Raw genomic sequence first — 57671 nt, forward strand, 5'->3', positions numbered from 1 at the left:
GTGCCGGCGTCAGCGCGGCTGGCCGGCGCCGGCCGGCGTCAGCCGATCGCGTCCCGCCAGGCGCGCTCGAGTCCGGCGCGGTCGAGGAGTTCGCGCGGCCGGACCTCGAGGTCGTCGGCCACGAAGTAGAACACCGCGTCGACCTCGTCGATCGGGCGCCCGGTGAACTCCGCGTAGGCGACCCGGTACAGCGCGAGCTGCAACTGCCGCTTCGCCAGGTCGTCGTCGCCCGACGGGGCCTTGCCGGTCTTCCAGTCGACGACCTCGGCCCGGCCGTCGATCTCGTACACCGCATCGAGCTTGCAGACGACGCTGTGGCCGAGGAACGGGATGTGGATCTCCCGTTCGACCTCGATCGGTGTCAGCTCCGCCCACCGCGACCGGGCGAAGGTCGCCTGGAAGTCGGCGAGCCGCCGGGCGTCGTCGTCGGTGACCGCGACGTTCGCCGAGGCGTCGACCACGTCGTCCGGGTCGAGGTCGAGTTCGTCCGGCCAGGCGTCGAGCGTCTCGAGCGAACCGCCGCTGCGGGCACGCTGCTCGACCCACTGGTGGAAGAGCGTGCCGAGGCGGGTCGCGCGGTAGGGCCGCTCGGGCATCGGGCGCCGCAGCCGCTCGGCCACGGCGTCCGGTTCGGCCAGGTAGTCCTTGAACCCGGACGCCGGGACGCGGTGCGGGACGACCACCCGGTGCCGGGCCGACCGGTTCGCGGCGCGCTCGGCGAGCAGCAGGTCGATGTCGGCGCTGAACCGACCGGCCGCCCCGGGGTTGGCGTTCCGCACGCGGTCGGCGGCGGCGACCACCCGGGCGGCGCGCTGCCCGAACGGCACGTGCGGCCAGGACTGCGTGGCCCCGGCATCACCGAGGGGGTTCTCCTCGTGCTCGGTCGTCTCGGGGACGGCGGCGGCGTCCACGACCCCGGCGTCGACGAGGTCCCGCAGGTACCGACTCGGCTCGGTGGGTCGGACCCCACCCGCCCAGAACGAGCCGGAGACGAGCAGGTCGTGCTTCGCCCGGGTGAGCGCGACGTAGGTGAGGCGACGCTCCTCGTCCTCGTTGCGGGCCTTCACCTGTTCCTTGTAGGCGTCGATCGCGAGCGTGACGTCCTTCTGCGTGTCGTGCCCGCGCCAGTCCAGTCGCGGCAGCTCGTCGGCGTCGCCCCGGAACTCGTACGGCAGCCGGCCGAAGCCGATCCACCCGGACGAGCCCTCCAGCGGGCGGGCCGGGAGCGCGCCCTCGACGAGTCGGGGAACCGCCACGGCGTCCCACTCGAGGCCCTTCGACCCGTGGATCGTCAGGATCTGCACGGTGCCGGCCTCGGGCTCCTCGGAGCGGGGACCCATGTCGTCGCGACGGGCAGCGGCGTCGATCCAGCCGAGGAACGCACCGAGGTCGGCACGGTCGTCCGTCGTCACGAAGCCCGCGAGCTCGTCGATGAAGGCGTCGAGGAACGCCCCGCTCCCATGCTCGTGCGCGGCGACCTCGATGTCGAGCCGCATCTCCTGCACGACGAGTGTGACGAAGTCGACGAGGTCGCCACTGGCCCTGGACCGGAGCGCCTGGAGCTGGCGGCCGAGGTCGCGCATCCGGAGGCGTCCGGTCTCGCTGATGTCGGCGAGCGCGCCGTGCTCGTCCGGGGCGGTGGCGACGAAGTCGAGGGCGTCGACGATCGAGCCGTGCTCCCCCGCGGCGACCGATGCCCGGAAGGCTGCGGTGACGTCGTCGTCGAGTCGCTGCTGGGTGTGGTCGCGGCCGAACAACCAGCGGGCCAGGGCGTGCAGGGCGGCGATGTCCGCGGCGCCGATCCGCCACCGGGCGCCGGCGAGCAGCCGGATGAGGTCGTTGCCGGCGGCGGGGTCGTGCAGCACGCGGAGGCACGCGACGAGGTCGACGATCTCCGGCCGCTGCAGGAGTCCGCCGGTGCCGAGCACGTGGAACGGCACGCGACGGTCGCCGAGGGCGGCGGTGAACGCGGCGAGGTCCTTCCGCGAGCGGAGCAGGAGCGCCATCGACCCCGTCGGGTCGGCGGCGCGGCGCGCGGCGAACCACTCCGCCACGGCGGCGGCCTCGTCCGGGAGGGTCTCCGGGAACACGGCGTGGACCGTCCCGGCGTCCGCCCCGGGTCGGGGGACGAGGCGCTCGACGTCGACCTCGGACGCCTCGGACAGGGGCGCGACGACGGCGTTGGCGCCGGCGAGGACGTCGACCGGGTTCCGCCAGCTGGTGGAGAGCGCGAAGGTGACGGGGCGTGCGGCGTCGGCGCCGTCGTCGGACGTCCCGCCGAAGTCCCGCGGGAACCGGGCGAGGTTGGCGGCGCTCGCCCCGCGGAACCCGTAGATGGACTGGTGGGGGTCGCCGACCGCCATCACCGGGTGCCCGCGGAAGAGCCGGGCGAGGAACCGCGTCTGCACGACCGAGGTGTCCTGGTACTCGTCGAGGAGCACCACGCCGTACCGCTGCCGGAGGTCGGTGACGACGCGCGGTGCCGACTCGGCCGCGGCGAGGGCGAGGGCGATCTGGTCGGAGAACTCCACGAACCCGCGGTCCACCTTCTGCCGACGGAACTCCTCCACCAGGTCGACGAGGGGTTCGAGGGCACCGATCGCGGCGACGGCGTCGGTGATCACCTTGTACGCGCCACCGCGGGCGTTCCCCGGCAGCTGGAGCAGCTCGGCGAACTCGATCGCGAACCGACGCAACCGCTCCGGCTCGACGAGGTGCTCGGACACCGCGCCGGCGAGCGAGACGACCGCGGCGGTCACGGTGTCGACGTCGCGGTCGAGCCCGGCCAGCCGGTCGTCCCGCGCCGCGACGACGACCCGGCGCGCGAGCTGCCAGGCGGACGGTTCGGTGAGCACCTGGGACTCGCCGTCGCGGCCGACGAGCAGGGCGTTCTCGCGGAAGACCGAGTTGGCGAACGCGTTGTAGGTGGACACCGTCGGCGCCTCGAACGCGTCACCGGCCTCGAGCAGCCCGACGTCCTCGAGCGCGCGGATGCGGTCGTTGATGCGGACCGACAGCTCGCCGGCGGCCTTGCGGGTGAAGGTCAGGCCGAGGATGCCGTCGGGGCGGACCATCCCGTTCGCGAGCAGCCAGACGACCCGCGACGCCATCGTCTCGGTCTTCCCGCTGCCGGCTCCCGCGACGACGAGCGCCGGGGTGAGCGGGGACTCGATGACGGCGCGCTGCTGCGCTGTGGGGCGCGGGCGTCCGAGGGCGTCGGCGATCGCGTCGGCGTCGTGCCGGGGCGGCTCGACGCGGTCCGGATCGGCGGTGCGGGCACCGTCGGGGCCGAGCAGCTGTTCCTCGTTCACCAGGTCACCTCGCCCACGACGTGGATCCGGCACTCGACGCCGGTCCGGGCCTTCTCGCAGTGGTCGTCGACGTTCGCGAGGAAGGTCCGTCCGGCCATGCCCGTCGCCACGGTGTGCAGCCGCTGGCGGTAGGCCTCACGCGCCTCGTCGTCGAACGCCTGCTGCGTCCGCTCGGAGTAGGCACGGCCGCTGCGGGCGTTCTGCACGAACACGAGCCGGGCATCGGCCATCGCCGAGCCGGCGGGAACCCCCTCGACCGCGCCGTCCTCGACCGCGAGCTGGTACGCGCCGAGCTGGGGGTGTTCGGGCATGTCGTTCTTCTCGCTCGGCATCGAGCGCCCGGTCTTGAGGTCGACGACGCTGACACGGCCGTCCGGGTCGACCTCGATCCGGTCGATGCTGCCGCGCATCCGTGCCGGCCCGGTGACGAGCGCGAACGAGGTCTCGGCGCCGAGCAGTCGGCGTCCGGCACTCGCGAAGGTGCGGAGGTAGTCGCTCAGTCCCTCGATCATGCGACGGGTGCGGGCGCGTTCGCGATCGGCGATCCAGGGCGACTCGAACGTCAGCTCGTCCCACCGGCCCTCGACGTGCTGCCACAGGGACTCCACGTCGACGGCGGTGGCGTGCTCCATGGTCTCGTGCACGATCGTCCCGATACCCATCGCGGGGCTCGGGGCGCTGCCGCCGAAGGTCTGCACGAACCAGTGCACGGGACACTCCTCGAAGGTGCCGATGCGGGAGGGCGAGACCGACACGGTCGGGGGCACGGGCTCGCCGCCCTCGTGCTCGGGTGCCGGCTCGGCGTCGAGGTCGACGAGGGGGTCGTCGGTCGAGGGCTCGGCGAGCCCGTACCAGTCGTCCGGAGCGGCGCCGGGGACCTCGGCCTCGGCCAGGCGTGCGAGCGCGGACGCGGCCTCGTGGTCGCCCGAGGCCACCACGCGCCGACGGAGCGACCCGGCGAGGCCGCGCAGGGACAGCGGGTGCACGGTCGGCTGCCGGTCGGGCGGCACGGGCACGAGGCGGACGAACGGCGAGGGCGACTCGTCGTCGTTCGCCACCGTCCCGATGATCACCTGGGTGGTGGCGCGGGACACCGCACGGGCGAACAGGCGGAGTTCGTCGGCGATCACGGCGGCGCGGTCGTCGATCGTCTCGTGGTCGATCCCCGCGGCGGCACGGACCAGGCCGTCGGGATCGAGCAGGCTGCCCCGTACCCGGGTGTTCGGCCAGACGCCGTCCTGCAGCCCGAGCACCACGACGACGTCGCACTCGAGCCCGATCGTGGCCGAGGGGGTGAGCACGCGGACCCGTCCGGCGGTGCGGTCGGGGCCGATCGAGTCCTCGGGCAGGTCGGCGCCGAGCAGGTCGTCGACGAACACCCGCGCGGGGGCGTCCGGCGTGCGCTCGACGAACCGCTTCGCCGCGGTGAACAGCCCGACCACGGCGTCGAGGTGCCGGTCGGCCTCGGCCGCACCGACCCCGCCGGCAGCCGACTGGCCGCCCCAGGCGCCGGCGAGCCCGCTCCGTTCCCAGAGCCCCCAGAGGATCTCCTCGATGCTCGCACCGGACTCGGCGTCCTGGTGCGCCTGCACCAGGCTCCGTGCGAGCCGCGTCGCGCGTCGGGCGAACCCGGCGTCGACGGTCGCCAGGCGCTCGGGCGCCCCGAGTGCGTCCACGAGGAGTTCGTCGGCCGTGCGGGTACCGCCACCGGCCAGTTCTTCCCGCCGCAGCGCGAGGCGGAGTCGCCGCATCGCCAGGGTGTCGAGCCCGCCGAGCGGCCCGGTCGCGAAGGACGTGGCGAGCACCGGGTCGAGCGGGAGGACCCCGAGCGCGACGGCCGCGGCGTCGAGCAGGGACCGCGCCGCGGTGTCGTCGCGGGGTCGGACGGGCGCGGCCCCGGCGGTCGCGGGGACCTCGGCCACGGAGAGCGCGCGGACGAGCTCGGGGATCGCGGCACCGCTGCGGGTGACGACGGCCATCCGGTGCCACGGGACGCCGTCGAGCAACCGGTGTTCGCGGAGCCGCCGGGCGATCGCGACGACGAGCGCGGCACGGCTCGCGCCCTCGAGGTGCAGGACGGCGTCGGGGCGGGCGTCCGCCGTGGTCGCCACGGCGGTGCGCTGCCGTCCGGCCGCGGCGGCACCGATGCGCGCCGTGATGCCGGAGACGAGCGCGCGGACGGGTGCCGCGTGCCGGTGCACCGTGCCGAGGACCAGCTCGTCGACGCGGTCCACACCGAGCCGGGAGGCCAGGCGGCCGAGCACGTCGGGCTCGGCCCCGCGGAACGCCGACGCGGCGATGTCGGGGTCACCGAAGGCGACGATCTGCACGCCGGAGCGGGCGAGCGCCCCGAGCAGCGCGATCTCCCCCTCGACGAGCTCCTGCGTGTCGTCGACCACGACGAGGCGCAGCGCGGCGACGCTCGCCGGGACCTGCCCCCGCAGGACGGCGGCCGTGGCGTAGGCGACGAGTTCGGCGGCGTCGAGGCTGGTGGCCCGGAACGAGGTCACGGCGGCGCGGTACTCGTCGACGAAGTCCCCGACGGCCCGCCACTCCGGACGCCCGGTGTCGTCCCCGAGTTCGCGCATGTCCTCGGGTTCCACGCCCGCGGCGACCGCCCGCATCATGACGTCGCGCAGGGCGGTGCGGAAGCCGGCGCGTTCGCGGACGACGGCGGTGATCGGTGCCGGCCAGTCCGGACCCGTGCCGTCGGTCTCGTGCCCGTCGAGCAGGTCGGCGATGATGCGGTCCTGCTCGCCGCCGGTCAGGAGGGTCGGGGCCTCGAGGCCCTGGACGGCGGCGGCGTGCGCGACGAGCTGGAAGGCCAGCGAGTTCACCGTCCGTGCGAGTGCCCCCGGCATCACCCGGTCGACCGAGGCGGCGAGCCGGTCGCGGAGCGCGGTCGCGGCCGTGCGGGCGCTCGTCAGGGCGAGGACGGTGGCGTGACCGTCGGGCGAGATCGCGTCGTCAGGCGTGAGCCGTGCTGCCACCAGCCGCGACAGCGTGGTCGTCTTGCCGGTGCCCGGTGCGCCGATGACCGCGGCGTGCCGGCCGTCCGGCAGCGCGAGCACGGCGGCCTGCCACGGGTCGGACGCCAACGCCCGCGCGACGCCCGTGGCCTCGGGTGCGGGCGTGAGCGTCGTCTGGGGCACCCTCGTACGGTAACCGCAGCGACCGACAGTGCGCCTGCGGCGAACGCCCGATGGCCGTCGGGGCCGCTCGGATACGCTGTGCTCGTGGACATCAAGATCGGCATCACCAACAGCCCGCGCGAGATCGCGTTCGAGACCGCCCAGACCGCCGACGAGATCGAGAAGGCCGTCGCGGCCGCGCTCGACGACAAGGCGACGCACCTCTCGCTGCAGGACGACAAGGGCCGTCGGTTCATCGTCCCCGTCGCGTCCCTCGCCTACGTCGAGGTCGGCGCGGAGGAGTCCCGTCGCATCGGTTTCGTCGCCTGACGTGGAGCTGCTCTTCGCGGTCCTCGGCGGGCTGATCCTCGGGGCCGTCGCGCACGTGGTCCTGCCGTGGCGGTCGAGCCGTGGCTCCCTGCTCGGCCCCGCGGTCGGCGGCATCGTCGCCGCGGTGCTGTGGGAGGCCCTGACCTGGGCCGGCTGGCAGTACGACGCGACCTGGATCTGGGTCGTCGCCCTGGTCGGTGCCGGTGTGGTCGCCCTCGTCGCGGAGTGGGTCCTCGGCAAGCGCCGTACGGCTGCCGACGCGGCGTACTACGAGCGCGTCAAGGCCTCCGGCGCCTGACCCGGGGGCCGTCAGGCCGTCAGGCCGAGCGCGTCCATGCGCCGCGTGTGCGCAGCGATGAGTTCGGTCCAGACCGGCTCGAGCCGTTCCTGGTCCTCACGCGCGTGCGACGCGAGCGCCGACCGGGCCACGAGCAACGTGTCCCCGACGAGCCGCCGCCCCCACATCGCCAGTCGCGACCCGACCTGCGGGTCCTCGGCGATGCGTTCGGTGAGCTCCTCGACGACGGCGGCTTCCTCACGCGCGTCGAACACGGTCTTCAGGCGCTGCCGGACCTCGGCCGGGAGCGACCGGAGCAGCGAGCCGAACAGGTCGTTGAGGATCCCTGCGGTGACGTAGCCCGTGAGCATCGACTCGTACCAGTCCGCGCCGCTGGTGCGCTCGAGGAACAGGTCGATCGCCTCGCGGTGGGGAGCCATCAGCGCAGCCGGGTCACCGCCGGTCCGTTCGATCTCGGCGACGATGGCGCGGTGCCGCTCGAGCGCAGTCGTCGCGAGCACGCCCGTGACGAGCCGTCCGGACAGGGTCGGCGCACCGGCCCCGGCGCGGCCCATCGTCTCGTAGAGCGAGAGTTCGAGGTACGCCGCCTGGCCCAGGTAGACGTCCAGCTCGGGGCTGACGTCGTCGAGCTGCAGACGTTCCACGGGCGAGGCGTTCCGCGGGTTCCGCGACGCGAGCCACGCGGACGCGAGCTCCGCCGCGCGCTTCCGGTTCCACCACGACACCACGGCTCCAGCATAGGGGCCTGGAGAACCGAGCCCGACCCGCCGGTAGACTGGTCGGGACTTCCACCAGAACTAAGGTGATTCTTTGACTTTCGCAGACCTCTCCATCGAGCAGGACATCGTCGACGCGCTCGCGACGAAGGGCATCCTCGAGCCCTTCCCGATCCAGCAGCAGACGATCCCGCTCGCCCTCACCGGCCAGGACATCATCGGCCAGGCCAAGACGGGTACGGGCAAGACCTTCGGCTTCGGCCTCCCCCTCATCCAGCGCCTCGGAGCCGACCCGGCGCCCGGCGTCAAGGCCCTCGTCGTCGTGCCGACCCGCGAACTCGCGGTCCAGGTGACCGAGGACCTCGAGCTCGCCACCTCGAACCGCCCGACGACCATCGCGGCGATCTACGGCGGCAAGGCGTACGAGGGGCAGATCGAGCAGCTCAAGGCGGGCGCCCAGATCGTCGTCGGCACCCCCGGGCGCCTGATCGACCTGCAGCGCCAGCGCCTGCTCGACCTGTCGCACGTGCAGGAGGTCGTCCTCGACGAGGCCGACCGCATGCTCGACCTCGGGTTCCTGTCGGACATCGAGCGCATCTTCCAGGCCATCCCCGAGGTGCGGCACACGATGCTGTTCTCGGCGACGATGCCCGCGCCGATCGTGGCGCTCGCCCGCCGCTTCATGAGCCGCCCGGTGCACATCCGCGCGACCGACCCCGACGAGGGTCTGATGCAGGCGAACATCAAGCACCTCATCTACCGCGCGCACTCGCTCGACAAGGACGAGGTCATCGCCCGCATCCTGCAGGCCGAGGGGCGCGGCAAGACCGTGATCTTCACCCGCACGAAGCGTGCCGCCGCGAAGCTCGTCGAGGAGCTCAAGGACCGCGGGTTCAACGCCGCAGCGGTGCACGGCGACCTCAACCAGGAGCAGCGCGAGCGTGCCATGGCCGCCTTCAAGGCCGGCAAGCGTGACGTGCTGATCGCCACCGACGTCGCGGCCCGCGGCATCGACGTGGACGACGTCACGCACGTGATCAACCACACCATCCCGGACGACCCGGACACCTACCTGCACCGTGCCGGGCGCACCGGCCGTGCGGGCAAGACCGGCATCGCGGTCACGTTCGTCGACTGGGACGACCTGCACAAGTGGACGCTGATCGACAAGGCGCTCGAGTTCGGCATCCCCGAGCCCGTCGAGACCTACTCGTCGTCGCCGCACCTGTTCGAGGAACTCGACATCCCGGCCGGCACCAAGGGCCGTCTGCCCGGCGCTTCGGCGCACGCGGCATCGGCCGGTGGCCCCGCCGAGAAGCAGTCGGGCGACCGTCCGCGCAGCGGCTCGCGTCCGCCCCGCACCCGGACGCGGTCCGGCTCGGGTTCGGCATCCGGTTCCGGCAACGGCCCGGGAGGCGCGGCACGGTCCGCCTCGCAGCCTGCGGACGCCGGGTCCCCGACCCAGTCCGGTGGTGCCGAGGGCGCACCGGCCGACGGTTCGACGGACGGCGCCGCGAAGCGTCGTCGTCGGCGTCGCCGCCGCGGGAGCGGCAGCGGCTCGTCCGAGGCGACCGCCTCGGCGCCGCAGGGGTCGTCGGACGGCGAGTAGCGCCTCCAGGCCGTCACCGAAGGGTCCGTCGCCGACGCGACGGGCCCTTCGTCGTGTGCGGGCCGCGCCGGGCGGGGGCCGCGCCGGCCCGGAGTCACCTGCCGCACAAGCGACAGACTCCCGCGAACGTTCCGCGGCATCCCGTCGCTTTGGCGGCCCGGTCGGAGCAACCAGCGCGAAGACTGTCGCTTTGACGTCGTTGACTTGACGTCGTTGACGCCCGGGCGGCCGCTCAGGCCAGGCGGGAGCCCGCGCCGACGACGGGCGCGCTGCCGGTCGCCTCGGAGCGGATGGCGTCGAACGCCGCCAACGCCGTGCGGTGCTCGCCCAGCCGGTTCGGCTTGCCCGTGCCGTGGTAGTCACTCGACCCGGTGACGAACAGGCCGTACCGCGTCGCCCAGTCGAGCAGGGTGCGCTTGCCGTGCGCGAGGTTCTCGCGGTGGTCGACCTCGAGCCCACCGAGCCCGGCCTCGACCAGCTCGCGGAGCATCGGCTCGTCGATCACGATCCCCCGCGACGACGCGGCGGGATGGGCGATGACGGGCACGCCGCCGGCCTGTCGGATGAGCTCGACGCCCCGGAGCGGGGACGGCGCCTCGTGCGGCTCGTAGTACCCGGAGGCCGGGTGCAGGATCCCCCGGAACGCCGCGCTGCGGTCGGCCTCGAGCCCGCGGGCGACGAGGGCGTCGGCGATGTGCGGGCGGCCGATCGTGGCTCCGTCGCGGGACTGCGCGAGCACGTCGTCCCAGGTGATCGGGTGGTCGCGGCCGATGCGGTCGACCATCCGGCGGGCCCGCGCGAGGCGTCCGTCGCGGATCCGTTCGGTCTCGGCGACGAGCGCCGGGTCGGCGGGGTCGACCAGGTAGCCGAGGACGTGCACGCTGCGGTAGCCGACGCGGGTGCTCAGTTCGAGACCCGGGAGGAGCGTGACCGGCAGGTCGCGGACGGTCGCCGTGGCCTCGTCCCACCCCGCGGTCGTGTCGTGGTCCGTCAGCGCGACGGCGTCCAGTCCGGCGGCTGCTGCCGCCCGGACGAGGTCCGCGGGTCGCTCGGTGCCGTCGGAGACGCTCGAGTGCGCGTGCAGGTCGATGAACGGATCGGGCACGTCGACAATGCTATCCACAGGTGAGCGGGCGCACAGGCCGCGGAGCGACGGGCGGTGCGATGATGGGTGCATGTCCGACACCACGCCCCGCGCGACGAGCAACCGTTCCACCACCCCCGGATCCTCGACGTTCAAGGACTACATCGGCTCGCAGTGGGCCGATCGTGACCGTCCGCTGCCCGAGCCCCGCGAGCAGGCCGCCTTCGCTGCCGAACGCCGCGCGAAGCTCTCCGAGCTGCACCCGGGCCGGACGATCGTCGTACCGGCCGGCCAGGCCAAGGTGCGATCGAACGACTGCGACTACCCGTTCCGCCCGCACTCCGCGTTCGCGCACCTGACCGGCTGGGGCACCGACACCGTCGTCGGCTCCGTGCTCGTCATGACGCCGAACGGCTCCGGGCACGACGCCACGCTGTACTTCCGCGCGACCGCCGGCCGCGACTCCGAGGAGTTCTACGCCAACCCCGAGATCGGGGAGTTCTGGGTCGGCCCGCGCCCCTCGCTGGACGAGGTCGCGGCGGACCTCGGTCTCGCGACGGCCGACCTCGGCGCGTTCGACGCCGTGCGCGCCGGACTCGACGCCTCGGCCCTCGTCGTGCGCGACGCCGACACCGACCTCACCCGTGGGCTCGACGACCGGATCGGCAGCGCCGTCGGTGGCGCGCCCGAGGCCGACGGCGTGCCCGCGACGGACGACGCCCTCGCCCGTGACCTCTCCGAGCTGCGCCTCGTGAAGGACGCGTACGAGGTCAAAGAGCTCCGGAAGGCCGTGAACGCGACCAAGGCAGGGTTCGACGACGTCATCGCCGACTTCGACGCGGTCCTGGCGCACCCCCGCGGCGAGCGCATCGTCGAGGGCACGTTCAACCGCCGTGCCCGTGCCGACGGCAACACCGTGGGCTACGACACGATCGCCGCCTCCGGCCACCACGCCTGCATCCTGCACTGGACCCGCAACGACGGTGCCGTCGAGCCGGGCGACCTGATCCTCATCGACGCCGGGGTCGAGGTCGACTCGTTCTACACGGCCGACATCACCCGCACGCTCCCGGTGAGCGGCACCTTCACCGACGTGCAGCGCCTCGTGTACGAAGCCGTGCTCGAAGCGGCGGACGCGGCCTTCGCCATCGTGAAGCCCGGCATCACCTTCCGTCAGGTGCACGCCACCGCGATGGAGGTCATCGCCCGCAAGACCGCCGAATGGGGCTTCCTGCCCGGCAGTGCCGAGGAATCGCTCCAGCAGGACAACCAGTTCCACCGTCGCTACATGGTGCACGGCACGAGCCACCACCTCGGCCTCGACGTGCACGACTGCGCGAAGGCCCGGCGTGAGATGTACATCGACGGCACCGTGCAGGCCGGCATGGTCTTCACGATCGAGCCCGGCCTGTACTTCCAGCAGGACGACCTCACCGTGCCCGAGGAGTTCCGCGGCATCGGCGTCCGCATCGAGGACGACATCCTCGTCACCGAGGACGGCGCCGAGAACCTGTCCGTCGGCATCCCCCGGACCCCCTCGGAAGTGGAGGGGTGGATCGCCCGCTCCGGCCGCTAGCCTGAGCGGGTGACGACACCGGAGGTCTCCCCCAGCCCCAGCGAGAGCGCGTTCTCGATCGACGTCGAGCACTTCGACTCCCCCGACGCCCAGCGGCTCCGCGCCGCCCAGCGCCTGGAGATCGACCGTGCGTACGGCGGCGACACCGAACCCGGCGACAAGCCGACGGCGGACTCCATCGCGGTGTTCTTCCTCGCGCGGGACGACGACGGTACGCCGCTCGGCTGCGGCGGGCTGCGGGTCGTGCAGGACGGCATCACCGAGATCAAGCGGATGTACGTCCGGCCGGAGTCCCGGGGTGCCGGTGTCGCGGCGGCGCTGCTGCGTCGGTTGGAGGACGCTGCGCTCGACCTCGGTTCGCCGGCGCTCGTGCTGGAGACCGGGAACGAGCAGAAGCGTGCGATCGGGTTCTACGAGCGCGAGGGGTTCACGCGCATCGCGAACTTCGGGCCGTACGTCGGGGTCCCGACCTCGATCTGCTACTCGAAGGTCCTCTAGCCCGGGCCCCGAGCGGGCGAAGTACGTCCCGCTCGCAGCACCTCGGCGGCCGTTCCCGCCCGCTCGACGACCTGCGCGCGGCGTGTCCCGCCCGCTCGACGATCCGCGAGCGGGACGGACGCCGCCGAGGTCGCGGGAACGGCCGCTCCCCGCGACGGGGAGCGGCCGTTCGTGCGACCTCGGCGGACGTGAGCGGCGCGTCGTGCGACCTCGGCCCCGACCCCGGCGCCGACCCCGTCGTGCGACCTCGGCCCCGCCCCGACCGTTCCCTCTGGCTCGGCGGCCGCCAGCGACTCAGCGCGACTCGTCGTCCTTCGGGGGCGCGGACTCCGCGGACTCGGCGGAGCTCGGCGCCGGCGGCGTCGCCCCGGTCACCCGCTCCCCGTAGCGCGGCGGCTCCTCCGCACGCGGCTGCTGTGCGGACGCGGGCGCTGCAGGCGCGGGAGCGGTCGCCGGGGTCTCCCCGTAGCGCGGCCCCTCGTTCGTGCCGTAGCGCGGCGTCCCCGTCTGCGCGCCGGAGGGCGGCGTGCCGGGCTGCTGCGCGCCTCCTGGCTGGTGGTGCGGTGTGGCGTGCCCACCGTACGGCGATCCCTGCTGACCGGCGCCCCACCCGCCGCCGGACCCGGCCGACTGCCCGCCGGAGCCGGGAGCACCGGAGCCGGCCCCGGGCCCCGGACGCCACGGCTGCTGCGGCGGCTGCCCCTGGAACCCGGCCCCCGGGCCGCTCTGCGGTCCCGGTGCACCCGGCGTCCCGGGGTTCCAGTGCGTGGTGGGGGCGAGCCCGGCCTCACCGAGGATGCGACGTGCCTGACCCACGAGCTGCGGCTCGACGACGATCTGGTAGTTCGTCGCGAGGACCTGGTGCACGCTCGTGAAGTCCCGCTGCCGCTTCGTGATCGCGAACGAGACGATGCCGTAGAGCATGCCGAACGCCGCACCGATGATGGCGGCGGCGAGGATGAGGCCACCGGCACTCGGCGAGAAGAGCGTCAGCACGATGCCGAAGAAGATGCCGAGCCAGAGGCCGGACAGCGCGCCGGCGATCGCCGCACGGCCGTACGTCATCTTGCCGGTGACGCGCTCGACGGTCTTGAGGTCGTTGCCGACGATCGAGAGCTGGTTGACCGGGAAGTCGGCCTCGGCGAGCTTCGCCACCACGCGCTGGGCGTCGGGGTAGCTGTCGTAGGTGCCGAGGACGTCGCCCTTGGGCAGCGTCGGGAAGGCCTGGGCGGTCCGGCCGCCGAACGGGCTCTGATTGCTCACACAGCCATCATTCACCGCACACCTTGCAATCGCACGTGCACTCTCAGGGAAGCCGCCGACCGCCACGGCGGATCCGGCCAGACGCACCGACTACGCTGGGTCGGGTGAGCGCCACGAAGGTCTTCGTCGCCCGCCTCGCCGGGTGCTCCGTCTTCGACCCCGCGGGAGACCGCGTCGGCCGCGTCCGAGACGTCCTGGTGGTGTACCGCCGGGCCGATCCGCCGCACGTCGTCGGTCTGATCGTCGAGGTCCCGGGCAAGCGCCGGATCTTCGTGAGCATCGGCCGCATCACCTCGATCGGTGCCGGGCAGGTCATCACGACCGGCCTCGTGAACATGCGCCGCTTCGAGCAGCGCGGTGGCGAGGTCCGGGTGATCGCGGAGATGCTCGGCCGCAAGGTCCTCATCAAGAAGGAACGCATCCGCGCCACCATCGAGGACGTCGCGATCGAGGACCGCGGGCAGGGCGACTGGGAGGTGTCGCAGCTCTTCCTCCGCAAGCCGAAGACCACACCGTCCCCGTTCGGCAAGGGCCCGACGACGTTCGCGACCTGGAACGAGGTCACCGAGGACGAGCTCCCCGGCGAGGCCCAGTCCGCCGAACACGTGATCGCCGCCTACTCCGACCTGCTGCCGGCCGACCTGGCGTCGACGCTGCTCGACCTGCCGGAGGAACGGCGGTTCGAGGTCGCCGAGGAACTCCCCGACGACCGGCTCGCCGACGTGCTCGAGGAGATGCCCGACCAGCAGCGGATCGAGATCCTCACCCGGCTCGTCGACTCCCGTGCGGCCGACGTGCTCGACCACATGCAGCCGGACGACGCGGCCGACGTCCTCGCGCAGTTCTCCGACGAGCGCAGCGAGGCCCTCCTCCAGCTCATGGAGCCGGAAGAGGCGCAGGACGTCCGCATGCTCCTCGAGTACGAACCAGACACCGCCGGTGGTCTCATGACGACCGAGCCGGTGATCGTGTCCGCCGACGCCACCGTCGCCGAGGGGCTCGCACTCGTCCGCCGCCACGAACTCGCGCCGGTGCTCGGCGCCGCCGTCTGCGTGACGCTGCCGCCGTACGAGCCGCCGACCGGCCGGTTCCTCGGCCTCGTGCACTTCCAGCGGATGCTCCGCTACCCGCCGAACGAACGACTCGGCACGCTCATCGACCAGCAGACCGACCCGGTCCGCGTCGACGCGAGCGCGGCCGAGGTCACGCGCATCATGGCGACCTACAACCTGCTGTCCGTCCCCGTGGTCGACGATGCCCACCGTCTCGTCGGGGTGGTGACGATCGACGATGTCCTCGACCACGTCCTGCCGGACGACTGGCGAAGTCAGGGCGAGGGGGAACCCTCACCGCTTCCGCGCCAACGCCCACGCAGGACGCCCGTGACGACGGGAAGGAGGACCACCCGTGGCCCGAACGGATGACAACCGCCGCGATCGCGAGCGGACCGATGCTCGACTCGACTCCCCCAAGGGCATGCGCACCCGCGTCCTGCCGACCCGGCGCCGAGGTCGCGGTGACGCCTTCGGTCGCGCGACCGAGGGCATCGCGCGTGCGATGGGAACGCCCTGGTTCCTCGTCGGCCTGACCCTGTTCTGCGTCGTCTGGATGGGCTACAACACGCTCGCCCCGAAGCCCTGGCAGTTCGACTCCGCGGCGATCGGCTTCACGGCCCTGACGCTCGTGCTGTCCCTGCAGGCGTCGTACGCGGCACCGCTCATCCTGCTCGCCCAGAACCGGCAGGACGACCGCGACCGCGTGCAGTTCGAGCAGGACCGGCAGCGCGCCGAGCGGAACCTCGCCGACACCGAGTACCTCGCCCGCGAGGTCGTGGCGCTCCGCCTGGCGATGCGGGACATGGCGTCGAAGGACTTCATCCGCGCCGAGATCCGCTCGCTGCTCGAGGAACTCGACCGGCGCGACGCCGAGGACGCCGGCTTCGCCGACGAGTCCGGCACGACGGCCCGTGGCTGACGGCGGCCGGTCGGACGAGCAGCTGGGCAGCGCGGTCCTCGCCGCGCTCGGCCGCGTGATCGACCCCGAGATCCGCCGGCCCGTCACGGAGCTCGACATGATCCGTGGTGTCGACGTGCAGCCAGGAGGCGCGGTGCGCGTCGACCTGCAGCTCACGATCGTCGGGTGCCCGGCCGCCGACACCATCGAGCGCGACGTGCGTGCGGCCGCCGGTTCCGTCGACGGCGTCTCGAGCGTGGCGGTGGACGTGTCCGTGATGGCCCCGGCGACGCGTGCCGCGCTCACCGAACGCCTCCGCGCGGGGAGACCCCGGGGCGTGCAGTTCACCCCGGACTCGCTCACCCGGGTGATCGCGGTGACGAGCGGCAAGGGCGGCGTCGGCAAGTCGACGGTCACCGTGAACCTCGCCGCCGCCCTCGCGGCCCGCGGGCAGCGCGTGGGCATCGTGGACGTCGACGTGCACGGCTTCAGCGTCCCCGGGCTGATGGGGCTCACCGACGCCGCGGGCGCGGCCCCTCGCCCGACCCGGGTCGACAGCATGATCCTGCCGCCGGTCGCGCACGACGTGAAGGTCGTCTCGATCGGCATGTTCGTGGACGACGTCTCGACCGCGGTGTCCTGGCGCGGGCCGATGCTGCACCGCACCGTCTCGCAGTTCCTCACCGACGTGTACTTCGGCGACCTCGACGTGCTCCTGCTCGACCTGCCGCCCGGCACCGGTGACGTGGCGATCTCGGTCGGCCAGCTGCTCCCCCACGCCGAGGTCCTGGTCGTCACCACGCCCCAGGCGGCCGCTGCCGACGTGGCCGAACGGAGCGGGATCGTCGCCCGGCAGACCGGGCAGCGGGTGATCGGCGTCGTCGAGAACATGGCGGGCCTCGTGCAGCCCGACGGGTCCGTGCTGCACCTCTTCGGCGAGGGCGGTGGCGCCGAGACCGCCCGCCGGCTCTCCCGCGACCAGGAGACCGCCGTCCCGGTGCTCGGCAGCGTGCCGCTGTCCGTGCCGCTCCGCGAGGGCGGCGACGCCGGCGTCCCGGTGGTGCTCGGCGATCCCGAGGACCCGGCAGCGGTGGCGCTGGCGGCGATCGCGGACCGCATCGGCACGATGGGACGGGGGCTGTCCGGCCGGAAGCTCGGGCTGACGCTGTCGTAGGGTCGGGTGCATGAGCACTGATCACGTCAGCGTCGACTGGGAGCAGGCCCGCGACACCAACCGCGCGAACTGGGACGACCGGGTGCCCATCCACGAGGGCGCCTACGAGATCGATGCCCTGACCGACCCGGACCACCGCTCGACCGTCGTCCGCGACGACCTGCCCGCGCTGCGGCCGTGGCTGCCGGACGGCTCCCTCGCCGGACTCGACCTCTGCCACCTGCAGTGCCACATCGGCACGGACACGGTCTCGCTCGCGCGTGAGGGCGCCCGCGTCACCGGCGTCGACTTCTCGCCCGCGGCGCTCGCCTCGGCCGCCGGGCTGTCGGCGCGCCTCGGCCTCGACGTGACCTGGGTCGAGACGGACGTCCTCGACGCCCGGGCCGCGGTGGTGGGCGACTTCGACGTCGTCTACACGAGCATCGGGACGATCTGCTGGCTCGACGACCTCGATCGGTGGGCCGCCCAGGTGTCGGCGCTCCTGCGACCGGGCGGTGTGTTCTTCATCCGCGACGGCCACCCCGCGCTGTACGCGCTCGACGAGGACGCCGACGGGCTCGTCACCCGCTACCGGTACTTCGCGGACGGCTCCGCCCAGCAGTGGGACGACGCCGGCACCTACGCGGGCGACGGCACGGTGTCGAACACCCGCACCTACGAGTGGCCGCACCCGCTGTCGGAGATCGTGAACGCCCTGCTCGGCGCCGGGCTCCGGCTGCGCCGACTCGACGAGGGTCGGACGCTGCCGTGGCGGTTCAGCCCGCGCATGGTCGACACCGGGGACGGCTCGTGGGAGTGGCCCGGCGAGGACCGCGACCGCCTCCCCACGACCTTCACGATCGTCGCGTCGAAGGACTGATCCGCCAGCCGATCGACGCTGCCTGTACGTCCTTTCATGGACAGGTCGTTCCACCGCGGAGCAATATGCAGGGGTATTCCACAATGCTCCTGCGGAATCGGGTCCGCAGGGGCTCCACCCGTGTCCGGCAACGCCGCCGGACCGAGGACAGGAGAACCGTGTGAACAGCAGGACCAGACTCAGGATCGGACTCGTCGCGGCCCTCGCGGCTGCACTGGCGGGCGGGTCCGTCGCAGCAGCACCGGCCATGGCGGCCACACCGGCGTGCGCCACCGCGTGGAGCGCGGGCACCGCCTACAGCGGCGGCGCGACGGTGAGCGAGAGCGGCACGAACTACACCGCGAACTGGTGGACGCAGGGCGACGACCCCGCGACCCACTCCGGCGCGACCGGCAGCGGCCAGCCCTGGACGTCCACGGGAGCCTGCGCCGGCACCGGCGGCGGCGGTACGACCAACCCGGGCGGCGGGACCACCACGCCGGGCACCGGCGGCAGCGGCGGGACGGCGAAGGGCCTGGTCTTCAGCCCCTACAAGGACGTCACCGTGAACCTCGACTGGAACACGAACGTGATGAACACGGCCGTCACCGGCACGCGCATCCCGGTCGTCGGGTCGAGCAACAGCCTGGTGTCCACCCGGGAGCCGGGCCTCAAGGCGATCACCCTCGCGTTCGCCACCGGCACCTGCGGCAGCGAGAACTGGGGCGGCGTCGCCGCGGACGCCTTCGCGAGCGCCAACATCCCGAAGCTCGACGCCGCGGGCGTGAACTACATCGTGAGCACCGGCGGTGCGGCGGGCTCGTTCAAGTGTTCGGGCACCGCGCTGCAGAGCTTCATCGCCCGGTACGCCACCCCGCACATGATCGGCGTCGACTTCGACATCGAGAGCGGGCAGTCCGCCGCCGACGTGCAGAACCTCGTCAACGCCGCAGCGCTCGCGCAGTCGAAGTACCCGGGGATGCGGTTCTCGTTCACGCTCGCGACCCTGGCCGCCAGCGACGGGAGCTTCGGCGGCCTGAACGGCACCGGTGACGCCACGGTCAAGGCCATCAAGGCATCGAGCCTGACGAACTACACCGTCAACCTCATGACGATGGACTTCGGCCGCGCGACGACCGCGAACTGCGTCCTCTCCGGATCGACCTGCGAGATGGGCAAGTCCTCGATCCAGGCCGTCACGAACCTCGAGCACACGTACGGCATCGCACCGTCGAAGATCGAGGTCACCCCGATGATCGGCGTGAACGACGCCTCCGACGAGGTCTTCACCCTCGCCGACGTCGACACGCTGTCCGCCTACGCGAAGGCGAACGGTCTCGCCGGGGTCCACTACTGGTCGCTCGACCGCGACACCCCGTGCTCCTCGACGACGGCGATGTCCACCTGCAGCTCGGTCCCGAGCGCACCGGCCCTCGCGTGGACGGACCGCTTCCTGGCCGACCTGCAGTAGTCGCCACCACCCAAGGGACTGGAGGCGCGGTGCCAGCTGGCACCGCGCCTCCAGTCCGTCATCGGCTCACGTGACGTCGTGTCAGGTCGCTTCGGCGTCGAACGGTGCGGCCTCGCCGACGGCGAGCGGCACCACGGGTGCCGTCGCGCGCACCTTCGACGCGGTCACCTGCGCGGTCTGCACCGCAGCGGCGCTGCTGCCGGAGTCGAGCAGCGCATCGCGGATGATCCGGCGCGGGTCGTACTGCCGCGGGTCGAGCTTCTGCCAGTCGACCTCGTCGAACTCGGGGCCCATCTCGTCGCGCATCCGGTCCTTCGCGGTGTCGGCGAAGCGACGGACGGCCTTGACGAACTCGGCGAGCTTCTGGGCGTACTGCGGGAGTCGCTGCGGACCGAGCAGGAGGACGCCGATGATCCCGATCACCAGGAACTTCTCGAAGCCGTCGAACACGGTACGAGCGTAACCCGTCCACACCCCGGAGCACCCGTAGAGTTGTCACCCGAACGGAGTGTGCGTGTCAGAGAAAGAGTCGAACTGGAAGTTCGCCGAGGACATCGTCTCGGAGTCCGAGGTGATCGCCCGAGCCAGGGAGCACTCCCTCGAACTCGGGGTCGAGGCGATCTCCCCCGCCATCGGCGCACAGATCGGGGTCGTCGCGGCCGCCTCGCGCGCCACGAGCATGATCGAGATCGGCACCGGCCTGGGGGTGTCCGGGCTGTACCTGCTCGGCGGCGCACCGTCCGCCACGCTCACCACGATCGACATCGAGGTCGACCACCAGCAGTACGCCCGTGACGCGTACATCGCCGCGGGCACCGCCCCCGCCCGGATCCGGCTCATCCCGGGTCGGGCGAACCAGGTGCTGCCGCGCATGAACGAGGCCTCGTACGACGTCGTCCTCGTCGACGCCGACCCGGAGCACGTCATCGAGTACGTCGAGCACGGACTGCGGCTCGCTCGGCTCGGCGGGACCGTCCTCGTGCCGCACGCGCTCTGGCGGGGCCGGGTGGCCGACCCGGTGAAGCGGGACCGGGCGACGACCGACTTCCGGCTGCTGCTCACCGAGGTGTCGACGTCGGGTGCGGTCATCAGCGCACTCTCCCCCGCCGGAGACGGACTGCTGCAGATGACGAAGGTTTCCGCTTAGACGGTGCCGTCTCGGTCGGAGTCGTCGTGCCCCAGGTGGCGCAGGTAGCGCTCCGGGGACTCGAGGAACGACCGCTGGTGCCGGACGAGGTCGAGGTCGGCCCACTCCGTGCGCCGCAGGCCCCACTCGCCGACCTCGTGGATCGTCGCGCCGGGGAAGGCTGCGAGCACCGGTGAGTGCGTCGACATGAGCACCTGCCCGACGCCGCTCTCGACGATCGACTGCAGCAGGCCGATGAGCGCCAGGCAGCCGGAGAACGACAGCGCGGACTCGGGTTCGTCGAGGATCCACAACCCGGGCCACCGCGCACGGTCGATCACGAAGTCGAGGAAGGACTCGCCGTGGCTGCGCTCGTGGAAGACGGGCTCCGGCCGAGACAGGTTCGGGTGTTCCTCGAGGTAGGTGAAGAACCCGTGCATGGTCTCCGCCCGGAGGAAGAACCCGCCGCGGGGTGCCCCGAAGTCGCGGCGGACGGCGATGTGTTCGCACAGGTCGGACTCGGAGGCGCGGGTCGAGTGCTGCGATCCGGTGCCGCCGCCCTCCGGCCCCATGCCGAACTGCAGCGCGATGGCCTCGACGATGGTGGACTTGCCGACGCCGTTCTCCCCGACGAACACCGTGACGGGGTCGAGGTCGAGCCCCTCGTCGAGGAGCTGCCGGACGGGGGCGAGTGTGGCGGGCCAGACGTCGCGCGGCATCGGGTCGGGGTCGCAGTACTCCTCGACGCGACGGATCGGCAGGTGGGTCCTCGGCACGGAGCCCATCCTGCCGTGCCACGCCGACATCGGCGCCGGGCGGGACGGACGGACGGAGGGCCCGGAGCGTACGCGCTCCGGGCCCTCCGTTCTGGTGCGTCGACGTACTAGGCCGAGACGACCTCGGCGAGTGCGTCGTGGAGTTCCTTGGCCTCGGCATCGTTGACCGAGACGACCAGGCGGCCTCCACCTTCGAGCGGAACCCGCACGATGATGAGTCGACCCTCCTTAACAGCCTCCATCGGCCCGTCACCGGTCCTCGGCTTCATGGCTGCCATCAGATGTCCCCTTTCGTGCAGTACATGCACCCCCATTATCTCGTATCGATGGGGGAACTGCGAAACCGCCCAGGTTGGGGGTCGTGGATCGCGACGTTCTCGCGGTTCCGAGTGGTCACCTTGGCGTGTGCCGTACATCCGCTCCAAGCGCCGTCAACCGCTCGACCCCGCCGTCGAGGCCGTCCCCGTCGGCGTGCGCGTCGCGGGGGCGTTCTCGTGGCGGATGCTCGTCGTCGTCGTCGCCCTCGCCGTCGTCGTGGCACTCGTGGTCCTGCTGCAGGACATCGTGGTGCCGTTCCTGATCGGCCTCATCGTGTGCGCCCTGCTCGCGCCGTTCTCGCTGTTCCTGCAGCGCCACCGCTGGCCGAAGTGGCTCGCGGTGCTGTCGTGCTTCCTCGCCGTCGTGATCGTCATCGGCGTCCTCGCGCTGGTCGTCACGGCACAGATCCGGTACGACCTGCCGTCGCTCGAGCACCGTCTCGACCACAACGTGCAGTCGCTGCAGAGCCTGTTGGCCACCGAGCCGTTCGGCATCACGGCGTCGCAGGTCACGAAGTGGCTGTCCGACGGCACGAAGTTCCTGCAGACCCACGCGTCGTCGATCGCCTCGGGTGCGGCCGAGGCCGGGAGCGGGCTGGTGCACCTGCTCGAGGGCCTCTTCATCGCGGTGTTCACGACGATCTTCGTGCTCGTCGACGGCCCGCGCATCTGGTCGTGGGTGGTGCGGCTCTTCCCCCGCCGAGCGCGCGCTCGCATCGACGTCGCCGGGCACGCCGGCTGGAAGACGCTGACGAGCTTCATCCGCGTCCAGCTCGTCGTCGCGGTGACGGACGCGCTCGGCATCGTGATCGGCGCCCTCGCGCTGCAGGTGCCGCTCGCGATCCCGATCGGCGTCATCGTGTTCTTCGGTGCCTTCGTGCCGGTGGTCGGCGCGATCGTCGCGGGCGTCGTCGCGGTGCTCGTCGCGCTCGTGTTCAACGGCTGGGTGCCCGCGCTGGTCATGCTCGGCATCGTGATCGCCGTGCAGCAGCTCGAGAGCCACGTCCTGCACCCGTTCCTCACCGGCTCGGCCGTGCGCGTGCACCCGCTCGGTGTCGTGCTCGGCGTCACCGCGGGCACGACGATCGCCGGCGTCGTCGGGGCGTTCTTCGCGGTGCCGTTCATCGCGACCGCGAACGCGATGATCCACGCGGCGGCGTCAGCCGACCCCGAGGCGGTGGCGCGAGGCGGCGAGGACCGCGAGGCCGACGTCGATCACGGCGGGGTCCAGTCGTAGCCGTCGATCCACCAGCAGTAGTACATCCACACCCACTGCAGCGCGATGCAGACCACCACGACCGCCACCCGGTACACCCGTGAGCGCGGCAGCGCGACGATCCCGAGCAGCGGGGCGATCGGCAGCAGGATGCGCCAGGTGCTCGACTGCGGGAAGAACACGGCCAGCAGGTACACCAGGTAGGCGACGCCCCAGAGCCGCAGCTCGAGCCCGATCCGCCGCGCGGCCGGCAGGGCCACGAACGCGGCGAACCCGACCACCACGACGGCGAGCAGGATCGCGCCGGCCGGCTGCCCGAACCACCACCCGAAGCCCTGCACCCACGGCGCGAACGGGACGAGTTCCCGCCACCCGATGTACGACGACCGCCACGCCAGTTCGGTGTCCGTGTACGCCCGGGGCACCCCGGTCACCGCCCAGGCGATCGCCGGCCACGCCAGCCCGACGATCCCGGACACGACCGCGACCACCGCGGGTGGGACGAACCGCTGCACGGTGAGCGGCGACGACGCGCGGACCCACGACGGGCGGACGAACCACGCGGCGAGGAACAGCACGATCAGCAGCGCGAAGGCCAGCCCGGTGGGCCGGGTCATCCCGAGCAGCAGGACGACCGGGAGCATCGACCACCAGCGGCGGTCCACCATCAGCAGCAACGCGACGAGGAGCAGGAACAGGCCCATCGACTCGGCGTACGCGACCTGGAACATCGCCGAGACGGGTGCGACGCAGAACAGCACGGTCGCGAAGGTCGCCCGCGCCGGGTCGAGGAACCGACCCATCAGCCGCCGGAACGCGAGCGCCGCTCCCCAGCCGAACAGGAGCGAGACGGACACGGCGACGAACTCGAAGGACGCGCCCGTCAGCGCCATCAGGCCCCGCACCAGGAAGGGGTAGGCGGGCATGAACGCCCACGCGTTCTCGGTCACGTGTCCCGTGGCGTCGATCGGCAGCGTCGAGGGGTACCCGGACGCGGCGATCACCCGGTACCAGGCACCGTCCCAGATCGACGAGAACGACAGCAGGCCGGGGTGCTGCACCGTGAAGGAGTTCGCCGCCTGCACGCTCGCGAACGCGGCGAGCATCGTGCCCGTGACGATCCGCGCGAGCACGTACACGACCGTGATCCGCAGCCACCACGGCACGACCCGGTAGCGGGCGTGCCACCGGGCGCGGGCAGGGCTCAGCCGGGTGGACCCGGCCGTGGTCAGGCCGTCAGCCACCGACGCAGACCGTGCTCGACCGCGGTGATCTGGTCGACGGGGACCTGCTCGTCGTCGTGGTGGGCGAAGACCGGCTCGCCGGGCCCGTAGTTGACCGCGGGGACGCCGAGCGCCGAGAAGCGTGCGACGTCGGTCCACCCGTACTTCGGGCGGGGCGCGGGACCGCCGACCGCGGCGACGAAGTCCTGCGCCAGCGGGGCGTCGAGTCCGGGTCGGGCACCGGCAGCGAGGTCGACGATCTGCACGTCGTAGCCGTCGAAGAGCTCGCGGATGTGGGCGACGGCCTCGTCCGCGCTGCGCGACGGGGCGAAGCGGTAGTTGACGTGCACCATGACCTCGTCGGGGATGACGTTGCCGGCGATGCCGCCCGTGATGCCGACGGCGTTGAGGCCTTCGCGGTAGTCGAGTCCGTCGACCGTGACCGTGCGCGGCTCGTAGGCGGCGAGCGTGGCCAGGATCGGCGCGGCCTTGTGGATCGCGTTGTCGCCGATCCAGCTCCGGGCGCTGTGCGAGCGCTCGCCGTACGCGCGGACCTCGGCCCGGAGGTTGCCGTTGCAGCCGCCCTCGATCTGCGCACCGGAGGGCTCGCCGAGGATCGCGAAGTCGCCCGCGAGGAGCTCGGGACGCGTCCGCGCCAGGCGTCCGAGGCCGTTCAGCGCATCGCTCACCTCTTCGTGGTCGTAGAAGACCCAGGTGACGTCGACGTTCGGCTCGGCGAGGTCGTACGCAAGCTTGAGCTGGACCGCGCAACCGGCCTTCATGTCCACCGTGCCGCGGCCCCAGAGGATCTCGGTGCCGTCCTCGGCGGTCCGGAACTCGGTCGGCAGGTTGCCGTTGAGCGGCACGGTGTCGATGTGCCCCGCGATGACCACGCGGCGGTCACGACCGAGGTTCGTCCGTGCCACGATCGCGTCGCCGTCGCGGATCACCTCGAGGTGGGGCAGCGGCGTCAGGGCGGCCTCGATCGCGTCGGCGAGCGGCCCTTCGTCACCGGACACCGACTCGATGTCGCAGATGGCACGGGTGATGTCGATGGACGAGGCGGTGAGGTCGAGCGGCTCCGGCATGCGGGAAGCCTACCGGCCGACCCTTGCAGCCCGGCGGAGCCGTCCGGACGGACGGGTGGCCCCCTCCCCTCGCTGGGTACCCTGGTCCGGTGACCGACACGACCGCTGCCACCGCCCGCCCGACCCACGCCTGGGGCCACGGCCTCGCGACGATCGCCGCCGACGGCACGACGCTCGACACCTGGTACCCGGAGACGTTCGTCGGCACGCTGCCCGCCGACGCCGTGTTCCCCGCCGACCTGCGCGCACACGTCGGCGACGACCCGCGCCGCGGTGTCACGATCGAGGCGGTCACGACCGAGGTCACGATCGACGCCGCACCCGCGAGCACGCCGGACGCGTACCTCCGCCTGCACCTCCTCAGTCACCTGCACGTGGCGCCGAACGAGGTCAACCTCGACGGTGTCTTCGCCCACCTGCCGATCGTCGCGTGGACGAACGCGGGCCCGGTGCACCCCGACGACCTGACCCGCCTCCGCCCCGGCCTGCAGCGCGCCGGGATCGCCGTGCACGCGATCGACAAGTTCCCCCGGCTGGTCGACTACGTCGTGCCCGACCGCGTGCGCATCGCCGACGCGAACCGGGTCCGGCTCGGCGCCCACCTCGCTCCCGGCACGACGGTGATGCACGAGGGCTTCGTGAACTTCAACGCCGGCACCCTCGGCGACGCGATGATCGAGGGCCGTGTCTCGCAGGGCGTCGTCGTCGGGAACGGCACGGACATCGGCGGCGGTGCCTCCATCATGGGCACGCTGTCCGGCGGCGGCACCCACCGCGTCTCCCTCGGCGAGCGCGCGCTGCTCGGTGCGAACGCCGGTCTCGGCATCTCGCTCGGCGACGACTCGGTGGTCGAGGCCGGGCTGTACGTAACGGCCGGCACGAAGGTCGTCCTCGTCGGCGCGGCCCCGAACCCGGACGGCACCCCGAAGACGGTCAAGGCCGCCGAGCTCTCCGGCACGCCCAACATCCTGTTCCGCCGCAACTCGGTCTCCGGCGCGGTGGAGGCACTGCAGCGCCAGGGGCAGGGCATCCAGCTCAACACCGCGCTGCACGCGTAGGCGGTCCGTCCGTGGGGGGAACGGTCGACGGACCGCACGGCCCGGTGCCGGTCCGCCGGTACGCCGCACGCCGGCGCACGACGTCGGCCACGACGCTCGTGTGGTTGCACGGGGGTGGGTTCTTCCGCGGCAGCCTCGACCTGCCGGAAGCGCACGTCGTCGCCGGCACCCTCGCCGACCGCGGGCTCGACGTCGTCACGGTCGGGTACCGCCTCGCTCCCCTGCCCGGGTTGCCCGTCGTCGGACGCCGAGGAACCCGGGGGCGACGCCGCCACCCGGTGCCGAACGACGAGGTCCGCGCCGTGCTCGAGGTCGTCCGCGGCGAGACCGACGGTCCCGTCTTCCTCGGCGGGGCGAGTGCCGGCGCGTGCCTCGCAGCAGCCGTGACCCGGACGCTGCCGGACGCCGCACGGCCGGACGGACTCGTCCTCGCGTACGGGTTCTTCCACGCCCGCACCCCGCGCGACGCGGCAGTCCTCCGATCGGTCCGCGGGCACCGGCGGCTCACGCACCACCCGGCACTGCTCGACCGGGCGAACCGGAACCACGTCGGCCGCGCGGGTGACACCGCCACCGCGTTCCCCGGCGGCGAGGACCTCTCCGGCTTCCCCCGCACGCTCATGGTGGACGCCGAGCACGACACGATGCGGGCCTCGGGCGACCGGTTCGTCGACGAGCTGCGCGGCGCCGGGGTCGCGGTCGAACGGCACGTGCTCCCGGCAGCGCGCCACGCCTTCCTCAACCGGCCGGGGTCATCGGACTCGGACCGGGCGCTCGATCTCGTCACCGCCTGGGCGGCGCGCTCGTCCGGCGCCTGAGCGGCGCGGGCGGGCACGCGGCGGAGCCGACCGTGCGACGGACGGGAGGCACGGTGCCGGCCCGCACCGTGCCTCCCGTCCGTCGATCTGTCGGTCCACCGCCGCGCCCGCGCGTGGCTGCGCGCCGCGTCAGCGTGCGGGCAGGTCGCGCTCCGGGTGCCCGACGTAGAGCTGCTGCGGACGCCCGATCTTGTTCAGCGGGTCGTTGTTGAGCTCGCGCCACTGCGCGATCCACCCGGGCAGACGCCCGATGGCGAACAGGACCGTGAACATCCGCGGCGGGAAGCCCATCGCCTTGTAGATGATGCCCGTGTAGAAGTCGACGTTCGGGTAGAGCTTCCGACTGACGAAGTACTCGTCCTCGAGCGCGATGCCCTCGAGCTCCATGGCGATGTCGAGCAGGTCGTCCTGCACGCCCAGCGCCTCGAGCACCTCGTGCGCCGACTCCTTCACGAGCTTCGCCCGCGGGTCGTAGTTCTTGTAGACGCGGTGCCCGAAGCCCATGAGCTTCACGCCGCGCTCCTTGTTCTTCACGCGCTCGACGAAGCGCGTCACGGGCTCGCCCGAGTCCTTGATCTGCTGGAGCATCTCGAGCACGGCCTCGTTCGCGCCGCCGTGCAGCGGACCGTACAGTGCGTTGATGCCGGCGGAGATCGAGGCGAACATGTTCGCCTTCGTCGACCCGACCATCCGGACCGTGGCGGTGGAGGCGTTCTGCTCGTGGTCCTCGTGCAGGATCAGGAGCCGCTCGAGCGCCTTCGACAGCACCGGGTTCGGCTGGTAGGTCTCGGCCATCGTGCCGAAGTTCAGGCGCAGGAAGTTGTCGACGAAGGACAGCGAGTTGTCCGGGTAGAGGAACGCCTGCCCGATGGACTTCTTGTGCGCGTACGCGGCGATCACCGGCAGCTTCGCGAGGAGCCGGACGGTCTGGAGCTCGACCTTCTCGGGGTCGTCGACGTCCATGTCGTCCTCGTAGTAGGTCGACAGGGCGCTGACGGCGCTGGAGAGGACGGACATCGGATGCGCCGAGTGCGGCAGGGCGTCGAACAGACGACGGAGGTCCTCGTGCAGCAGCGTGTGGCGGCGGATCCGGGCGTCGAAGGACTCGAGCTCGGCGGGCGTCGGCAGTTCGCCGTAGATGAGGAGCCAGGCGACCTCGAGGAAGGTCAGGTTCGACGCGACCTGGTCGATCGGGTAGCCGCGGTACCGCAGGATGCCCTGGTCGCCGTCGATGTAGGTGATGGCGCTCTTCGTCGACCCGGTGTTCACGAACCCGTAGTCGAGCGTGTTCATCCCGGTCTGCTTCTTGAACGTCGAGATGTCGATGGTGGACGCACCGTCGACGCTCGGCAGGATCGGGAACTCCGCCGTGCCGCCCGGGTACGTCAGCGTCGCGGTCGCCGCGGTCTGCTCGGCGGCGGGACTCACGGGGACGGGCGTGGTGGGCGGTGTGGCCGTCTTCTGAGCGTCATTGGCAGTGTCAGTCACGGTGACAGCCTAATCGCGCCCACTGTCGGTCGTGCACACATCGAGCCTCAGGACTTGGTGGGAACCACGGATTGCGCCGAGCGCGAAAGGCTCAGGCGGACGCCAGACGACGCCCGCTCGCCAGTCGCTGCGCGGCTGCGGCGATGCGCTCGTCGGTCGCCGTGAGCGCCACACGCACGTACTCGGCACCCACTGCGCCGTAGAAGGTCCCCGGTGCGACGAGGATCCCGCGCTCGGCCAGCCAGGCGACGGTGTCGAGCGCGGGCTCGCCGCGGGTGGCCCAGAGGTAGAGGCCCGCCTCGCTGTGGTCGACCCGGAAGCCGGCGCCTTCGAGTGCCCGTCGGAGCATGTTCCGTCGAGCGCGGTAGAGCGCCTTCTGCGCCTGCACGTGGGACTCGTCGGCGAGGGCGACGATCATCGCTTCCTGCACCGGGAGCGGCGGCATCATGCCCGTGTGCTTGCGGACCGCGAGCACCTCGGCGAGGACCCGCGCGTCACCGGCGACGAAGGCCGCCCGGTAGCCCGCGAGGTTCGACTGCTTCGAGAGCGAGTAGACGCTGAGCACCCCGTCCACCGAGTCGCCCACGACCCGGGGGTCGAGGATCGTCGGGGTCGGTGCGGTGTCGTACGGCGGTTCCCACCCGAGTTCGGCGTAGCACTCGTCGCCGACGATGACGGCGTCGAGCTCCCGCGCCCGCTCGACCGCGGCGCGCAGCTCGTCGATCGACAGGACGCGGCCGTCGGGGTTGCCCGGGGAGTTCAGCCAGACGAGCTTCGTGGTGGACGGCCAGGCGGCCGGGTCGTCCGACGCGAGGGCATCGGCGCCGACCAGGGCCGCACCGAGCTCGTACGTCGGGTACGCCGCGGCCGGGAACACCACCGTGTCGCCGCGGCCGATGCCGAGCCAGAGCGCGAGCCCGGCGATGAACTCCTTCGACCCGATGGTCGGGAGCACCTGGTCCGGCGTGAGGGTCACGCCCTGGCGCCGGCCGTACCAGTCCGCGATCGCCTCGCGCAGGGCCGGGGTGCCGGCGACCTGCGGGTAGGCGTGCGCGTCGGTCGCCTCGGCCAGCGCCGTGCGGACGACGGCGGGCGTCGGGTCGACGGGCGAGCCGACGCTGAGGTCGACGATGCCGCCCTCGACCGCCGCGGCCTGCTGCTTGAACGGGACGAGCTGGTCCCAGGGGAAGTCGGGGAGGTCGAGCGCCACGGGTCGGATCCGGTTCAGCCGCGGGGCGGTTCGGCCATGACGACCGGGTGGTCCTTGTGGATCACACCGACCTTCGCGGCACCGCCGGGGGAACCGACCTCTTCGAAGAACTCGACGTTGGCCTTGTAGTAGTCGGCCCACTCGTCGGGGAGGTCGTCCTCGTAGTAGATCGCCTCGACCGGGCACACCGGCTCGCACGCACCGCAGTCGACGCACTCGTCGGGGTGGATGTACAGCGACCGGTCACCCTCGTAGATGCAGTCGACCGGGCATTCGTCGATGCAGGCGCGGTCCTTGACGTCGACACAGGGCTGGGCGATCACGTACGTCACGGTTGGGGTGCTCCCTTCGGACTGAGCAGATCGAGTCTACCCGCGCGACCCGGCCGCACCTGACCGCCCGGCGGACGGACCGTCAGGCCCGGTCGGCCGTCCCCGACCGCCCGGCGGCCGACGCCCGGATGCCGGACAGGTCGGGCCACGCGAGCACGAGCGCCGTGACGGCCGCCGGCCCGAACGTCCACACGTAGCCCGCGGCGTTGGCGAGCACGAGCGGGGAGCTCTGCCCGCCCACCGACGACAGCACCTGCGTCGCGGCGATGATCCCGATGCCGACCGCCGCGACCATCGCCCGCGACCGGTACAGCAGCCGGATGCCGACCGTGAGCCCGATCACGATCAACGAGGTGAGCACGATGCCGACCGGGAACGCCCCGAGGGTCTGCTGGTGCGTGACCGTGCCGAGTCCCCCGGCGACGAGTCCGAGCACGAGGGCGACCACGACGGCGGTGACCTTCCCCTGCCGCGAGAACTCGGCGAACGTCTGCGGCGCCTGCGGGACCCGGTCGGCGTCGTGACGGAACGCCTCGACCGCCGGCGCCTGGTGCCGGGCACCGTGCGGCATCACCCACGACAGCGCGGTCGGGTCACGGGGATCGACCGGGTCGACCGTCACCTGGGACCGGTACTGCTCGACGGCCGCCCGGACCTTCGCCCGCACCGGCACGACGTCGACGGTCAGGTCCGCCTGCCCGGAGTCGGGGTCCACGATCATCGAGAACGGGAGTTCCTCGGCACGGGCGGCGTACCGCGCGGCGTGGTGGACCCGCACGTGGTCGGGGTGGCCGTAGCCGCCGTCGTCGGCGTAGCTCACCACCGCGTCCGCGCCGGTGGACCGGATCGCGGCGCGGATGTCGTCGACGACCTCGCCGAGGTCCGCCGCGGTCAGCGAGTCCGCCGGGGCGTCCCCGGCGGCGACGGCGCGTCCGTCGGGGCCCCACTGCATGCCGGAGTCGGTGTAGCGGCGCTCGGGCAGGTCCGTCGGACGCGCACCCGGCCCGCCGAGCCAGAGGTGCGCCGGCCCGCCGAGTGCGGCGAGGGCGGCGGCGATCTCGGTCTCGCGGTGCGCGGCGACCCGCGGACCGTCGCCGAAGAGCGGCGCGAGCTCGGGCGTCAGCATCTCGCCGCGCTCGCCATGGGTGGCGGTGAGCACGGTCACCTCGGCGCCGAGCTCGAGCAGGGTGGCGATCGTCCCGCCCGACGAGAGCGTCTCGTCGTCGGGGTGGGCGTGCACGAACAGGACGCGCTCGGGGCGGGTTGCGGGGGCCTTCGACATCGGGTCCAAGCGTACCCAGCGGTGACTAGCGGGGCGTCACGATGTAGGTCGCGGTGACGCCGTCGCTGCCGTCGGAGAAGGTCAGGACCACGCGGTAGCCGTCGCTCCGGAACATCCCGAAGGCGCTGGACGAGTCCGCCCGCTTCGCCGACTCGGTGAACCCGGCGTCGGTGAGCTGCTGCGCGGCGGCCTGGAAGTCGTCGACCGAGGCGGCACGGACCTGTGCCACCCACCCGGAGCCGTTCGGCCCGCTCCCGCCGCCGAGCACGGTGCCGTCGACGAGCGGGACGTCCTTCGTCGGGAAGCCGTCGGGGACCTTGCCGTCCGAGGTCACGTTCGCGCCCTTGAGCGCGGTGTCGAGTGCGCCGTCGATGCCGCCGGCGACCGACGCCATGCCGTCCTGGACGGCCTTGCCGTCGATGCCCTGCACGCCCTCGGCGACGCTCGACGCGACCGACGAGCCGAGGTCGGTGGCCTGCTTCACGGCGTCGGACGAGCAGCCGGCCAGTCCGGCGAGGGCGATGCCGGCGGCGACGGCGGCGATCAGGGTGCGGGTCGGGGTGCGCATGCCCAGCACCCTAGGGGGCGAGACGGGAGGCGCGGCGTGAGTCCCCTGGGAACGTCACGTGCGTGGCGGGGTCGCGCCGCGCCTCCTGGCTCGGTCCTGCGGGACCGCCCGCGTCAGGCGACGTACGCGCGCGTCGCCGCCACGAGGGCGTCGACGCCCACCGGGATCGCCGTCTCGGCCTGCGGCGCGTAGAAGGGCGAGTGGTTGCTCGGGATGTCCTCGCCGCGACGGAACAGCTCCGGGTCGGTGATGCCGGTGAACCAGTACACGAGCGGCGCTCCGGCGGCGGTGGCGAGCTGGCCGACGTCCTCGGACGCCATCGCCAGGCCGATCTCGAGGTCGCGGGCTCCGGGGACCTCGGCGCGGATCGCGTCGAGCACGGTCTGGGCGGCCTCGGCGTCGTTCACGGTGACCTCGGCACCCGGCGACCGCACGATCGTCGGCTCGGGCAGCCCACCGGCCTCGCTCTCGGCGCGGACGATGCGCTCGATCGAGGCGATGATCCGCTCGCGGGTCTCCTCGTTGCGGGCCCGCGTCGAGATCTCGATGACGGCCTGGTCGGGGATGATGTTCGCGCGGGTGCCGGCGTGGAAGCTGCCGACCGTGACGACCCCGGCGTCGCTCGGCGAGACCTCGCGCGAGACCACGGTCTGCAGGCGCACGACGGCCGACGCGGCGGTGACGATCGGGTCGAGCGAGGCCTGCGGGGCGGAACCGTGCGCGCCGCGGCCGTTGAACGTGACCGTCAGGCGGTCGCTCGACGCCATCACGGGGCCGCTGCCGACCGCGACGATGCCGACCGGCGCCGGCGCGGAGTGCTGTCCGAGGACGACGTCGGGCGTCGGGAAGCGCTCGACGAGCCCGTCCTCGACCATGGCGCGGGCGCCGGAGATGACCTCTTCCGCCGGCTGGAAGACACCGACGACCGTGCCGTGCCAGTCGCCCGTGGTGGCGGCGAGGCGCTCGAGGGTCCCGAGCAGCCACGTCACGTGGATGTCGTGGCCGCAGGCGTGCATCGTCGGGACGTCGTTGCCGTCCTCGTCGGTGCCGTGGTGCTCGCTGGCGTAGGGCAGGCCGGTGCGCTCCTGGACCGGGAGCCCGTCCATGTCGGCGCGGAGCCAGACGACGGGCCCCTCGCCGTTCGACAGGACGCCCACGACACCGGTGCCGCCGACGCCCGTGGTGACCTCGATCCCGCCGATCTCCGCGAGCCGGTCGGCGACGATGCCCGCGGTGCGGTGCTCCTGGAAGCCGAGCTCGGGGTGGGCGTGGAGGTCCTGGTACACCGAGAGGAGGTCGAGAGTCACGCGCACCACGGTACATCCGACGACGGCCCGGCCACCTCGAACGAGGTGACCGGGCCGTCGGAGGGAGGCCGTGCCTCCTGGATGGACCGCTGCTTACGCGTCCTGACGCTTCAGGCGGGCGTAGGCGCGCTGGCGGGCCTGCGCGTCGAGCTCGACCTTGCGGATGCGCACGGCGTCGGGGGTGACCTCGACGCACTCGTCCTCACGCGCGAACTCGAGGCACTCCTCGAGCGACAGCTGGCGCGACGGCGTCATCGACTCGAAGGTGTCAGCGTTCGCCGAACGCATGTTCGTGAGCTTCTTCTCCTTCGTGATGTTGACGTCCATGTCGTCGGCGCGCGAGTTCTCGCCGATGACCATGCCCTCGTAGACCTCTTCGGTGGGGTTGACGAAGAACGTCATCCGCTCCTGGAGGTTCGTGATGGCGAACGGCGTGACGACACCCGAGCGGTCGGACACGATCGACCCGTTGATGCGGGTCTGGATCGGGCCGGCCCACTCGTCGTAACCGTGCGAGATCGCGTTGGCGATGCCGGTGCCGCGGGTCTCGGTGAGGAACGACGTGCGGAAGCCGATCAGGCCGCGCGACGGGACGATGAACTCCATGCGCACCCAGCCGGTGCCGTGGTTCGTCATGTTCTCCATGCGGCCCTTGCGAGCGGCCATGAGCTGCGTGATCGCGCCGAGGTACTCCTCCGGCGTGTCGATCGTCATGTGCTCGTAGGGCTCCTGGAGCTTGCCGTTCTCGTCACGCTTGGTGACGACCTGCGGCTTGCCGACCGTGAGCTCGAAGCCCTCACGACGCATCTGCTCGACGAGGATGGCCAGCGCGAGCTCGCCGCGGCCCTGGACCTCCCACGCGTCCGGGCGACCGATGTCGAGGACCTTGAGCGAGACGTTGCCGATGAGCTCGCGGTCGAGGCGCTCCTTGACCATGCGGGCGGTGAGCTTGTGGCCCTTGACCTTGCCGACGAGCGGGCTGGTGTTCGTGCCGATCGTCATCGAGATCGCCGGGTCGTCGACCGTGATGGTCGGCAGCGGACGGACGTCCTCGGGGTCGGTCAGGGTCTCACCGATGGTGATCGTGTCGAAGCCGGCGACGGCGACGATGTCACCGGGGCCCGCCGACTCGGCCGGGTAGCGCTCGAGCGCCTTGGTGACGAGCAGCTCGGTGATGCGGGCGTTGACGACGCTGCCGTCGTGCTTGACCCACGCGACCGTCTGGCCCTTCTTCATGGTGCCGTGGAAGATGCGCAGGAGCGCGAGGCGACCGAGGAACGGCGACGCGTCGAGGTTCGTGACGTGCGCCTGCAGCGGGTGCTCGTCGTCGTACTTCGGGGCGGGGACGTGCTGGAGGATCGCCTCGAACAGGGGCTCGAGGTCGTCGTTGTCCGGCAGCGAGCCGTCGGCCGGCTTGTTGCGGCTGGCGGCACCCGCACGACCCGAGGCGTAGACCACGGGGACGTCGAGGATGGCGTCGAGGTCGAGGTCGTCGACCTCGTCCGACAGGTCGGAGGCGAGCCCGAGCAGGAGGTCCTGCGACTCGGACACGACCTCGTCGATGCGGGAGTCCGGGCGGTCCGTCTTGTTGACGAGCAGGATCACCGGGAGCTTCGCGGCGAGCGCCTTGCGGAGCACGAAGCGGGTCTGGGGCAGCGGACCCTCTGATGCGTCGACGAGGAGCACGACGCCGTCGACCATGGAGAGGCCGCGCTCGACCTCACCACCGAAGTCGGCGTGACCCGGGGTGTCGATGACGTTGATCGTGATGGGGCCGTCCGCGCCGAACTCGGTCGCGTGCTTGCCGTTGTAGAGCACCGACGTGTTCTTCGCGAGGATCGTGATGCCCTTCTCGCGCTCGAGGTCGTTCGAGTCCATCATGCGGTCTTCGCCCTCGAAGTGGGCGTCGAACGAGTTGGTCTGCGTGAGCATCGCGTCGACGAGGGTGGTCTTGCCGTGGTCGACGTGTGCCACGATGGCGACGTTGCGCAGGTCGGACCGGGTGGCGAGCGCCATACAGGACATCCTTTGGTGTTCGGAAGAAGATCGGGCGGCCGACTGTGGCGCTCGCGCCGCGGTGGCACTGCCCGGAGGTGGGCAGAACGCCCGACACGCCAGTCTACCGGTAGTTCGCAACCGAGAGGAGTACCCCCGATGAGCCGTCGGCGAACGTGGATCGAGATCACGATCGTGCTGATGCTCTCGCTCGGCGGCAGCGCGCTGTACTCGGTGCTGCAGATCATCGACGACCTGTCGCAGACGACGCCGCTCGGGCAGCAGTCCACGGCGCTCAACACCTCGACCACGACCGTGCAGTACGTCGACCTCGCCCGGCAGCTCGTGGGCATCGCGGTCGACCTCGCGCCGGTCGCGCTCGTCTGCTTCCTGCTCTGGAGCACCACCCGCCCGCACCTCGGTCGACTCGGCATCGACCGGTTCCGCGTGCGGCCCGACCTCGGTGGCGCGGCGCTCATCGCCCTCGGCATCGGGATCCCCGGGCTCGCGCTGTACTTCACCGGGCGGGCGCTCGGGTTCACCGTGAACGTGAACCCGGCGGCGCTCGACTCGTACTGGTGGACGATCCCCGTGCTGCTGCTCTCGGCGATCCGCTCCGGGCTGCAGGAGGAGGTGATCGTCGTCGGGTACCTCTACGAACGGCTGGGCGGCCTCGGGTGGGGGCGCTGGCAGGTCATCCTGTCCACCGCGGTCCTGCGCGGGAGCTACCACCTCTACCAGGGGTTCGGCGCGTTCGTCGGGAACGCCGTGATGGGCATCGTGTTCGGCTGGATCTACACGAGGTGGGGCCGGCTCCTCCCCCTCGTCATCACGCACTGCCTGCTCGACGCCGCGGTGTTCGTCGGGTACCCGTGGGTCGCGCACGCGTTCCCGCAGCTCTTCCGCTGACGCTGGTCGCCCGCGGCACGGCCGGCGACCGGTCCCGGGCGTCCGCCGCGCCGACCGCGCGGCATCCCCCGTTCGGGCGTCGGCGATGCGGCGGACCCGTCCGACCCCAGCCCGGCGGACCCACAGCGAACCCACAGCGCGGCGCCGCACCGGACCGTGGTCCCGCACCTACCGTGGCCGCATGAGCATCCCCGAGGTCGGCGATCCCGCACCCGGATTCACCCTGCCCGGCATGATCGTGCGCGGCGGCACCCGCACCGACGACGAGTACGCCCTGTCCGCCGAGATCGGCCGGACGCTCGTGCTCGCCTTCTACCCGGGCGACGCCACCCCGGTCTGCACGGCACAGCTCTGCAGCTACCAAGAGGAACTCGACGACTTCGGCGACCTCGGCGCCGTGGTGTGGGGCGTCAGCCCGCAGGCGCTCGACTCGCACGAGGCGTTCGCCCGCGGGTCCTCGCTCACCTTCCCCCTGCTGAGCGACACCGCGGGGGACGTCATCCGCGCGTACGGCGTGCAGGCACCGGGGATCGGGCTCCGGCGGTCCGTGTTCGTGATCGGGCCGGACGGCGTGGTCCGCTGGCGGCACGTGGGGCTCGTCGGGCTCCGGTTCCCCAAGGCGGACGCGATCCGGGCGCAGATCGAGCTCCTCGTGGCGTGACACGGCGTGTCGGTCCCCCGAAGATGCGACGGTCTGGGGTATTGACACCCGAACGGGGGCCGAGGACGATTGACGCCACGAGAGGTCCACACAGGATCTGCCTCCCCGGGGAATCGGGTCGTCCGGAGATACGCGCTGGTGTGTCACACCCGCTCCCCGGGCGTTCCCGGGGAGGCATCTCGTAACCTCTTGGCTCCCCGGGCGTTGCGTGTCACCAAGGGTCGGCATCTCGTAACCTCTTGGCTCCCCGGGCGTTGCGTGTCACCAAGGGTCGGCATCTCGTGACCTCTTCGCTTGTAACCTCTTCGGCGTGACCACGATCCTCGCCCCCGGCATGCGTCTGCTCGCCGTCGTCCTGTGGGTCGCGGCCGCCGCGCTCGTCCCCCTCGCCCTCCTGAGCGGCGGCACCGCCTGGCTCGCCCCGGTCCCGAGCATCTGCATCGCCTTCATCGCGTGGGCGGTCCTCTGGCGCCCGCGCTTCGAGCTGACCGACGAGCACCTCCGCATCGTCGACGTCCGCCGCACCAGCACCTACACCTGGCGCCGCGTCACCGAGGTCCGCACCAAGTACGGCATCGAGATCGTCACGAGCGAGGGCGTCCGCCGCACGTGGCTCGCCACCCGCAGGTCGGCCCGGCTCGCCGCCGTGGTCGACGGTCGTCCAGGAGGCGCGGATCGCCTCGACGTCGACGCTGCGGCCGAGCGCATCCGGGCGTTCGTGCCCGAGCCGCCCGCGCAGGACGGCCCGCCGCCGGCGACCGTGACGGCTGCGCCGATCACGCACCGTGTGCACGGGTGGACGATCCTCGCGATCGTGGTGCTCTCGTTCGTCGCGACCCTGGCGGCCGCGCAGCTCTGACCGCCGCGATCCCTCCGACGAAGAACGACATCCCCGACGTCGTGCGACGTCGGGGATGTCGTTTCCGTTCTCCAGCGGTGCGGACTACTCCTTGTAGCCCACGTCCTGCCACTTCACGGAGGACTGCTGGAACTGCGCCGGACCGTAGTTCACGAGGTCCTTGCGCACGCCCCAGGCGTAGGGCTCCGGGAACAGCGGGATCGTGCCCGCGACCTTGACGATCTTCTTGTCGATCGCGTCCGCGTCCTCGATGCGCTTGTCGGCGTCGAGTTCGGCGTTCGCCTTGTCCCAGGCAGCACCGAGCGAGTCGTCGGTCACGCCCGTGTAGTTCTGCCCCGCGTCGGCCGGGTAGTAGATCGACTTCAGCGACGACACCGGGAACGGCGTGCCCTGCCAGGCGAAGTACGTGGCGTCGAAGTCACGGCCGTCGGTGGTGACGTACTTCGTGAAGAAGTCGTCGGTCGGGACGGTGTCGATGGTCACCTTGAAGCCGGCGAGCTTCGTCTGCTGCTGCACGAGCTGCGCGACGTTCGCCGAGTTCTGGTTGTCCGACGGGATGACGAAGCGGACGTCGAGCGTCTTGCCGCCCTTGGTCGCGTAGCCGTCCGAGCCGATCGTGTAGCCGGCGTCCTCGAGCTTCTTCTTCGCCTTGTCGGTGCTGTAGCCGTAGACCGAGGAGACGTTGTCCTGGTAGCCCTTCTGGCCGGGCAGGTAGACGAGGTTGTTGAGGACCTGCACCGGGCTCTTCACCGGCGAGAGGATCGCCTGCGCGACGACCTGGCGGTTGATCGCCTGGGCGAACGCCTGGCGGACCTCCTGGTCCTTGAAGACGTCCGACGTGCCGTTCAGGGTGATCTGACGCTGGGTCGTGCCGAGCGAGCGCTCGATCTTCGAGTCCGAGCGGCTGTTCGCGGTCTTGAAGTTGTCCGCGCTGCCGTTCAGGTTGAAGGCGTCGAACTCCTTGTTCGCGTAGGCCTGGGCGACACCGTCGCGGGACACGGTCTTGAAGACGATCGTGTCGAGCTTCGGCGCGTCACCCCACCACTTCGAGTTCTTCTCGAAGGTCACGACGCCGCCGTTGGCGTCGAAGGTCTTGAGGATGTACGGGCCGGCGGAGACGTACGTCTTGCCGTCCGCGGCGAACGGACCCTTCGCCCACGAGTTGTTGAAGTGGTCGGGGGTGTCCACGGCCCAGTAGGGGTAGATCGCGGTGAAGACGCTCGGCCAGTCGGCGTTCGTCTTCGAGAACGTCACGATGACGTCGCGCTCGTCCGAACCCTGCGTGACGGAGTCGACGTCTTCCCAGACGTTGGTGGCGAGCGGGGCGAAGGCCTTGTTCGTGCCGTTCAGCGCCTTCCAGTTCGCCTCGACGTCCTTCTCGGTGATCGGGGTGCCGTCGGACCAGACCGCCTTGGGGTTGATCTTGATCTCGACGGTCTGGGGCGAGTCCTTCGTCAGCTCGATCGAGTCGACGTAGTCCTTGTTCGCCTCCCACTCGCCGTTGGCCTTGAACTGGATGAACCCGGGCAGGTAGGTGCCCGCGATCGTGTTGTCGTCGACCGTCCCGGAGTCGAGGTTCGACAGCTGCCAGTTCGCCGGTGCGGAGTCGATCGGCAGGGTGAGCGAGCCGCCGTCCTTGATCGTGTCGCGGTCGGCGACCGTCCAACCCGTCGACTTCAGCGACGACGTGGCGACGGCCGAGCTGCTCTGTCCGGCGGACCCGCCGCCGGAGCAGCCCGCGAGCACGAGTGCCGCGGCGGCTGCTGTGGCGAGCACGGCCGTCGTCTTGATCCTCATTCGCATGGCGAGGATTCCCTTTCGTTGTGGTTCGCGCCGGAGCGCCGGGACGCGACGGCCCCCGCCGCCACGCCTGTTGGTTGAGAACCCTAGTCACATCCGAAGGTCGCACAAGGGCTGCTGTACCGAATCGAAACATGCTCGTAACGAATGTTGCATAGCGTCAACAGGGATCACCCACCCCGGCTCGGAAGCGGCTAGCCTGTCGCCACCGAACAACGCCGTCCGGACGGACGGCCGCACCCCACTGAGGTCCCAGTACATGCTTGCTTTCCTCGCGAAGCGGATCGTCAACTACGTGATCCTGACGATCGTCGCGACGACGCTCGGCTACATCCTCGCCAGCGCGACGCTCAACCCGACGTCCCGGTACCTCGGCAAGAACCCGCCGGTCCCGCAGAGTTCGATCGACGCCGCGCTCCAGAAGCTCGGCGCCGACCCGAACACCCCGCTCCTGGTCCGCACGTGGAACTGGTGGGTGAACCTGGTCACGCACGGCTCGCTCGGCATCAGCGCCCGCGGCACCGAGGTCACGGCCGACATCGTCGCCCGCTCCGGCACGAGCCTGCGGCTGCTGGTGATCGGCACCCTGCTCGGTGCGATCCTCGGCGTCCTGCTCGGCGTCTGGAACGCCGTCAAGCAGTACAAGACGTCCGACCAGGTGTCGACCTACCTGTCGTTCGCGGTGCTCGCGACGCCCCCCTTCGTCATCGCGGTGGTGCTGATGATCCTCGCGACGACCCTCAACGGGGCGGTCGGGACGCAGCTGATCTCGTTCACCGGTGAGTACACCCCGGGGGTGACCGGGTTCTTCCCGGTGCTCGGCGACCGGCTGGTGCACCTGCTCTTACCGACGATCTCGCTGACGGTCGGCGCCGTCGCCTCGTACTCGCGCTACCAGCGCTCGGCGATGCTCGACGTGCTGTCGAACGACTTCATCCGGACGGCGCGCTCGAAGGGCCGGACGCGCGGATCGGCCATCATGCGCCACGGTGTCCGCGTCGCCCTCATCCCGATGTCGACGTTCTTCGCGTACTCGTTCGGCCTCATCCTGACCGGTGCGAGCATCACCGAACTGGTCTTCAGCTGGCACGGCATGGGCGAGTACTTCGTCCAGAGCATCAGCAACAACGACATCAACGCGGCAGCGGGCACGATCCTCTTCACGGCGATCCTCGTGCTCATCGCAGGCACCCTCGCGGACCTGCTCTACGCCGCGCTCGACCCGCGAGTGAGGGTGTGACCCGTGTCTGTTCTCGACCCCACGACCACGACCACCGCCGGCGACCCCGGTGACGGCAACGCCGGGCAGCCGGCGCACGTCGTCGAGGTGAAGGGTGGCCGCACCCCGCTCTGGCGCAAGGTGCTCGGCACCTGGCGTGCCCGCATCGGTGGCGGTGCACTCCTCCTCATCCTGCTCTGGGCCTTCGTCGGTCCGTACCTGTACCACTGGAACGCCGTCGACTCCGACGGGCTCGCCTTCGGCATGCCGCCGAGCGCCTCGCACTGGTTCGGCACGAACGACATCGGCCAGGACATCTACGCCCAGACCCTGGTGGGCCTGCAGAAGTCCCTGCTCATCGGGCTCATCGCCGGTCCCGCCGCGACCCTCATCGCGGGCATCGTCGGTGCGATCGCCGGGTACTTCGGCGGGTTCGTCGACCGGGCGCTCGTGTGGGGCATCGACCTGCTCCTGGTCATCCCGTCGTTCTACGCGCTCGTGCTCCTCAGCCCGCTGTTCAAGAACCTCAGCTGGCTGGCGCTCATCGTCGGCCTGGCGATCTTCGGGTGGATGATCATGGCCCGCGTGATCCGCGGACAGACGATGTCCCTCCGGGAGCGCGACTACGTCAAGGCCGCACGGTTCATGGGCGTCCCGTCGTTCACGATCATCCGGCGGCACATCCTGCCGAACGTGGCCTCGCTGCTCATCATCGACGCCACGCTCGGCGTCGGCGCGATGATCCTCTCCGAGAGCGCCCTGAGCTTCTTCGGCTTCGGCATCCAGGTGCCGGACGTGTCGCTCGGCACCCTGCTCGCCGCCGGCAGCCAGTCCGCGGTCACCCGACCGTGGCTGTTCGTCCTGCCGGCTGCGACGCTCGTCGCCACGGTCCTCTCCACCAGCCTGCTCGGCGACGCCCTGCGCGACGCCATCGACCCCACCTCGGGAGCCAACCGTGACTGAGCCGCTGCTCACCGTCTCCGACCTCGCCGTCACGTTCGACCCGGGCTCCAAGCCCGTGTACGCCGTACGCGGCGTGGACTACTCCGTCAACCAGGGCGAGTTCCTCGGCATCGTCGGCGAGTCCGGATCGGGCAAGTCGGTGTCCTCGATGGCCGTGATGGGTCTGCTGCCGTCGTCGGCCAAGGTCGAGGGCAGCATCCGGTTCGACGGCCGCGAGCTGCTCGGCCTGAACGACCGCGAGATGTCGAAGCTCCGTGGCGGCGACATCGCGATGGTCTTCCAGGACCCGCTCTCCGCCCTGACGCCCGTGTACACGATCGGCCAGCAGATCGTCGAGGGGCTGCGGCTGCACGACCGGAACCTCACCGCGCACGCCGCCCGGGCCCGTGCCGAGGAACTCCTGCGCGTCGTCGGCATCCCGAACCCCTCGCGGCGGCTCGACGCCTTCCCGCACGAGTTCTCCGGCGGCATGCGGCAGCGCGCCATGATCGCGATCGCCATCGCCAACGACCCGAAGCTGATCATCGCCGACGAGCCGACCACGGCGCTCGACGTGACGATCCAGGCACAGATCCTCGACGTGCTGCAGACCGCCAAGGACATGACCGGTGCCGCCGTCGTCCTCATCACGCACGACCTCGGCGTCGTCGCGGGCAACGCGGACCGGGTCGCCGTGATGTACGCCGGCCGGATCGTCGAGACGGCACCGGTCGAACCCCTCTTCCGCGAGCCGGTCATGCCGTACACGATCGGCCTGCTCCGCTCGATGCCGAACATGGCCTCGGCACGCTCGGAGCGCCTCGTCCCGCTCGACGGCCGTCCGCCGCTGCTCACCCAGAAGCCGACCGGCTGCCCGTTCGCCGACCGCTGCCCCGCGGTCCTCGACGCCTGCCGTGAGGGCGAGCCGGCCCTGATCGCCCCGTCGGTGGCACCGAGCGACGACAACCCGGTCCTGACCGGTGCGACGCCGACCATCACGAACGGCGCCTTCGACGACGAGCACACCGCCGCGTGCATCCGCCGCGACGAGATCGCCGCCGGCACGCTCGCCCGCTCCGAGATCTTCCCGCGCCCCGAGGACGTCCCCGAGTCCGAGATCGACCACGGCGACGACGTGGTGCTGCAGCTCGACGACGTCGTGAAGACCTTCCCGCTGACGAAGGGCGCCCTGTTCCGCCGGCGCATCGGCGAGGTGCACGCGGTCGACGGGATCTCCCTCACGCTGAAGCGCGGTCAGGTCCTCGGGCTCGTCGGCGAGTCCGGCTGCGGCAAGACCACGACGATCATGGAGATCCTCGAGCTCGCCGGCGCGCAGCAGGGCACCATCACGGTGAACGGCGTCGACACCGGCACCCTGTCCAAGTCCGACCGCCGTGCGCTCCGGAGCGACATCCAGGTCGTCTTCCAGGACCCGATGGCCTCCATCGACCCCCGTCTCGACATCGGGTCCGTGATCGGCGAGCCGCTCACGGTGCAGGGCGTGCCGAAGGACGAGATCCGCCGACGCGTGCGGGACTCGCTCGAGCTCGTCGGTCTCGAGCCGAGCTACATCGACCGGTACCCCCACGAGTTCTCCGGCGGCCAGCGACAGCGCATCGGCATCGCCCGCGCGCTCATCGTCGAGCCGAAGATCCTCGTGCTCGACGAGCCGGTGTCGGCGCTGGACGTGTCCGTGCAGGCCGGTGTCATCAACCTGCTCGAAGACCTCAAGCACCGCCTGGGCCTGTCCTACCTGTTCGTCGCGCACGACCTCTCGGTCGTCCGGCACATCGCCGACGACGTCGCGGTGATGTACCTCGGCCGGATCGTCGAGTACGGCGACGGCGACCGCGTGTTCGACGACCCGCAGCACCCCTACACCAGGGCCCTGCTGTCCGCGGTCCCGGTGCCGGACCCGTTCGCCGAGGCCGCCCGCGGACGCATCCTGCTCGACGGCGACCTCCCCTCCCCCACGGAACGGATCGACGGGTGCCGGTTCCGCACCCGTTGCCCGCTGTACCAGCTCCTCGACGAGGACCGGCAGCAGCAGTGCCGTTCGGTGGACCCGCGCCTGCAGGACGTGCACGGACGCGGCGTGGCCTGCATCCAGACCGACCAGAACCACCTGCTCACCGAGCGGGTGTCGGCGACGGTGTGACCGACTGACGTTCCGTGTGACGGACGGGAGGCGCGGTGCCAGCTGGCACCGCGCCTCCCGTCCGTCCGTCCGTCCGTCCGTCTGGTGGGGACGTCTCAGACGACGATCGCGACGACGCAGAGGGCGAACACGGCGATGCCGGACGCGACGGCCGGCACGTCCCAGCCCCGGACGACGGGGGCGTCGGCCGTGCGCCCGTGCCGTTCCGACCAGCGGTCGCGGACCGCGACGAACTCGTCCGGCTGCCGCAGCACGCGGGGCTCCCCCCGTCGGGTCGGCTTCGGCCGCGGCAGCGACGGTCCACCCCAGCAGGTGAGCCGGCGGCCGTCGGCGAGGTCGAGCACGATCTGCCAGCGCATCCGGACGTCCTCGACGGCGCCCCACGGGACCGCCGTGGACCGGAGCGGGTTCACCACCGTGATCGCGTCGTCGGTGATCCGTACGTGCGGGCGGAAGGTGAGTACCCAGAGCACCCAGACGAGCGCGGCGAGGGGGCCGACGGCGTGCAGGACGACGTCCCAGCTCCCCCGCACCGCGGCGTCGCCGAGCATGAACAGCGCCAGGAACGCGACGAGGCCGGACGCGACCGCGCCTCCGCGGCCTGCGCGGAGGACGACGGTGCGTCCGGCCTCGTTCGTGTCCAGCGGGATCAGCGTCCGAACTCGAACCCGGCGCCGGGGATGGCGTCCAGCAGGTCCTTCGTGTACTGCTCACGCGGGTTGGCGAAGACCTCGTCGGTGGTCGCCTTCTCGACGATCTGTCCCTTGCGCATGACGCAGACGTTGTCCGCCACGAGGCGGACGACGGCCAGGTCGTGCGTGATGAACAGGTAGGTCAGGCCCAGCTCGGACTGCAGCTCGGTGAGCAGGTCGAGGATCTGGCCCTGCACGAGCACGTCGAGCGCGGAGACCGCCTCGTCGAGCACGATGACCTCGGGCTTGAGCGCGAGGGCCCGCGCCACGGCGATGCGCTGCCGCTGTCCGCCCGAGAGCTCGTTCGGGTAGCGGTTGACCATCGACTTCGGCAGCGCGACCTGGTCGAGCAGTTCGAGCACGCGGGCCCGGCGGGACGCCTTGTCGCCCACCTTGTGCGTGTGCAGCGGCTCGGCGATCGTGTTCCCGACGTTGTACATCGGGTCCAGCGAGCCGTACGGGTCCTGGAAGACCGGCTGCACGCGGCGGCGGAAGTCGAAGAGGTCCTTGCCCTTCAGCGCGCCGATGTCGATGCCGTCGAACTGGACCGTGCCGCTCGTGATGGCCTCGAGCTGCAGGACGAGCTTCGCGACGGTCGACTTGCCCGAACCGGACTCGCCGACGAGCGCCGTGGTGGTGCCCTTCGGGATCGAGAACGAGACGTCGTCGACGGCCTTCAGCTCGCGGGAGGCGAGGTTCTTGCCGCGCAGCTTGTAGACCTTCTCGAGGTTCTTCACCACGATGAGGTCCTTCGCCGGTGCCTGCTCGCGCTCCTGGGCGCGGGCGAGGAGCTCGGCGTCGTCGCTGCCGACGTCCGCGATGTCCACGCGCTGGTGCTGCACCTTGGACTGGATGCGACGGCTCGCGAGCGACGGTGCCGCGGCGACGAGGCGCTGCGTGTACGGGTGCCGCGGGTTCGCCAGGATCTCCTTCGAGGGCCCGGCCTCGACGACCTGGCCCTTGTACATCACGACGAGCTTCTCGGCGCGCTCGGCAGCGAGGCCGAGGTCGTGCGTGATGAACAGGACGGAGGTGCCGAAGTCGCGGGTGAGGGTCTCGAGGTGGTCGAGGATCACGCGCTGCACGGTGACGTCGAGCGCACTCGTCGGCTCGTCGGCGATGAGCAGCTTCGGGCGGCTCGACAGACCGATGCCGATGAGCACGCGCTGCCGCATGCCGCCGGAGAACTCGTGCGGGTACTGCTTCAGGCGGGTCGACGCGTCGCCGAGGCCGGCCTCCTGCAGGACCTCGACCGCACGGGCACGGATGGCGTGCTTGCCGGTCGCGATGCCGTTGGCCTTGATGGCCTCTTCGACCTGGAAGCCGATCGACCACAGCGGGTTGAGGTTCGACATCGGGTCCTGCGGGACGTAGCCGATCTCCTTCCCGCGGATCTCCGACATCTCCTTGTCGCTCAGGCCGACGAGCTCGCGCCCGTTGAACTTGATCGACCCGCCGGTGACCTGGCCGGTCCCGGGCAGGAGCTTGATGATCGACTGGGCGCTCGTCGACTTGCCGGAGCCGGACTCGCCGACGATCGCGAGCCGCTCACCCTGCTCGAGGGTGAAGCTGGCGCCGCGGACCGCCTGGACGAAGCCGTTCTGCGTCTTGAAGCCGACCTCGAGGTCGGTGATCTCGAGCAGGGGCGCGCCGGAGCCGCCGGTACGGCTGGCGTTCGGCTGGGTCAGTGTCTCGCTCATCGGCGGGCCCTCGCCTTCGGGTCGAGTGCGTCGCGGACCACGTCACCGAGGAGGAGGAACGCGAGCACGGTGATGGACAGGGCGGCGGACGGCCAGAAGATGGTCGACGGCGCGGTGCGGATCGACGCCTGGGCGTTGCCGATGTCGACACCCCAGCTGAGCGCCGACTGCGGCAGTCCGATACCGAGGAAGGACAGCGTGGCCTCGGCGACGATGAACGTACCGAGGGACACCGTCGCGACGACGATGACCGGTGCGAGCGAGTTCGGGACGACGTGGCGGACCAGCGTGGTGAAGCGGCTGACACCGAGCGCGGCCGAGGCCGTGACGTAGTCGGACTGCTTCGCGCTGAGCACGGCGCCGCGCATGATGCGGGCGATCTGCGGCCACGCGAACACGGCCAGCACCAGCGACACCGTCAGGGCGTTCCGCGCGGGGATCACGGACATGATCACGATCGCGCCGAGGACCGTCGGGATCGAGAAGAAGATGTCACCGATGCGGGACACGATCGTGTCGAGCCACCCGCCGAAGAAGCCGGCGAGGGCACCGATCACGATGCCGACGATCGACACGAGGACGGTCGCGACGACACCGACGATGAGCGAGTTGCGCGTGCCCCAGATGGTGCGGGCGTAGACGTCGTTGCCCTGGCGGTTGAAGCCCAGGATGTGGCCGGCCTCGGGTCCCTCGTTGCTCTTCGCCAGGTCCGCCGCACGCGGGTCGACGTGGGCGAAGAGCCCCGGGAAGAGCGCCACGAGGACGATCAGCAGGATGAGGACCGACGACACCCAGAACATCGGACGGGTCCGCATCGAGTCCCAGGCGTCGCTCCAGGTCGAACGGGTCTTCTCGTCCTCGTTGACCTGGTCGACCGCCTGGAGCGGGGTCTCCTCGAGCGGGGCGACGTAGTGCGTCGCCGAGCGGGGTGCGGCGTTACTTGGCATAGCGGATCCTCGGGTCCAGGACGGCGTAGAGCAGGTCGACCAGGAGGTTGGCGAGCATGAAGATGATGACCATCACGGCGACGAACGACACGACGGTCGGACCCTCGCCGAGCTTGACGGCCTGGAACACCGTGCCACCCACACCGTGGATGTTGAAGATGCCCTCGGTGACGACCGCGCCGACCATCAGGTTGCCGATGTCGACACCCAGGTAGGTCACCACGGGGATGAGCGAGTTGCGGAAGATGTGCACACCCACCACGCGACGGCGCGGGAGCCCCTTCGCGGTCGCGGTGCGGACGAAGTCGGCCGACACGTTCTCGGCGACGCTCGCGCGGGTGAGGCGGACGATGTACGCGAACGACACCGACGCCAGCACGATCGCGGGCAGGACGAGCTCGGACCACGGCGCCTGACCCGACACCGTGACCCGGAACAGGCCGAGGTTGATGCCGAGGACGTACTGCAGCAGGAAGCCGACCACGAACGTCGGGACCGAGATGAGCAGGAGGCTCACGACCAGGGCGGTCGCGTCGAAGAGCTTGCCCTTGCGGAGACCGGCGATGACACCGACGACGATGCCGGCGATCGACTCGAACAGCAGGGCGAGGATCGCGAGGCGAGCCGTGATCGGGAAGGCCTGCGCGAGCTGCGAGCTCACGGGCAGACCCGAGTAGGTCAGCCCGAGGTCACCGCGGAACACGCCGCCGATCCAGAGCAGGTACTGGATGATGAACGGCTTGTCGAGGTTGTACTGCTGGCGCAGCTGCTCGATGACCTGCGGCGACGGCTGACGGTCACCGAACAGGGCGGCGATCGGGTCACCCGGCAGGGAGAACACCATGAAGTAGATGAGGAACGTGGCCCCGAAGAACACGGGGATGAGTTGCAGGAGGCGCTTGCCGAGGTACCAGGCCATCAGATCCCTGCCTGGTTCGGGACGCGCATGTCGTTCAGGTTCATGTCGTGAGGGGTGGACGGTCCGCGGGTCGGCACGGGAGTCCGGTGCGGGCGGCGGCGCCCGCTGTGGTGGGGGAAGGTGTTGCCGCCGAGGTACGGGGGCTCGGGAGCCTGGTGGGCTCCCGAACCCCCGTCCGGTGGTCGCGGAGCAGGATACCCGTCCGCGATGTGTCTCACGAGGAGACTGAGGTTACTTCTTGACCTCGACGTCGTAGTACAGCGGCACCGAGTTCCAGCCGAACTTCACGTTCGACACGGTGTCCGCGTTCCACACGCCGGTGACGTTGGAGTACCACAGCGGGATCTCCGGGAGGTCCTTGAACAGGAGCTCCTGCGCCTGGTCGAAGAACTTGTTGCCCTCTTCGACGGTCGCGGCCGAACGGCCCTTCTGGAGGAGCTCGTTGTACTCGGCCGAGTCGTAGCGCGAGTAGTTGCTCGACGAGCCGTCACCCATGGTCGGGCCGAGGAAGTTGTACAGCGACGGGTAGTCCGCCTGCCAACCGGTACGGCTGCCGCCCGTGAGCTTGTCGTCCGTCTGGACCGCGAGGGCCTCGGCGAACGTCGGGTACGCCTTGCCCTCGGCCTTGATGCCGAGCGTGCTCGAGATCGAGTTCGTGACCGCGGTCACCCACGCCTCGTGTCCGCCGTCGGCGTTGTACGAGATGGTGAGGGTGTCGTTGTACTTCGAGATCTTGTCGGCCTCGGCCCACAGCTCCTTGGCCTTCGACTTGTCGTAGGTCAGGACGTCCGAACCGTCGAGGTCGTCGTTCCAGCCGGCGATCACCGGGGAGGTGAAGTCCTTGGCCGGGGTGCGGGTGCCGTCGAAGATCTTGTCGGTGATCTGCTTGCGGTTGATCGCCATCGAGATCGCCTCGCGGCGGAGCTTGCCCTCTTCACCCTTCCAGTGGTCGAGGTAGTAGGGCAGGTAGATCGCCTGGAAGATCGCGGCGGCCTGGTTGACGTTCGAGTCCGGGAAGTCGGACTTGTAGGTCGCGAAGGCGCTGTCCGGCACGGCGTCGAGGACGTCGAGGTTGCCGCCCTGCGCGTCGGAGTACGCGGTGTCCTGCGAGGTGTAGAACGTGACCGTCAGGCCACCGTTCTTCGGCTTGCGCTTGCCCTCGTAGTCCTTGTTGGTGACGAGCTTGATCGACTGGTTGTGCGTCCACGCACCCTTGCCGTCGAGCTTGTACGGGCCGTTGCCGATCGGGTTCTCACCGAAGGCCTTGGTGTCCTTGTAGAACTCCGAGGGCAGCGGCACGAACGCCGAGTAGCCGAGCGACAGCGGGAAGTCCGACTGCGCCGACTTGAGCGTCACGGTGAACTCGTCGTCGCTGACGACCTTGAGGCCGGTGAGCTCGGAGTCCTTCGTGGCGTCGTAGCCCTCGATGTTCTCGAAGAAGTAGCTCGCGCCCTGCTTGTTCGAGAACTGGGCGGCCCAGTTCCACGCCTTGGTGAACGACTCGGCCGTGACCTTCTCGCCGTTGGTGAAGGTGTAGTCCGTGTTGAGCTTGATGTCGAACGTCTTCGAGTCATCGGTGTCGATGCTCTTCGCGACCTCGTTCACCGGCTTGCCCTTGGCGTCGTAGGACACCAGGCCTTCGAAGATCGAGTCGATGATCTTGCCGCCGCCGACCTCGGTGGTGTTCGAGGGGATGAGCGGGTTCTGGGGCTCGTTGCCGTTGGTGGTGACGATGCCGGACGCGTTCGTCGAGCCCGCCTTGTCACCTCCACTGCTGCTGTTGCTGGAGCAGCCGGCCAGGGCGATTGCTGTGGCCCCGAGCACGGCGAGGGCTGCGAGCCCAGCGCGCTTCTTGATCAAGATTCCTCCTGGTGCATGGGACGCGGCGGGCGCACGGGTGCCTGCTCGCCACGTTTGACCTTTGCACTGTAGGCAGTGTGGGGAGTGCTCACCAAGCCCAGGGGAGATCGGTTACAAATCGGAAACCAAGTTGCACGATCCTTGCGAGAGGATGCAAGATTCGGGCGGATCACGGACGCCGGGGCGAGATTGTTGCAACCGCATCGAGATGCTTGCGTCCGTGCACAACTCTGTGCAAGCCGATTGCCTGGCTGCGCACAGCAGTGTGCCCCGCCCGGGACACCGGACGGGGCACACGTTACGCGAGCTCGGGATCAGGCGAACGCCTCGACCGGCGGGCAGGCGCACACGAGGTTGCGGTCGCCGTACGCCTGGTCGATCCGGCGCACCGGCGGCCAGTACTTCCGGGCGCTGATGCCCGGCAGCGGATAGACCGCCTGCTCGCGGGTGTAGGCGTGCGTCCACTCCCCCGAGATCACCGACGACGCGGTGTGCGGGGCGTGCACGAGCGGGTTGTCGTCCGCTGGCCACTCCCCGCGCTCGACCGCCGAGGCCTCGGCACGGATGGCGAGCATCGCGTCGACGAAGCGGTCGAGCTCGGCGAGGTCCTCGCTCTCGGTCGGCTCGACCATGAGCGTGCCCGCGACCGGGAACGACATCGTCGGGGCGTGGAACCCGTAGTCGACCAGGCGCTTCGCGACGTCGTCCACCGTGATGCCCGTCGTGTCCCGGAGCGGGCGGAGGTCGAGGATGCACTCGTGCGCGACGAGACCCGACTCCCCCGTGTAGAGCACCGGGAACGCGTCGCGCAGGCGTGCGGCGATGTAGTTCGCCCCGAGCACCGCGGCCTCGGTCGCACGGGTGAGCCCCTCGAGCCCCATCATCCGGACGTACGTCCACGTGATCGGCAGGATGCTCGGGCTGCCGTACGGCGCTGCACTGACCGGGCCACCGGCGTGCGCGTCGCGGTCGGAACCCTCGGCGCGCACGGAGCCGGTGCGACGGTCGGCGTCCTGCGCGAACGGGTGGCCCGGCAGGAACGGTGCGAGGTGCGACTTCGCCGCGACCGGCCCGACCCCGGGCCCGCCGCCGCCGTGCGGGATGCAGAACGTCTTGTGCAGGTTGAGGTGCGAGACGTCCCCGCCGAAGTCGCCGAACCGGGCGTGGCCGAGCAGGGCGTTGAGGTTTGCGCCGTCGACGTAGACCTGGCCACCGGCGTCGTGCACGGCGGCGCAGATCTCGCGGATGTCGTGCTCGTAGACGCCGTGCGTGGACGGGTACGTGATCATGAGCGCGGCGAGCTGGTCGCCGTGCTGCTCGGTCTTCGCGCGGAGGTCGTCGAGGTCGACGTTGCCGTTCTCGTCGCAGGCGACCACGACGACCTGCATGCCGGCGAGGACGGCCGACGCGGCGTTCGTGCCGTGCGCGCTCGACGGGATGAGGCAGACGGTGCGGGACTCGTCGCCGCGGGACCGGTGGTACCCGCGGATCGCCAGGAGTCCGGCGAGTTCGCCCTGACTGCCCGCGTTCGGCTGCAGGGAGACCGTGTCGTACCCCGTGACCTCGGCCAGCCAGGACTCGAGGTCGCCGATCATGTCGAGGTAGCCCTCGACGTCGTCGCGCGGCGCGAACGGGTGGATGTTCGCGAACTCCGGCCACGTCACGGCCGCCATCTCGGTCGCCGCGTTGAGCTTCATCGTGCAGCTGCCGAGCGGGATCATGCCGCGGTCGAGCGCGTAGTCCTTGTCGGCGAGGTGCTTGAGGTACCGCATCATGCGGGTCTCGCTGCGGTGGGCGCTGAAGACCGGGTGCGTCAGGTACTCGCTGCTCCGCAGCAGGTCGGACGGGAGGCGCGTGGCCACGTCCCGCACGGCGGTCTCCGTCGCCGGGACGGTCGCGTCGACCGCGCCGAACACGACGGCGAGGGCCGTCACGTCCTCGGGCGTCGTCGTCTCGTCGACGGACAGCTGGAAGGTGTCGGCGTCGACGAGGTGCAGCAGGCGGTCCGCGTCACGGGCCGCGGCGACGAGTGCCTCGGCGCGTCCGGGGGCGCGGAGGGTGAGCGTGTCGAAGAACGCGTCGTGCACGACCTCGAGCCCGGCGTCACGGGCGGCCCCGGCGAGCGCCGATGTCGTCCGGGCGACGCGGTCCGCGATGAAGCGGAGCCCCTCGGGACCGTGGTACACGGCGTACATCGAGGCCATCACGGCGAGCAGGACCTGCGCGGTGCAGATGTTGCTCGTCGCCTTCTCGCGGCGGATGTGCTGCTCGCGGGTCTGCAGGCTGAGGCGGTAGGCCATCTGCCCGTCGGCGTCGAAGGACACCCCGACGAGACGGCCGGGCAGCTGGCGCTCGAGGCCGGCACGGACGGCGAGGTACCCGGCGTGCGGGCCGCCGAAGCCGAGCGGGACGCCGAAGCGCTGGCTCGTGCCCACGGCGACGTCGGCGCCGAGGTCGCCGGGGCTGGCGAGGAGCGTCATCGCGAGGAGGTCCGCCGCGACGACCGCGATGCCCCCACCGGCGTGCACGCGCTCGATGACCGACGACGGGTCGACGATCCGACCGGAGGCTCCGGGGTACTGCACGATGACGCCGAAGGCGCCGTCGAGCTGCTCGTCGGTCGGTCCGGCCACGGCGTCGAACCCGCGCAGGGCGATGCCGACGGCCTCGGCCCGGTGGTCGAGCAGCGCACGGGTCTGCGGCAGCAGGTCGGCGTCGACGAGGAACGCGTCGCCCGTGACCTTGGACGCCCGGCGGGCGAGGAGCATGCCCTCGACCACGGCCGTGCCCTCGTCGAGCATCGAGGCGCCGGCGGTCGCCATGCCCGTCAGGTCCGAGACCATGGTCTGGAAGTTGATGAGCGCCTCGAGCCGGCCCTGCGAGATCTCCGGCTGGTACGGCGTGTAGGCCGTGTACCAGCTGGGGTTCTCGAGCACGTTCCGCTGGATCACCGCGGGGGTGTGGGTGCCGTGGTACCCGAGCCCGATCATGGCGCGACGGACGGTGTTGCGGGCGGCCTTGGCGCGGAGTTCGGCGAGCGCCTCGGTCTCGCCGATCGCCGCGGGGATGCCCGAGTGGACGGTCGGCGCCGCGTGGATCGCCTCGGGGATCGCGGCGCGGACGAGGGCGTCGAGGGACGGCTGGCCGACGGCGTCGAGCATCGTCCGCTGGTCGGCGGGGGTGGTGCCGATGTGGCGGTCGGCGAAGGACGTCTGGAGGTTCTGGAGGTCGCCGGTCATGCGATGGACGCCCGGTACGCGTCGTGGTCCATGAGGTCCTCGGGGAAGGAGGTGCCGTCCACCTTGATCTTGACGAGCCAGCCGGCGCCGAACGGGTCCTGGTTGACGGTGTCGGGGGCGTCGACGACGGCGTCGTTGATCGCCACGACCTCGCCCTCGATCGGGGCGAAGAGTTCGCCGACGCTCTTGGTCGACTCGATCTCGCCGATCTGCTCGCCCGCGGTGGTGGCGGTGCCGACGGCGGGGAGCTCGACGTAGACGACGTCACCGAGCTGTTCGGCGGCGTGGTCGGTGATGCCGACGGTGACGGTGTCGCCCTCGACGAGCAGCCACTCGTGGTCGGCCGTGTACTGGAGTGCGGTCTGGTCGGTCATTGCATCAGCCTTTCGAGGCGCGGCGGTAGAAGGGGAACGCGGTGACGGTGCTGGGGATGGCCGTTCCGCGGACGTCGATGTGGAGGAGCTGTCCCTCGGTGGCGAACGCCGGGTCGACGAACGCCATCGCGACGGGGTGGCCGAGGGTCGGCGAGAGCGCACCGGAGGTGACGGTGCCGACGACGACGCCGTCCTGCACGACGTCGTACCCGGCACGCGGGGCCCGGCGGCCCTCGGTGACCAGGCCGACGAGCACGCGGGCGTCGTCCGACGGGGTGACGCCGGTGGCGCCGACGAAGTCGCCGTCCTTGGCCACGACCCGGCCGAGGCCGGCCTGGGCGGGACGGACGTCGGTGCCGAGCTCGTGCCCGTAGAGCGGCATGCCCGCCTCGAGCCGGAGGGTGTCGCGGGCGGCGAGGCCGGCGGGCACGACCCCGCGGTCGGCGCCGGCCTCGAGCAGGGCGTCCCAGAGCGCTCCGGCGACGGACGGGTCGCTGTAGACCTCGAAGCCGTCCTCGCCGGTGTAGCCGGTGCGGGCGACGAGGACCTCGGCGCCGTCGAACACCGCGTGCAGCGCCCGGTAGTACCCGAGCTCGTCGAGGGGGCTCTCCGGCTGGAGCCGGTCGGCGACGACGAGCGCGTCGAGCGTTCCGGCAGCGGCCGGGCCCTGGATCGCGACGAGTGCGGTGGTGTCCGAGTCGTCCGACACCTCGACGTCGAAGCCGTCGGCCCGTGCGGTCAGGGCGTCCACCGCGACCTGCCGGTTCGACGCGTTCGCGACGACGAGGAAGACGTCCTCGTCGGTGCGGTAGACGACGAGGTCGTCGAGGATCCCGCCGTCCTCGGCGAGGAGGAGTGAGTACTTCGCCCGTCCGACCGGCATCGCGCCGAACGACCCGGCGAGTGCGTGGTCGAGGAAGGCCACGGCCTGCGGACCGGTGACGCCGACCTCCGCCATGTGCGAGAGGTCGAAGACACCGGCGGCCTGACGCACGGCGTGGTGCTCGGCGAGGTCGGACGAGTAGCGGACGGGCATCCGGTACCCGGCGAAGTCGGTGAAGGTGGCGCCGGCGGCTTCGTGGGCGGGCTCCAGCGGCGACGAGCGCAGTGGGGACGTTGGCATGGGCGGAGTTCTCCTGGCATCGGCAGGACCCGACGACCGTCGTCGGGCGGAACTCCCCCTCTGTCATGGGCCTGAGAGTTTCACCGCGGCCCGTGAGGTCCGGCGGCTTTCACCGTGGGCGAGCCACGGACCGACCCGGTGGGGGCATCGTGGCTGCTTTTCAGAGTGGCCTGTCCGCTGCGGTGTGGGACCTGAGAGATTGTCGGGGGGATTGCTCCTTCGGTGCCGTGCTGGGTGCCCAGGGCACCGCACGACGTCTCCCGCGACGGATGAACGGCCGGTCTTCAGTTGTCGGGCCGATCATACCGACCCCGCGTTTCGGGCATGTGACGGACCCCGTGGTTCGACATCTCGTAGAATGCGGGGATGGCAGGTCAGCGATCACGCCCCCGCGGGCAGCTCGAGCAGGCGGTGCTCGACGCGCTCTGGTCGGCGGACGGCGGGCTCAGCGCGCGCCAGGTGCTCGACGCCTTCCCGGAACCCCGGCCCGCACTGACGACCGTGCTCACCGTGCTCGACCGCCTCGGTCGCAAGGGCCGGGTGGAGCGGCAGCAGCACGACGACGCACCGCTCACCTTCCGTGCGACGAACAGCAGGGAGGAGCAGACCGCCTCCCTCATGTCGAACGCCCTCGCTGCCGCGACCGACCGCGAAGCCGCCCTGCTGCAGTTCACCGGCTCGCTCGCCTCCGACGACCTCGACGTCATCCGCCGCGCCCTCGACGCCCGAGCCCGTTCCTGACGGATCCGCCGTGGTCGTCACCGGAGTCGTCCTCATCGCGCTCGCCCTGGCGGTCGTGGTGCTCGCGCCCCGGGTCCTGACCCGCTCCGCGTGGACGATCGACCGGCCGCGAACCGCGCTGGTGTGCTGGTCGGTGGCGGTGCTGCTCGGCGTGGTCGGCTTCGTCGCGGGCATCACGTTGCTCGTCGTGGCGAACCGCCCGATCACCGACCCGATGGGCTTCGGCGGCTCCCCCACGCACGGCCTCAACGTCGGGGTCGCCCTGCTCGCCGTGCTCGCGTTCGTGATCGCGGTCCGGGTCCGGCCCGGCCCCGAGCACGAGGCCGTTCGCGAGGCGATGCGCTCCGGCGCGGCACCGCACCGCGAGATCGACGGCACGCCGGTGTCCGTCCTCGAGGCGGACCACGCACTCGCCTGCGCTGTCCCCGGCAGGTCCGGCGGCGTGCTCGTGAGCACCGGGCTCGCGGACCGTCTGCGCACCGACGAACTGGAGGCCGTGGTCGCCCACGAACGCGCGCACCTGACCCAGCGCCACGCGGTCGCGGTCGGGATCGCCGAGTCGATCGAGCGTGCGGTCCCGTGGATCCCCGGTGCGCGCGCCATGGCGCGCTCGACGCGCGTCCTCGTGGAGTTCGCCGCCGACGACGCGGCCGCACGACGTGTCGGACGCGACGCGCTGCGGCGAGCCGTCCTGGTGGCGGACGGGACGAGCGCGCTCGGGGCGATCCGCGCCTCCCGTCTGGGGTCCTGACGCGTGTCGGCGGTGGGGCATATGGTGATGGCACCGTGAAGCCACTGACCGAAGCAGACATCCGTTCGTCGTTCGTCAACGCCACCCCGGACGAACTCGCCCAGCTGCCCATCCCCGGCCTGCACGAGACGCTGTGGGACGAGCGCGAGTTCCTCGGGTGGCGCGACCCGCAGGCCGCCCGCCGCGGCTACATCGTGTCGTGGATCGACGACCGCCCGGTCGGGATCGTCGTACGCTCCGCCGGCGGGTCCCTCCGCCCCGGGATCGCGGCGATGTGCTCGTTCTGCCACTCCCCGCAGCCGGCGACGCAGGTCCGCCTGTTCTCGGCCGCGCGTGCCGGAGAATCGGGGCGGAACGGCAACACCATCGGCTCCTACATCTGCGAGGACCTCGGGTGCCCGATGCTGATCCGCACCGCGCCGCCGCACCTCAACCCGCCGGCGACGATCGCGATGCGCGGCGAGGCGCTCCTGCAGCGGGTGCGGAACTTCACCGAGGACGTGGCGAAGACCGCGTGAGCCGGTTCAGCACCGCCCGGTGGGCCGTCGTCGAGGAACTCGGAGACGGCCGGTGGCGCCTCACCCTTTGCGACGAGGCCGACGACGAGCTCGGCGCGTTCGGACTCGGCGTCGAGGGGCCGTGGGACCCGGACGTCGAACCGCACGTGGGCTTCGTGCTCGCGCAGCTCGGCCTGACGCTCCGCGGCACCCGACCCTGGCGGGTGGACGAGCTCGGGGACCAGCGGGCACCGGTGCTGCCGCTGGCGTGAGGGGACCGGCGCTGCGGACTCACTCCGTCGCGGCGATGAAGTTCCGCAGGATCTCGCGGTCGTCGTCGGCGCGGGCGGCCCAGACGAGCTCGCTCCGGTGGTCGTCCGCCTCGAGCGGCAGCAGCACGACCGTGTCCGGAGCGGCCAGCGTGGCGCTCTCCGGCGCGACCGTCACCCCGAGGCCGGCGCCGACCAGGTGCAGCACCGTGGCCCAGGTGGTGGCCTCCTGCACGACCACGGGTCGCCGGGCGCCGGACACCACCGGGGCGAGGTTGCGTTCGGTCGCGACCGATCCGGCCTCCGCCGGGAAGAACACGAACGGGTCGTCGAGCAGCTCCGGTCCCCGGATCGATGCCCGTGCCGCGAGCCGGTGCCCGCGCGGGACCGCTGCCACGAACCGCTCGCTGCGGAACGGCAGGAAGCGCACGGCCGGGTCGGGATCGGGGTCTCGTACGATCGCCAGGTCGAGCTCCCCGCGGACGATCCGCGCCAGCAGGGTCGACGAGTAGCCCTCGGTGAGTTCCACGCGGACGAGCGGGTAACGCTCCCGGAACACCTGCACGCGTTCGATCGGACCGAGCGGCAGCGCGGAGACGACGAACCCGACGTCGAGGCGACCCGCTTCGCCCCGGCCCACCCGCACGGTCTCGTCGAGGTCCCGGCGCGCCTGTTGCAGGAGTGATCGTGCCCGGCCCTGCAGCACCCGTCCGGCCGGGGTGAGCGCGACGCTGCGGCTCGTCCGCACGAAGAGGTCGACGCCGAGCGCCCGTTCCGTCCGCCGGATCTGCTGCGACAGTGCCGGCTGCGCGATCCGGAGCGCCTCGGCAGCACGTCCGAAGTGCAGTTCGTCGGCCACGGCGAGGAACGCCCGGAGCTGCCGGAGGTCGACGTCGGGCTCGCGATCCATGCACACAGCGTATCGATCCACGCGAACGAGTATTGGACGGGACTC

Annotated in this window: 51 protein-coding genes and 1 riboswitch; of the genes, 24 read left to right on the forward strand and 27 right to left on the reverse strand. The window is 71.3% G+C overall.

The genetic code is table 11. From position 1 onward, the window contains the following. Positions 1-38: 38 nt before the first annotated feature. Both HWD93_RS05665 and HWD93_RS05670 read right to left on the reverse strand, forming a co-directional pair. Complete coding sequence (locus HWD93_RS05665) at positions 39-3311, reverse strand: ATP-dependent DNA helicase (RefSeq protein ID WP_261646307.1); 3273 nt, start codon at positions 3309-3311, stop codon at positions 39-41. Continuing rightward, positions 3308-6463 (reverse strand): UrvD/REP family ATP-dependent DNA helicase, encoded by a 3156-nt coding sequence (locus HWD93_RS05670; protein ID WP_261646308.1) that lies wholly within the window; start codon positions 6461-6463, stop codon positions 3308-3310. Before HWD93_RS05670 ends, HWD93_RS05665 begins: the two co-directional genes overlap by 4 nt. 84 nt (positions 6464-6547) lie before the next feature. Between HWD93_RS05670 and HWD93_RS05675 the strand changes: the two genes are divergently transcribed. Continuing rightward, on the forward strand, positions 6548-6772 hold the full coding sequence (locus HWD93_RS05675) for a DUF3107 domain-containing protein (RefSeq protein WP_070419176.1): 225 nt from the start codon (positions 6548-6550) through the stop codon (positions 6770-6772). A gap of 1 nt (position 6773) precedes the next feature. After that, positions 6774-7070, forward strand: coding sequence for a hypothetical protein (locus HWD93_RS05680; RefSeq protein WP_070416685.1), 297 nt, complete (start codon positions 6774-6776; stop codon positions 7068-7070). 11 nt (positions 7071-7081) lie between these two features. Here HWD93_RS05680 and HWD93_RS05685 read toward each other — a convergent pair whose 3' ends face one another. Continuing rightward, positions 7082-7798 carry a ferritin-like fold-containing protein gene (locus HWD93_RS05685; RefSeq protein ID WP_070416686.1) on the reverse strand — a complete coding sequence of 239 codons (717 nt, stop codon included), beginning with the start codon at positions 7796-7798 and terminating at the stop codon, positions 7082-7084. Between the two features lie 82 nt (positions 7799-7880). Between HWD93_RS05685 and HWD93_RS05690 the strand changes: the two genes are divergently transcribed. Then, on the forward strand, positions 7881-9395 hold the full coding sequence (locus HWD93_RS05690) for a DEAD/DEAH box helicase (RefSeq protein WP_261646309.1): 1515 nt from the start codon (positions 7881-7883) through the stop codon (positions 9393-9395). A 232-nt stretch (positions 9396-9627) separates the two neighbouring features. On the opposite strand, the gene HWD93_RS05695 is transcribed toward HWD93_RS05690, so the two are convergent. Continuing rightward, on the reverse strand, positions 9628-10500 hold the full coding sequence (locus tag HWD93_RS05695) for a PHP domain-containing protein (protein WP_083403228.1): 873 nt from the start codon (positions 10498-10500) through the stop codon (positions 9628-9630). Positions 10501-10570: 70 nt separating this feature from the next. Between HWD93_RS05695 and HWD93_RS05700 the strand changes: the two genes are divergently transcribed. Continuing rightward, the gene (locus tag HWD93_RS05700; RefSeq protein ID WP_261646310.1) at positions 10571-12055 is read left to right on the forward strand and encodes an aminopeptidase P family protein; all 1485 of its coding nucleotides are present in this window, start codon (positions 10571-10573) and stop codon (positions 12053-12055) included. A 9-nt stretch (positions 12056-12064) separates the two neighbouring features. Next, on the forward strand, positions 12065-12553 hold the full coding sequence (locus tag HWD93_RS05705) for a GNAT family N-acetyltransferase (RefSeq protein ID WP_092384196.1): 489 nt from the start codon (positions 12065-12067) through the stop codon (positions 12551-12553). A 294-nt stretch (positions 12554-12847) separates the two neighbouring features. Here the strand turns inward: HWD93_RS05705 and HWD93_RS05710 are convergent, their stop codons facing one another. Continuing rightward, the gene (locus HWD93_RS05710) at positions 12848-13816 is read right to left on the reverse strand and encodes a general stress protein (protein ID WP_092384198.1); all 969 of its coding nucleotides are present in this window, start codon (positions 13814-13816) and stop codon (positions 12848-12850) included. A 104-nt stretch (positions 13817-13920) separates the two neighbouring features. Between HWD93_RS05710 and HWD93_RS05715 the strand changes: the two genes are divergently transcribed. The 5 genes from HWD93_RS05715 (at position 13921) to HWD93_RS05735 (ending at position 19252) form a co-directional block, all read left to right on the forward strand. Then, positions 13921-15240: a magnesium transporter MgtE N-terminal domain-containing protein gene (locus tag HWD93_RS05715; RefSeq protein WP_070416690.1), complete on the forward strand. Its 1320-nt coding sequence runs from the start codon at positions 13921-13923 to the stop codon at positions 15238-15240. Then, positions 15224-15790, forward strand: a complete 567-nt coding sequence (locus tag HWD93_RS05720) for a DUF1003 domain-containing protein (RefSeq protein WP_374115141.1) — start codon at positions 15224-15226, stop codon at positions 15788-15790. Before HWD93_RS05715 ends, HWD93_RS05720 begins: the two co-directional genes overlap by 17 nt. Next, a complete protein-coding gene (locus tag HWD93_RS05725) occupies positions 15783-16943 on the forward strand; it encodes an Mrp/NBP35 family ATP-binding protein (RefSeq protein WP_261646311.1) in 1161 nt (386 codons plus the stop codon). Before HWD93_RS05720 ends, HWD93_RS05725 begins: the two co-directional genes overlap by 8 nt. 10 nt (positions 16944-16953) lie before the next feature. Continuing rightward, positions 16954-17802 carry a bifunctional 2-polyprenyl-6-hydroxyphenol methylase/3-demethylubiquinol 3-O-methyltransferase UbiG gene (locus HWD93_RS05730; RefSeq protein ID WP_261646312.1) on the forward strand — a complete coding sequence of 283 codons (849 nt, stop codon included), beginning with the start codon at positions 16954-16956 and terminating at the stop codon, positions 17800-17802. A 160-nt stretch (positions 17803-17962) separates the two neighbouring features. Next, positions 17963-19252 carry a carbohydrate-binding protein gene (locus HWD93_RS05735; protein WP_261646355.1) on the forward strand — a complete coding sequence of 430 codons (1290 nt, stop codon included), beginning with the start codon at positions 17963-17965 and terminating at the stop codon, positions 19250-19252. A gap of 81 nt (positions 19253-19333) precedes the next feature. Here HWD93_RS05735 and HWD93_RS05740 read toward each other — a convergent pair whose 3' ends face one another. Next, complete coding sequence (locus HWD93_RS05740) at positions 19334-19702, reverse strand: twin-arginine translocase TatA/TatE family subunit (RefSeq protein ID WP_070416695.1); 369 nt, start codon at positions 19700-19702, stop codon at positions 19334-19336. A 64-nt stretch (positions 19703-19766) separates the two neighbouring features. Here HWD93_RS05740 and HWD93_RS05745 point away from each other — a divergent pair, with 64 nt between their 5' ends. After that, entirely contained in the window at positions 19767-20399 is a 633-nt protein-coding gene (locus tag HWD93_RS05745; RefSeq protein ID WP_071294984.1) for an O-methyltransferase, read from the forward strand. Here HWD93_RS05745 and HWD93_RS05750 read toward each other — a convergent pair. Both HWD93_RS05750 and HWD93_RS05755 read right to left on the reverse strand, forming a co-directional pair. Further along, the gene (locus HWD93_RS05750; protein WP_308202935.1) at positions 20396-21154 is read right to left on the reverse strand and encodes an AAA family ATPase; all 759 of its coding nucleotides are present in this window, start codon (positions 21152-21154) and stop codon (positions 20396-20398) included. The two genes, HWD93_RS05745 and HWD93_RS05750, sit on opposite strands and share 4 nt — an antisense overlap. A gap of 107 nt (positions 21155-21261) precedes the next feature. Next, positions 21262-21432: a DUF3117 domain-containing protein gene (locus HWD93_RS05755; protein ID WP_017887054.1), complete on the reverse strand. Its 171-nt coding sequence runs from the start codon at positions 21430-21432 to the stop codon at positions 21262-21264. Between the two features lie 127 nt (positions 21433-21559). Between HWD93_RS05755 and HWD93_RS05760 the strand changes: the two genes are divergently transcribed. After that, positions 21560-22708 carry an AI-2E family transporter gene (locus HWD93_RS05760; protein WP_261646313.1) on the forward strand — a complete coding sequence of 383 codons (1149 nt, stop codon included), beginning with the start codon at positions 21560-21562 and terminating at the stop codon, positions 22706-22708. Here the strand turns inward: HWD93_RS05760 and HWD93_RS05765 are convergent. After that, on the reverse strand, positions 22687-23931 hold the full coding sequence (locus HWD93_RS05765) for a hypothetical protein (protein WP_261646314.1): 1245 nt from the start codon (positions 23929-23931) through the stop codon (positions 22687-22689). The genes HWD93_RS05760 and HWD93_RS05765 overlap by 22 nt on opposite strands. After that, positions 23916-24998, reverse strand: a complete 1083-nt coding sequence (gene dapE / locus HWD93_RS05770; protein WP_261646315.1) for a succinyl-diaminopimelate desuccinylase — start codon at positions 24996-24998, stop codon at positions 23916-23918. Before dapE ends, HWD93_RS05765 begins: the two co-directional genes overlap by 16 nt. Before the next feature lie 89 nt (positions 24999-25087). Between dapE and dapD the strand changes: the two genes are divergently transcribed. Together dapD and HWD93_RS05780 are read left to right on the forward strand one after the other, a co-directional pair. After that, the gene (gene dapD, locus HWD93_RS05775) at positions 25088-26056 is read left to right on the forward strand and encodes a 2,3,4,5-tetrahydropyridine-2,6-dicarboxylate N-succinyltransferase (RefSeq protein ID WP_229085188.1); all 969 of its coding nucleotides are present in this window, start codon (positions 25088-25090) and stop codon (positions 26054-26056) included. Between the two features lie 11 nt (positions 26057-26067). Further along, the gene (locus tag HWD93_RS05780; RefSeq protein ID WP_261646316.1) at positions 26068-26874 is read left to right on the forward strand and encodes an alpha/beta hydrolase; all 807 of its coding nucleotides are present in this window, start codon (positions 26068-26070) and stop codon (positions 26872-26874) included. A 129-nt stretch (positions 26875-27003) separates the two neighbouring features. On the opposite strand, the gene HWD93_RS05785 is transcribed toward HWD93_RS05780, so the two are convergent. From HWD93_RS05785 to typA, 7 genes are all read right to left on the reverse strand, one after another. Next, the gene (locus HWD93_RS05785; protein ID WP_083403225.1) at positions 27004-28302 is read right to left on the reverse strand and encodes a citrate synthase; all 1299 of its coding nucleotides are present in this window, start codon (positions 28300-28302) and stop codon (positions 27004-27006) included. A 151-nt stretch (positions 28303-28453) separates the two neighbouring features. Further along, positions 28454-29572, reverse strand: coding sequence for a succinyldiaminopimelate transaminase (gene dapC, locus HWD93_RS05790; protein WP_308202936.1), 1119 nt, complete (start codon positions 29570-29572; stop codon positions 28454-28456). 14 nt (positions 29573-29586) lie between these two features. Continuing rightward, the gene (fdxA, locus tag HWD93_RS05795) at positions 29587-29904 is read right to left on the reverse strand and encodes a ferredoxin (protein ID WP_058728223.1); all 318 of its coding nucleotides are present in this window, start codon (positions 29902-29904) and stop codon (positions 29587-29589) included. 82 nt (positions 29905-29986) lie between these two features. Further along, positions 29987-31186 carry a PIG-L family deacetylase gene (locus HWD93_RS05800; protein ID WP_261646317.1) on the reverse strand — a complete coding sequence of 400 codons (1200 nt, stop codon included), beginning with the start codon at positions 31184-31186 and terminating at the stop codon, positions 29987-29989. Positions 31187-31211: 25 nt separating this feature from the next. Continuing rightward, the gene (locus tag HWD93_RS05805; protein ID WP_261646318.1) at positions 31212-31754 is read right to left on the reverse strand and encodes a hypothetical protein; all 543 of its coding nucleotides are present in this window, start codon (positions 31752-31754) and stop codon (positions 31212-31214) included. 113 nt (positions 31755-31867) lie between these two features. After that, positions 31868-33061: an amidohydrolase gene (locus HWD93_RS05810; RefSeq protein ID WP_261646319.1), complete on the reverse strand. Its 1194-nt coding sequence runs from the start codon at positions 33059-33061 to the stop codon at positions 31868-31870. Between the two features lie 93 nt (positions 33062-33154). Next, entirely contained in the window at positions 33155-35077 is a 1923-nt protein-coding gene (gene typA, locus HWD93_RS05815; RefSeq protein ID WP_070416707.1) for a translational GTPase TypA, read from the reverse strand. Positions 35078-35215: 138 nt separating this feature from the next. Here typA and HWD93_RS05820 point away from each other — a divergent pair, with 138 nt between their 5' ends. The 3 genes from HWD93_RS05820 (at position 35216) to HWD93_RS05830 (ending at position 37485) form a co-directional block, all read left to right on the forward strand. After that, a complete protein-coding gene (locus HWD93_RS05820; protein WP_071294976.1) occupies positions 35216-35965 on the forward strand; it encodes a CPBP family intramembrane glutamic endopeptidase in 750 nt (249 codons plus the stop codon). A gap of 181 nt (positions 35966-36146) precedes the next feature. Next, complete coding sequence (locus tag HWD93_RS05825; RefSeq protein ID WP_261646320.1) at positions 36147-36626, forward strand: peroxiredoxin; 480 nt, start codon at positions 36147-36149, stop codon at positions 36624-36626. 310 nt (positions 36627-36936) lie between these two features. Then, positions 36937-37485 carry a hypothetical protein gene (locus HWD93_RS05830; protein WP_261646321.1) on the forward strand — a complete coding sequence of 183 codons (549 nt, stop codon included), beginning with the start codon at positions 36937-36939 and terminating at the stop codon, positions 37483-37485. Positions 37486-37569: 84 nt separating this feature from the next. Here HWD93_RS05830 and HWD93_RS05835 read toward each other — a convergent pair whose 3' ends face one another. Continuing rightward, positions 37570-39282 carry an ABC transporter family substrate-binding protein gene (locus HWD93_RS05835; protein ID WP_261646322.1) on the reverse strand — a complete coding sequence of 571 codons (1713 nt, stop codon included), beginning with the start codon at positions 39280-39282 and terminating at the stop codon, positions 37570-37572. A gap of 262 nt (positions 39283-39544) precedes the next feature. Here HWD93_RS05835 and HWD93_RS05840 point away from each other — a divergent pair, with 262 nt between their 5' ends. From HWD93_RS05840 to HWD93_RS05850, 3 genes are read left to right on the forward strand one after another with little or no spacing between them, the layout of a single operon-like run. Beyond that, the gene (locus HWD93_RS05840; RefSeq protein WP_070416712.1) at positions 39545-40525 is read left to right on the forward strand and encodes an ABC transporter permease; all 981 of its coding nucleotides are present in this window, start codon (positions 39545-39547) and stop codon (positions 40523-40525) included. Positions 40526-40528: 3 nt separating this feature from the next. Next, positions 40529-41467 carry an ABC transporter permease gene (locus HWD93_RS05845; protein WP_083295025.1) on the forward strand — a complete coding sequence of 313 codons (939 nt, stop codon included), beginning with the start codon at positions 40529-40531 and terminating at the stop codon, positions 41465-41467. After that, on the forward strand, positions 41460-43604 hold the full coding sequence (locus HWD93_RS05850) for a dipeptide ABC transporter ATP-binding protein (protein ID WP_261646323.1): 2145 nt from the start codon (positions 41460-41462) through the stop codon (positions 43602-43604). The genes HWD93_RS05845 and HWD93_RS05850 overlap by 8 nt, the downstream gene beginning before the upstream one ends. Before the next feature lie 95 nt (positions 43605-43699). Here HWD93_RS05850 and HWD93_RS05855 read toward each other — a convergent pair whose 3' ends face one another. The 8 genes from HWD93_RS05855 to gcvT all read right to left on the reverse strand — a co-directional run bounded on the left by HWD93_RS05855 (position 43700) and on the right by gcvT (position 54458). After that, positions 43700-44155, reverse strand: coding sequence for a PH domain-containing protein (locus HWD93_RS05855; RefSeq protein ID WP_261646324.1), 456 nt, complete (start codon positions 44153-44155; stop codon positions 43700-43702). A 98-nt stretch (positions 44156-44253) separates the two neighbouring features. After that, complete coding sequence (locus tag HWD93_RS05860) at positions 44254-45996, reverse strand: ABC transporter ATP-binding protein (RefSeq protein WP_261646325.1); 1743 nt, start codon at positions 45994-45996, stop codon at positions 44254-44256. Further along, positions 45993-46943: an ABC transporter permease gene (locus HWD93_RS05865; RefSeq protein ID WP_070416716.1), complete on the reverse strand. Its 951-nt coding sequence runs from the start codon at positions 46941-46943 to the stop codon at positions 45993-45995. Before HWD93_RS05865 ends, HWD93_RS05860 begins: the two co-directional genes overlap by 4 nt. Continuing rightward, the gene (locus tag HWD93_RS05870) at positions 46933-47862 is read right to left on the reverse strand and encodes an ABC transporter permease (RefSeq protein ID WP_071294538.1); all 930 of its coding nucleotides are present in this window, start codon (positions 47860-47862) and stop codon (positions 46933-46935) included. The genes HWD93_RS05865 and HWD93_RS05870 overlap by 11 nt, the downstream gene beginning before the upstream one ends. Positions 47863-48093: 231 nt before the next feature. Further along, entirely contained in the window at positions 48094-49722 is a 1629-nt protein-coding gene (locus HWD93_RS05875; protein WP_070416718.1) for an ABC transporter substrate-binding protein, read from the reverse strand. A 314-nt stretch (positions 49723-50036) separates the two neighbouring features. Then, positions 50037-52961 carry an aminomethyl-transferring glycine dehydrogenase gene (gcvP, locus tag HWD93_RS05880; protein WP_261646326.1) on the reverse strand — a complete coding sequence of 975 codons (2925 nt, stop codon included), beginning with the start codon at positions 52959-52961 and terminating at the stop codon, positions 50037-50039. Continuing rightward, positions 52958-53335, reverse strand: coding sequence for a glycine cleavage system protein GcvH (gcvH, locus tag HWD93_RS05885; protein ID WP_071294536.1), 378 nt, complete (start codon positions 53333-53335; stop codon positions 52958-52960). Before gcvH ends, gcvP begins: the two co-directional genes overlap by 4 nt. 4 nt (positions 53336-53339) lie before the next feature. Then, positions 53340-54458, reverse strand: coding sequence for a glycine cleavage system aminomethyltransferase GcvT (gene gcvT / locus HWD93_RS05890; protein WP_261646327.1), 1119 nt, complete (start codon positions 54456-54458; stop codon positions 53340-53342). Between the two features lie 170 nt (positions 54459-54628). Continuing rightward, positions 54629-54731, reverse strand: a riboswitch (glycine riboswitch). Between the two features lie 93 nt (positions 54732-54824). Here gcvT and HWD93_RS05895 point away from each other — a divergent pair. Genes HWD93_RS05895 through HWD93_RS05910 form a run of 4 tightly spaced genes read left to right on the forward strand, consistent with a single transcriptional unit; the run spans position 54825 to position 56719 of the window. Further along, complete coding sequence (locus tag HWD93_RS05895; RefSeq protein WP_070416722.1) at positions 54825-55199, forward strand: BlaI/MecI/CopY family transcriptional regulator; 375 nt, start codon at positions 54825-54827, stop codon at positions 55197-55199. Positions 55200-55209: 10 nt separating this feature from the next. Continuing rightward, positions 55210-55950 (forward strand): M56 family metallopeptidase, encoded by a 741-nt coding sequence (locus tag HWD93_RS05900; protein WP_070416723.1) that lies wholly within the window; start codon positions 55210-55212, stop codon positions 55948-55950. A 35-nt stretch (positions 55951-55985) separates the two neighbouring features. Continuing rightward, positions 55986-56468 (forward strand): FBP domain-containing protein, encoded by a 483-nt coding sequence (locus HWD93_RS05905; protein WP_070416724.1) that lies wholly within the window; start codon positions 55986-55988, stop codon positions 56466-56468. Further along, positions 56465-56719 (forward strand): hypothetical protein, encoded by a 255-nt coding sequence (locus HWD93_RS05910; RefSeq protein ID WP_261646328.1) that lies wholly within the window; start codon positions 56465-56467, stop codon positions 56717-56719. Before HWD93_RS05905 ends, HWD93_RS05910 begins: the two co-directional genes overlap by 4 nt. Positions 56720-56738: 19 nt before the next feature. Here the strand turns inward: HWD93_RS05910 and HWD93_RS05915 are convergent, their stop codons facing one another. Next, positions 56739-57626 carry a LysR substrate-binding domain-containing protein gene (locus HWD93_RS05915; protein ID WP_261646329.1) on the reverse strand — a complete coding sequence of 296 codons (888 nt, stop codon included), beginning with the start codon at positions 57624-57626 and terminating at the stop codon, positions 56739-56741. Positions 57627-57671: the final 45 nt, after the last annotated feature.

It is taken from the genome of Curtobacterium sp. C2H10 (assembly GCF_025407985.1).
In the GTDB taxonomy this organism is placed as follows: domain Bacteria; phylum Actinomycetota; class Actinomycetes; order Actinomycetales; family Microbacteriaceae; genus Curtobacterium.

Bases quoted from the DNA above. Each gene is read 5' to 3' on its own strand.
- typA (WP_070416707.1), bottom strand. From the start codon at position 35,077: ATGGCGCTCGCCACCCGGTCCGACCTGCGCAACGTCGCCATCGTGGCA.
- HWD93_RS05870 (WP_071294538.1), bottom strand. From the start codon at position 47,862: ATGGCCTGGTACCTCGGCAAGCGCCTCCTGCAACTCATCCCCGTGTTC.
- HWD93_RS05840 (WP_070416712.1), top strand. From the start codon at position 39,545: ATGCTTGCTTTCCTCGCGAAGCGGATCGTCAACTACGTGATCCTGACG.
- HWD93_RS05825 (WP_261646320.1), top strand. From the start codon at position 36,147: ATGAGCATCCCCGAGGTCGGCGATCCCGCACCCGGATTCACCCTGCCC.
- HWD93_RS05855 (WP_261646324.1), bottom strand. From the start codon at position 44,155: ATGCTCGGCGACGCCGCGGTGCGGGGGAGCTGGGACGTCGTCCTGCAC.
- HWD93_RS05915 (WP_261646329.1), bottom strand. From the start codon at position 57,626: ATGGATCGCGAGCCCGACGTCGACCTCCGGCAGCTCCGGGCGTTCCTC.
- HWD93_RS05895 (WP_070416722.1), top strand. From the start codon at position 54,825: ATGGCAGGTCAGCGATCACGCCCCCGCGGGCAGCTCGAGCAGGCGGTG.
- HWD93_RS05860 (WP_261646325.1), bottom strand. From the start codon at position 45,996: ATGAGCGAGACACTGACCCAGCCGAACGCCAGCCGTACCGGCGGCTCC.
- HWD93_RS05755 (WP_017887054.1), bottom strand. From the start codon at position 21,432: ATGGCAGCCATGAAGCCGAGGACCGGTGACGGGCCGATGGAGGCTGTT.
- HWD93_RS05820 (WP_071294976.1), top strand. From the start codon at position 35,216: ATGAGCCGTCGGCGAACGTGGATCGAGATCACGATCGTGCTGATGCTC.
- HWD93_RS05835 (WP_261646322.1), bottom strand. From the start codon at position 39,282: ATGAGGATCAAGACGACGGCCGTGCTCGCCACAGCAGCCGCCGCGGCA.
- HWD93_RS05865 (WP_070416716.1), bottom strand. From the start codon at position 46,943: ATGCCAAGTAACGCCGCACCCCGCTCGGCGACGCACTACGTCGCCCCG.
- gcvT (WP_261646327.1), bottom strand. From the start codon at position 54,458: ATGCCAACGTCCCCACTGCGCTCGTCGCCGCTGGAGCCCGCCCACGAA.
- gcvP (WP_261646326.1), bottom strand. From the start codon at position 52,961: ATGACCGGCGACCTCCAGAACCTCCAGACGTCCTTCGCCGACCGCCAC.
- HWD93_RS05805 (WP_261646318.1), bottom strand. From the start codon at position 31,754: ATGCGCACCCCGACCCGCACCCTGATCGCCGCCGTCGCCGCCGGCATC.
- HWD93_RS05700 (WP_261646310.1), top strand. From the start codon at position 10,571: ATGTCCGACACCACGCCCCGCGCGACGAGCAACCGTTCCACCACCCCC.
- gcvH (WP_071294536.1), bottom strand. From the start codon at position 53,335: ATGACCGACCAGACCGCACTCCAGTACACGGCCGACCACGAGTGGCTG.
- HWD93_RS05730 (WP_261646312.1), top strand. From the start codon at position 16,954: ATGAGCACTGATCACGTCAGCGTCGACTGGGAGCAGGCCCGCGACACC.
- dapE (WP_261646315.1), bottom strand. From the start codon at position 24,998: ATGCCGGAGCCGCTCGACCTCACCGCCTCGTCCATCGACATCACCCGT.
- HWD93_RS05800 (WP_261646317.1), bottom strand. From the start codon at position 31,186: ATGTCGAAGGCCCCCGCAACCCGCCCCGAGCGCGTCCTGTTCGTGCAC.